At 57.7% G+C, this 43,789-nt stretch carries 54 protein-coding genes and 2 pseudogenes; 20 read left to right on the top strand and 36 right to left on the bottom strand.

The annotated features are described in order from the left end of the window. Together VGC62_RS16515 and VGC62_RS16510 are read left to right on the top strand one after the other, a co-directional pair. Positions 1-210, top strand: a pseudogene (locus VGC62_RS16515) (response regulator); the annotation flags it as partial. A gap of 9 nt (positions 211-219) precedes the next feature. Then, the gene (locus VGC62_RS16510; RefSeq protein ID WP_331188153.1) at positions 220-2,361 is read left to right on the top strand and encodes an EAL domain-containing response regulator; all 2,142 of its coding nucleotides are present in this window, start codon (positions 220-222) and stop codon (positions 2,359-2,361) included. 159 nt (positions 2,362-2,520) lie between these two features. On the opposite strand, the gene VGC62_RS16505 is transcribed toward VGC62_RS16510, so the two are convergent. After that, positions 2,521-3,219 (bottom strand): pentapeptide repeat-containing protein, encoded by a 699-nt coding sequence (locus VGC62_RS16505; RefSeq protein WP_331188152.1) that lies wholly within the window; start codon positions 3,217-3,219, stop codon positions 2,521-2,523. A 577-nt stretch (positions 3,220-3,796) separates the two neighbouring features. Here VGC62_RS16505 and VGC62_RS16500 point away from each other — a divergent pair. From VGC62_RS16500 to VGC62_RS16480, 5 genes and pseudogenes are all read left to right on the top strand, one after another. Further along, positions 3,797-4,033: pseudogene (locus tag VGC62_RS16500) on the top strand (integrase); the annotation flags it as partial. Then, positions 4,030-4,305 carry a hypothetical protein gene (locus VGC62_RS16495; protein WP_331188151.1) on the top strand — a complete coding sequence of 92 codons (276 nt, stop codon included), beginning with the start codon at positions 4,030-4,032 and terminating at the stop codon, positions 4,303-4,305. The pseudogene VGC62_RS16500 and the gene VGC62_RS16495, both read left to right, overlap by 4 nt. Before the next feature lie 121 nt (positions 4,306-4,426). After that, a complete protein-coding gene (locus VGC62_RS16490) occupies positions 4,427-4,942 on the top strand; it encodes a sigma-70 family RNA polymerase sigma factor (protein ID WP_331188150.1) in 516 nt (171 codons plus the stop codon). Further along, positions 4,939-5,922, top strand: a complete 984-nt coding sequence (locus VGC62_RS16485) for a FecR family protein (protein ID WP_331188149.1) — start codon at positions 4,939-4,941, stop codon at positions 5,920-5,922. Before VGC62_RS16490 ends, VGC62_RS16485 begins: the two co-directional genes overlap by 4 nt. 99 nt (positions 5,923-6,021) lie before the next feature. Next, on the top strand, positions 6,022-8,538 hold the full coding sequence (locus VGC62_RS16480; RefSeq protein ID WP_331188148.1) for a TonB-dependent siderophore receptor: 2,517 nt from the start codon (positions 6,022-6,024) through the stop codon (positions 8,536-8,538). A gap of 471 nt (positions 8,539-9,009) precedes the next feature. Here the strand turns inward: VGC62_RS16480 and VGC62_RS16475 are convergent, their stop codons facing one another. From VGC62_RS16475 to VGC62_RS16460, 4 genes are all read right to left on the bottom strand, one after another. Continuing rightward, positions 9,010-9,468 (bottom strand): hypothetical protein, encoded by a 459-nt coding sequence (locus VGC62_RS16475; RefSeq protein WP_331188147.1) that lies wholly within the window; start codon positions 9,466-9,468, stop codon positions 9,010-9,012. A gap of 83 nt (positions 9,469-9,551) precedes the next feature. Continuing rightward, positions 9,552-10,058 carry a DUF2514 family protein gene (locus VGC62_RS16470; RefSeq protein ID WP_331188146.1) on the bottom strand — a complete coding sequence of 169 codons (507 nt, stop codon included), beginning with the start codon at positions 10,056-10,058 and terminating at the stop codon, positions 9,552-9,554. Next, on the bottom strand, positions 10,055-10,480 hold the full coding sequence (locus VGC62_RS16465; protein ID WP_331188145.1) for a cell wall hydrolase: 426 nt from the start codon (positions 10,478-10,480) through the stop codon (positions 10,055-10,057). The genes VGC62_RS16470 and VGC62_RS16465 overlap by 4 nt, the downstream gene beginning before the upstream one ends. A gap of 63 nt (positions 10,481-10,543) precedes the next feature. Next, positions 10,544-11,584 carry a phage late control D family protein gene (locus VGC62_RS16460; protein WP_331188144.1) on the bottom strand — a complete coding sequence of 347 codons (1,041 nt, stop codon included), beginning with the start codon at positions 11,582-11,584 and terminating at the stop codon, positions 10,544-10,546. Positions 11,585-11,671: 87 nt separating this feature from the next. On the opposite strand from VGC62_RS16460, the gene VGC62_RS16455 reads away from it, so the two are divergent. Further along, complete coding sequence (locus VGC62_RS16455; protein WP_331188143.1) at positions 11,672-12,133, top strand: hypothetical protein; 462 nt, start codon at positions 11,672-11,674, stop codon at positions 12,131-12,133. On the opposite strand, the gene VGC62_RS16450 is transcribed toward VGC62_RS16455, so the two are convergent. The 22 genes from VGC62_RS16450 to VGC62_RS16345 form a co-directional block, all read right to left on the bottom strand. Further along, positions 12,130-12,336, bottom strand: a complete 207-nt coding sequence (locus VGC62_RS16450) for a tail protein X (protein WP_331188142.1) — start codon at positions 12,334-12,336, stop codon at positions 12,130-12,132. The genes VGC62_RS16455 and VGC62_RS16450 overlap by 4 nt on opposite strands. Next, on the bottom strand, positions 12,311-13,156 hold the full coding sequence (locus tag VGC62_RS16445) for a phage tail protein (protein ID WP_331188141.1): 846 nt from the start codon (positions 13,154-13,156) through the stop codon (positions 12,311-12,313). The genes VGC62_RS16450 and VGC62_RS16445 overlap by 26 nt, the downstream gene beginning before the upstream one ends. A gap of 9 nt (positions 13,157-13,165) precedes the next feature. After that, positions 13,166-15,961, bottom strand: coding sequence for a phage tail tape measure protein (locus tag VGC62_RS16440; protein ID WP_331188140.1), 2,796 nt, complete (start codon positions 15,959-15,961; stop codon positions 13,166-13,168). 153 nt (positions 15,962-16,114) lie between these two features. Beyond that, the gene (locus tag VGC62_RS16435) at positions 16,115-16,438 is read right to left on the bottom strand and encodes a phage tail assembly protein (protein WP_331188139.1); all 324 of its coding nucleotides are present in this window, start codon (positions 16,436-16,438) and stop codon (positions 16,115-16,117) included. A 9-nt stretch (positions 16,439-16,447) separates the two neighbouring features. Then, complete coding sequence (locus VGC62_RS16430; protein ID WP_331188138.1) at positions 16,448-16,951, bottom strand: phage major tail tube protein; 504 nt, start codon at positions 16,949-16,951, stop codon at positions 16,448-16,450. 12 nt (positions 16,952-16,963) lie between these two features. After that, positions 16,964-18,145, bottom strand: coding sequence for a phage tail sheath family protein (locus tag VGC62_RS16425; protein WP_331188137.1), 1,182 nt, complete (start codon positions 18,143-18,145; stop codon positions 16,964-16,966). A 123-nt stretch (positions 18,146-18,268) separates the two neighbouring features. Further along, complete coding sequence (locus VGC62_RS16420) at positions 18,269-18,802, bottom strand: phage tail protein (protein ID WP_331188136.1); 534 nt, start codon at positions 18,800-18,802, stop codon at positions 18,269-18,271. Between the two features lie 9 nt (positions 18,803-18,811). Next, entirely contained in the window at positions 18,812-20,752 is a 1,941-nt protein-coding gene (locus tag VGC62_RS16415; RefSeq protein ID WP_331188135.1) for a phage tail protein, read from the bottom strand. Further along, the gene (locus VGC62_RS16410; protein WP_331188134.1) at positions 20,749-21,354 is read right to left on the bottom strand and encodes a phage tail protein I; all 606 of its coding nucleotides are present in this window, start codon (positions 21,352-21,354) and stop codon (positions 20,749-20,751) included. The genes VGC62_RS16415 and VGC62_RS16410 overlap by 4 nt, the downstream gene beginning before the upstream one ends. Before the next feature lies 1 nt (position 21,355). After that, positions 21,356-22,237, bottom strand: coding sequence for a baseplate assembly protein (locus tag VGC62_RS16405; RefSeq protein WP_331188133.1), 882 nt, complete (start codon positions 22,235-22,237; stop codon positions 21,356-21,358). Then, a complete protein-coding gene (locus VGC62_RS16400; protein WP_331188132.1) occupies positions 22,234-22,560 on the bottom strand; it encodes a GPW/gp25 family protein in 327 nt (108 codons plus the stop codon). The genes VGC62_RS16405 and VGC62_RS16400 overlap by 4 nt, the downstream gene beginning before the upstream one ends. A gap of 6 nt (positions 22,561-22,566) precedes the next feature. After that, positions 22,567-22,842 carry a hypothetical protein gene (locus VGC62_RS16395; protein WP_331188131.1) on the bottom strand — a complete coding sequence of 92 codons (276 nt, stop codon included), beginning with the start codon at positions 22,840-22,842 and terminating at the stop codon, positions 22,567-22,569. A 59-nt stretch (positions 22,843-22,901) separates the two neighbouring features. Further along, the gene (locus tag VGC62_RS16390; protein WP_331188130.1) at positions 22,902-23,462 is read right to left on the bottom strand and encodes a phage baseplate assembly protein V; all 561 of its coding nucleotides are present in this window, start codon (positions 23,460-23,462) and stop codon (positions 22,902-22,904) included. Continuing rightward, positions 23,459-23,971, bottom strand: a complete 513-nt coding sequence (locus VGC62_RS16385; protein ID WP_331188129.1) for a hypothetical protein — start codon at positions 23,969-23,971, stop codon at positions 23,459-23,461. The genes VGC62_RS16390 and VGC62_RS16385 overlap by 4 nt, the downstream gene beginning before the upstream one ends. After that, the gene (locus VGC62_RS16380) at positions 23,964-24,629 is read right to left on the bottom strand and encodes a phage tail protein (protein ID WP_331188128.1); all 666 of its coding nucleotides are present in this window, start codon (positions 24,627-24,629) and stop codon (positions 23,964-23,966) included. Before VGC62_RS16380 ends, VGC62_RS16385 begins: the two co-directional genes overlap by 8 nt. After that, a complete protein-coding gene (locus VGC62_RS16375; protein WP_331188127.1) occupies positions 24,626-24,940 on the bottom strand; it encodes a head-tail joining protein in 315 nt (104 codons plus the stop codon). The genes VGC62_RS16380 and VGC62_RS16375 overlap by 4 nt, the downstream gene beginning before the upstream one ends. A 2-nt stretch (positions 24,941-24,942) precedes the next feature. Next, positions 24,943-25,938, bottom strand: a complete 996-nt coding sequence (locus VGC62_RS16370; RefSeq protein WP_331188126.1) for a major capsid protein — start codon at positions 25,936-25,938, stop codon at positions 24,943-24,945. Between the two features lie 63 nt (positions 25,939-26,001). Beyond that, on the bottom strand, positions 26,002-26,346 hold the full coding sequence (locus VGC62_RS16365; protein ID WP_331188125.1) for a head decoration protein: 345 nt from the start codon (positions 26,344-26,346) through the stop codon (positions 26,002-26,004). A 3-nt stretch (positions 26,347-26,349) separates the two neighbouring features. Next, positions 26,350-27,492: a head maturation protease, ClpP-related gene (locus VGC62_RS16360; RefSeq protein ID WP_331188124.1), complete on the bottom strand. Its 1,143-nt coding sequence runs from the start codon at positions 27,490-27,492 to the stop codon at positions 26,350-26,352. Beyond that, complete coding sequence (locus tag VGC62_RS16355) at positions 27,489-28,967, bottom strand: phage portal protein (protein ID WP_331188123.1); 1,479 nt, start codon at positions 28,965-28,967, stop codon at positions 27,489-27,491. The genes VGC62_RS16360 and VGC62_RS16355 overlap by 4 nt, the downstream gene beginning before the upstream one ends. Then, positions 28,967-29,173 (bottom strand): phage head-tail joining protein, encoded by a 207-nt coding sequence (locus tag VGC62_RS16350; protein WP_331188122.1) that lies wholly within the window; start codon positions 29,171-29,173, stop codon positions 28,967-28,969. The genes VGC62_RS16355 and VGC62_RS16350 overlap by 1 nt, the downstream gene beginning before the upstream one ends. Before the next feature lie 46 nt (positions 29,174-29,219). Beyond that, positions 29,220-29,477, bottom strand: coding sequence for a hypothetical protein (locus VGC62_RS16345; RefSeq protein WP_331188121.1), 258 nt, complete (start codon positions 29,475-29,477; stop codon positions 29,220-29,222). On the opposite strand from VGC62_RS16345, the gene VGC62_RS16340 reads away from it, so the two are divergent. After that, a complete protein-coding gene (locus VGC62_RS16340) occupies positions 29,476-29,925 on the top strand; it encodes a hypothetical protein (RefSeq protein WP_331188120.1) in 450 nt (149 codons plus the stop codon). The genes VGC62_RS16345 and VGC62_RS16340 overlap by 2 nt on opposite strands. Here VGC62_RS16340 and VGC62_RS16335 read toward each other — a convergent pair. The 8 genes from VGC62_RS16335 to VGC62_RS16300 form a co-directional block, all read right to left on the bottom strand. Then, positions 29,922-31,946 (bottom strand): phage terminase large subunit family protein, encoded by a 2,025-nt coding sequence (locus VGC62_RS16335; RefSeq protein ID WP_331188119.1) that lies wholly within the window; start codon positions 31,944-31,946, stop codon positions 29,922-29,924. The two genes, VGC62_RS16340 and VGC62_RS16335, sit on opposite strands and share 4 nt — an antisense overlap. Positions 31,947-31,950: 4 nt before the next feature. After that, positions 31,951-32,520: a terminase small subunit gene (locus tag VGC62_RS16330; protein ID WP_331188118.1), complete on the bottom strand. Its 570-nt coding sequence runs from the start codon at positions 32,518-32,520 to the stop codon at positions 31,951-31,953. A gap of 204 nt (positions 32,521-32,724) precedes the next feature. Next, positions 32,725-33,069, bottom strand: coding sequence for a phage holin family protein (locus tag VGC62_RS16325; protein WP_331188117.1), 345 nt, complete (start codon positions 33,067-33,069; stop codon positions 32,725-32,727). Positions 33,070-33,596: 527 nt separating this feature from the next. Continuing rightward, positions 33,597-33,956, bottom strand: a complete 360-nt coding sequence (locus VGC62_RS16320; RefSeq protein WP_331188116.1) for a hypothetical protein — start codon at positions 33,954-33,956, stop codon at positions 33,597-33,599. Next, entirely contained in the window at positions 33,949-36,165 is a 2,217-nt protein-coding gene (locus VGC62_RS16315; RefSeq protein WP_331188115.1) for a VapE domain-containing protein, read from the bottom strand. Before VGC62_RS16315 ends, VGC62_RS16320 begins: the two co-directional genes overlap by 8 nt. Next, positions 36,155-36,373 carry a TraR/DksA family transcriptional regulator gene (locus VGC62_RS16310; protein ID WP_331188114.1) on the bottom strand — a complete coding sequence of 73 codons (219 nt, stop codon included), beginning with the start codon at positions 36,371-36,373 and terminating at the stop codon, positions 36,155-36,157. Before VGC62_RS16310 ends, VGC62_RS16315 begins: the two co-directional genes overlap by 11 nt. Next, positions 36,366-36,884 (bottom strand): phage regulatory CII family protein, encoded by a 519-nt coding sequence (locus tag VGC62_RS16305; RefSeq protein ID WP_331188113.1) that lies wholly within the window; start codon positions 36,882-36,884, stop codon positions 36,366-36,368. Before VGC62_RS16305 ends, VGC62_RS16310 begins: the two co-directional genes overlap by 8 nt. 315 nt (positions 36,885-37,199) lie before the next feature. After that, positions 37,200-37,460: a hypothetical protein gene (locus tag VGC62_RS16300; RefSeq protein WP_331188112.1), complete on the bottom strand. Its 261-nt coding sequence runs from the start codon at positions 37,458-37,460 to the stop codon at positions 37,200-37,202. 79 nt (positions 37,461-37,539) lie between these two features. Here VGC62_RS16300 and VGC62_RS16295 point away from each other — a divergent pair, with 79 nt between their 5' ends. Further along, complete coding sequence (locus tag VGC62_RS16295) at positions 37,540-38,271, top strand: S24 family peptidase (protein ID WP_331188154.1); 732 nt, start codon at positions 37,540-37,542, stop codon at positions 38,269-38,271. A gap of 67 nt (positions 38,272-38,338) precedes the next feature. Here the strand turns inward: VGC62_RS16295 and VGC62_RS16290 are convergent, their stop codons facing one another. After that, positions 38,339-39,046, bottom strand: coding sequence for a hypothetical protein (locus VGC62_RS16290; protein ID WP_331188111.1), 708 nt, complete (start codon positions 39,044-39,046; stop codon positions 38,339-38,341). Between the two features lie 246 nt (positions 39,047-39,292). Between VGC62_RS16290 and VGC62_RS16285 the strand changes: the two genes are divergently transcribed. The 10 genes from VGC62_RS16285 to VGC62_RS16240 form a co-directional block, all read left to right on the top strand. Continuing rightward, positions 39,293-39,877 carry a hypothetical protein gene (locus VGC62_RS16285; protein WP_331188110.1) on the top strand — a complete coding sequence of 195 codons (585 nt, stop codon included), beginning with the start codon at positions 39,293-39,295 and terminating at the stop codon, positions 39,875-39,877. Positions 39,878-39,885: 8 nt separating this feature from the next. After that, complete coding sequence (locus VGC62_RS16280) at positions 39,886-40,170, top strand: phage antirepressor KilAC domain-containing protein (RefSeq protein WP_331188109.1); 285 nt, start codon at positions 39,886-39,888, stop codon at positions 40,168-40,170. A 140-nt stretch (positions 40,171-40,310) separates the two neighbouring features. Further along, on the top strand, positions 40,311-40,682 hold the full coding sequence (locus VGC62_RS16275; protein WP_331188108.1) for a hypothetical protein: 372 nt from the start codon (positions 40,311-40,313) through the stop codon (positions 40,680-40,682). Then, a complete protein-coding gene (locus tag VGC62_RS16270; protein WP_331188107.1) occupies positions 40,682-41,008 on the top strand; it encodes a pyocin activator PrtN family protein in 327 nt (108 codons plus the stop codon). The genes VGC62_RS16275 and VGC62_RS16270 overlap by 1 nt, the downstream gene beginning before the upstream one ends. Further along, positions 41,005-41,202: a hypothetical protein gene (locus VGC62_RS16265; protein ID WP_331188106.1), complete on the top strand. Its 198-nt coding sequence runs from the start codon at positions 41,005-41,007 to the stop codon at positions 41,200-41,202. Before VGC62_RS16270 ends, VGC62_RS16265 begins: the two co-directional genes overlap by 4 nt. 41 nt (positions 41,203-41,243) lie before the next feature. Further along, entirely contained in the window at positions 41,244-41,501 is a 258-nt protein-coding gene (locus VGC62_RS16260) for a hypothetical protein (protein ID WP_331188105.1), read from the top strand. A 45-nt stretch (positions 41,502-41,546) separates the two neighbouring features. Beyond that, a complete protein-coding gene (locus VGC62_RS16255; RefSeq protein WP_331188104.1) occupies positions 41,547-41,966 on the top strand; it encodes a hypothetical protein in 420 nt (139 codons plus the stop codon). Further along, the gene (locus VGC62_RS16250; RefSeq protein WP_331188103.1) at positions 41,963-42,184 is read left to right on the top strand and encodes a hypothetical protein; all 222 of its coding nucleotides are present in this window, start codon (positions 41,963-41,965) and stop codon (positions 42,182-42,184) included. The genes VGC62_RS16255 and VGC62_RS16250 overlap by 4 nt, the downstream gene beginning before the upstream one ends. Then, complete coding sequence (locus tag VGC62_RS16245; RefSeq protein ID WP_331188102.1) at positions 42,181-43,173, top strand: hypothetical protein; 993 nt, start codon at positions 42,181-42,183, stop codon at positions 43,171-43,173. Before VGC62_RS16250 ends, VGC62_RS16245 begins: the two co-directional genes overlap by 4 nt. A gap of 151 nt (positions 43,174-43,324) precedes the next feature. Continuing rightward, the coding region (locus tag VGC62_RS16240; protein ID WP_331188101.1) for a DNA cytosine methyltransferase at positions 43,325-43,789 on the top strand (465 nt) is incomplete at its 3' end.

Genomic DNA, 43,789 nt, shown 5'->3' with positions numbered 1-43,789 from the left:
CTGGCAGCGACCTCACTGCTCAAACAGGACGTCCAGACTGCGGCCATTCCGGTGATTGCACTCACCGCAATGGCCATGAAGGAAGACGAAGAAAAATCTCGCCTTGCCGGCTGTGACGCCTACATCGTCAAACCTCTACGCTACCAGGAGCTCTATCAGGCGATTGACACGTTGCTTAAAAACAAACGGCCTGCACAGCCCCTTGCCTGAGTTCGCCTTATGTCTGAAAAGACCGCCACACTCTTGATCGTCGACGATGAAGTTCAGGTTCGTAAACTGCTAAGCGTCATGCTCGAGAATCAAGGGTATCGGACGCTGACCGCCCGCTCAGGAGAAGAAGCCCTGGCAATGGTCGAGCAAGAACCGCCCGATCTTATCCTCCTCGATATCATGATGCCGGGAATGAACGGCTATGAAGTCGCAAGCCGCCTGAAGGGAAGCAAGACGACCGCCAATATCCCGATCATCATGCTCTCCGCACTCAGTGATCAACGTTCCCGCCTGCGGGGGCTTGAGGCGGGTGCCGAGGATTTCCTCAGTAAACCGGTGGAGAGTGTCGAGTTGTGGCTGCGGGTGCGTAACCTGTTGAGGCTCAAGGCATTCGGTGATTACCTGAAAAGCCACAGCCTCATGGTCGAGGAGCAGCTACAGCAGCGAACCATCGATCTGGAACGGTTTCGTTCAGCGATGGATGCCTCCGACGATTCGATCTTTTTGATCAACCGCAGCACCATGAGGCTGATCGAGTTCAACAGAGCCGCCTGCGTGGTGTTGGGCTACCCTCCCGACGAGCTCCTGCACACGGACCTCGCAGACCTTGGTGACGCCTCGATTGCCGAATTGGAGGTGCTGTACGACCTGATCATTAGCGGCAAAGCCCCAGGCGAAACGATCGAAAGTCGCATACGCCGCAAGGACGGCAGCCATGTGCCCGTCGAGATTCATCGCCAGGCTTACAAAACCGGCGCCGACTGGATCATCATCGCTATTTTTCGCGACATCACCCACCGTAAGGAAGCTGATCAGCACCTGCTGAAAATGGCCCACTACGACTCACTGACCGGGTTACCCAATCGCAACCTGTTTTACACCACCTTACAGATGGGCCTCACCCAGGCAGCCATCAGCGGCTGGCAGTTGGCCGTGATCACGGTCGACCTCGACGACTTCAAAATGGTCAACGATACCTGGGGTCATTTGATTGGCGATCAGATGCTGGTAGAACTCAGTCAACGTCTGTCTAACTGCCTCAACGTCAGCGATACGTTGGGGCGCATGGACGGTGACGAGTTCGCCCTGATTCTGATGGTTCGAGAAGGTCAGCCCGACACACAGCAAATGATCGAGCGCATACGTGAAGTGCTGCACAAACCTTACCGGCTCGGCGGACACGACACGTCGATGACAGCCAGCATGGGTATTGCCCTCTACCCCGATGACGGCGAAGAAGCGCAGGGCTTGATCAAGTACGCCAACACCGCCATGAGTCGCGCCAAACAGGCTGGCAGGAACACCTATCGGTTTTACACCACGCAGATGAACACTGAGATTCTGGCGCGCCTGGAGATGGAAACCGCGCTACGCCAAGCCGTGCAAGAGCAATCGTTTCAGTTGGTTTATCAACCCAAGGTCAGGCTGAGTGACGGCTGTATTTGTGGGCTGGAAGCATTGTTGCGCTGGCCGCGCCCCGGACAGCCCAATATTTCTCCGGCCGTGTTCGTGCCCATATTGGAAAACCTTGGGCTAATTTCTCGCGTTGGGAAATGGGTGATCGCCAGCGTGTGCGAGCAGATCGCAAGCTGGCAACGCTCAGGCGTGAAGCCGCTGGAGGTCGCTGTTAACGTTTCGGGCCAGCAAATTATCGAAGGCGACCTGATTGCCGACATTACTCAAGCGCTCAAGGACAGCCAGATCGAACCGCGCTGGCTCGAAGTCGAGCTGACAGAAAGCTCACTGATGGAAAATACCGTTCACACCATCGCCAGCCTGCAGCGACTTCGCTCCATTGGCATACAGATTGCCATCGACGACTTCGGTACGGGCTACTCGAGCCTTGCGTATTTGCGCCGGTTTCCCATAGACAAACTGAAAATCGACATCGCCTTTATCCGCGAAGTGAGCAGCAACCCTCAGGATGCGGCTATCACCCGGACAATCATCGAGTTAGCCCACAGCCTCAACCTGCAAGTGATTGCCGAAGGCGTGGAAACCCAGGAGCAATTGGCGTTCTTGACTGACAAAGGCTGCGATCACGGACAAGGGTATCTGTTCAGTAAGCCGCTACTGCCCGATGAACTGGAGGCACTTTTGCGTGAACGGCAAGCTGTCAAACGCCGAGCGCAAAAAAGGGCTGAGGATTAACTCAGCCCTTTTTTGTCATCCAAGGCCTGCTATGCGTTGCGGCGCTTATGGCGCAGCATTAAGCGTCCGGAAAAAACGCCCTCCTGACGCTTTCGCCTAGCCCTGCGCTGCGGTCGACATGTCGCCCATGGTTTCGAAGCGCGAACGAACAGCCCAACCCTACAGAACCTGAAGTCCCAGGCCGGCCAGCAGCATGGTTGCCTGACTCTTGGAGATAGTCGCCCCCTTGAATAGTTTGGCGTCGGTCAGGCGTAATCCGTGCAGGCTTGCCTCTCGTAAGTCTGCCTGGTCAAATCGAGCATTATTGACCCGCGCCATAGACAAGCTACCGCCCTCTATAAAGACAGCATGACGGAAGTCGCAGTAGCTTAAGTCAGCCTCCGCGAAATCCAGATTAAACAATTCAGATTTGTAAAATGAGATGCCTGACAGACACGCACTGCGCAGAACGCAATCTTTGAATGTCAACCCCAGAGTCGTGGTGTCGGCAAAACTTGCACCCGTCAGTTTGCATCCCTCAAAAGAGGCATGCGCCAGTTTGCTGCGCTGCCAAACGGTATTGTTAAGGTCTGAGTTGGAAAAGCTAGCCTCTTCCAGTGTCGCTGCCCGGAACACCGCCTGCGATGCCCTGCAGCTTTGCCAGTCAGTATTGGCCAGGTCTGTCGCGGTGAAGTCCGTTCCGGCAAAAAGGCATCTCTCGAAGCGGATTGAACGCAGATCCAGTCGCGAAAGATCCTGTCCACTGAAGTCAACACCCGATACCCAAAGTGGTTTTTTTTGAACCGAAACCAGCACGGCGAGGGAGGTGTCTTCCAGCTCTACGGGCCCAATCTTCCAATAGTCATGCTCAGAATGCATTGCCACTCCCGGGTTTGATGACATCCGATACGGCGGTGTTCGCCTATTGCTCGGGCACAGCAAACAGGAAATCACCAAGCGGGTCTACAGGAGGATCGGAGCGACCGCTAAACCTTCGAAATAGGTCGTGTTATGGAACGCTTCCACAATAGTTATGGAACGCTTAGGCACATCAGGATTTCAAATCCAAACGCCAGAAACGACAAAGCCCTGAATAATCAGGGCCTTGTCGTGAATGTTGGCGGGAAACCAGGGATTCGAACCCTGGGAACGCTATTAACGTTCGCCGGTTTTCAAGACTGCCTATTTATCCTTACCTAACAAACACTTAGATTAAAATACTTTCCGCTACTCAATTATTTCTCATGAGCTCTAAGCCGCGCAGATCAAGGGGTCTGCTCATGGTTGCGGAAATGATTTACCCATCCCCCGGCGTCCTGCCGACTACAAACATCTCAATTACATTTCACGATCCATATCTGGTCCAGTTTCGTAATTGAGCGCATCCCTTTCCCGAGAGTTTTTCGAATCGAGGTTGGCCAGGGCTTGTTCGGCTTTCTGTTGTTTGTCGACGTGAATCCACCCTACGCGAGAAATCCTTCATGCACACAACCTCAAGGGCTTCCATGAGCTACGAGCGGCGTACGCATGTGAGCGCTATGAGCAAATTACTCAACACCGCGCGCCAATCAACGGCGGTGAATGTTGCCAGATCAATCGGCGTCTTGACCGCGAGGCTCGACGGCAAATCAGCTATGAACTGGGGCACGGTCGCGCTGATGTGGTCGCTGCCTACATTGGAGGGCGGGCATGAGTAAGCCATTTGACATGGGGCTGTTCTTGTCTGCGGTGCTGAAAGGGTCGCACGCTACGCGACAACGCCACTTGCGGCAGGCGACGATTATCCAAGCTGAGATCGCAGAAAGCTGGCAACGAAAGACGCCGTGGTCTTGGCAGAGAAAGCATGTCGCTTGGTTTCTTGAGCATTGCCTAGATGCACACAGTGCGGCTACGCGGTATCACTATGCGATGACCGTGTGTCTGCTCGTTCGCCGATTGCAAAAGTCATGGATATTTAACGTTTGAAAGAACAGCAGTTTTTTACCGTTTCAACGTCCCTCTTCGCAGCAGCTTGTCAGGCATAATCGAGCCCATATAAGATGAGATAAATTCTCAAACGCAATACTATGCTAACAAGAGAGCTGCAGTGTCTACACCGCCCGTGTCATCTGTAACGCAGGCTGATGTTCAGTCCCTCTACGTCGACCACCATGCCTGGCTGGTTGACTGGCTGCGTAAACGCTTGCGCCAAGGGGACAACGCAGCCGACCTAGCTCAGGATACGTTCGTAAATGTGCTGGGCAAACTTGATCGCATCCAGGATGTCCGCCAGCCACGAGCCTGGCTGAGTACAATCGCGCGCGCTCTGGTGATAGACCGCGTGCGCCGTGATCGTGTCGAGAGGGCATATATGGATGCATTGACCAACTTGCCTGAGGCGTTGATGCCTTCCCCGGAAGCACAGATGATCCTGCTTGAGACCTTGGCCAAGGTGGATGCCCTCCTCAATGGCTTGCCGCCCAAGGTGCGCACCGCGTTTCTACTGTCGCGCCTGGACGGGTTGGGCTACAAGGAGATCGCTGCGCAGCTGGGGGTCAGCCTGAGGTCCGTGGAAAGCTACATGGCGAAGGCTATCCGCCATTGTTATTTCGCCAATACATGAGTAGCACACCGCGACCCGAAGTACCCGAAGACGTGCTCGACCAAGCGATCACATGGATGGTGCGCCTGCAGTCCGGTTACGCTAATGAAGATGCCCTGCAAGGTTTCCTGCGTTGGCGCAAGCTTCATCCCCTGCATGAGGCAGCTTGGCAGGCGTTGCTGAGCAACGAGTCTACCTTCAGCAACCTTGCCAACCTGCCAGGCGTACCGGGTGGTGTCGCGCGTGACACCCTTAAGCGCTTGCAACATCGTCAGCTGGGCCGTCGGCAACTGCTCCAGGTATTGGGCGCAGGCTTGATCATTGGGGGGATGTGCTGGCAGAGCCAGGAGCAGGTTCGGCGCTGGGGTGCCGACTACAGCACCCGCGTGGGCGAGCAACGAACAGTGATGCTCGCCGACGGTACACAGCTGCAGCTCAATACCAACAGCGCCGTCGATGTCTCATTTACCAATAGCCAGCGCGTGATCAAGCTGTTGCAGGGTGAAATCTTCATCAAAACTGGCGCTGATAAAGGTTCGCCCGACGGCCGGCGCAGCTTCTGGGTACATACTGCCCAGGCGCGCTTGCAGGCTCTGGGTACTGCTTTTGCGGTACGCCAAGAAGATACGCGTACCCGGCTTTTGGTCGAACAAAGCAGGGTCCTCATCCATCACTCCGCGCAGCAGCAACTGGTTGCTGCGGGCGAGGAATACACAATCAGCGCCGAGGGTAGCCGCAAACTTCAACAAAACGAAATGGATGCCAGCGCCTGGACCCGAGGTCAGCTGGTGGCGCGCAGCCTGCCGTTGCAGGAGCTGCTTACGGAACTGGCGCGCTATCAGCGAGGCTGGATTAGCTGTAGCCCCCAGATCGCGGGGTTGAAAGTGTCTGGCGTTTTCCAGCTTGACGATATCGACCTGGCACTAGATGCCCTTGGCGACTCGATGCCCGTCAGAGTCGAGCGTTTCACACGATTCTGGCGTCGCGTTGTTGCTCGTTGAGAATAATTTGCAAAAAAAAATGATTTCACGCTGCGGGTTTTTCCGAGCACTTCGGCTTACAGGGAAAACACCCTGCCAAACGAATGGAGCTCAATTCACATGTCATCTGCGTTCTCACTTCGATATATACCCAGAACCCGCCTTGCCGTAGCTCTGCGTGGCGTGTTGCTTGCCAGCGCGGCAAGCATTGCGCTGCCGATTTGCGCGGTACACGCCGAACAGAGCGAAATACGTCATTACAATCTGCCTGCAGGCACGCTGGAGCAATCACTCAGTGCGTTTGCACAGGCTGCCGCCATCAACTTGCCATTTGACCCCGCGCTGGTCCGTGGCAAGTATGCGACCGCAATGAACGGCGACTACACCGACCAGCAGGGCCTGAACACGCTTTTGCAGGGCTCAGGCCTTGGCGCCACCCAAGCGGCCAATGGCAACTGGATACTAGACCCCGTGGCCACCACCGGCGGCGCGGCGCTGGAGCTCGGGAGTACGCTGGTCAGTGGGCAGGGCATGGGCGAGATGACCGAGAACAGTGGGTCCTATACCACCGGTGCGGTGAGCGTGGGCTCCAAGAGCCCGACCAGCCTGCGCGACACGCCACAATCGGTGTCGGTGTTGTCCAGCCAGCTGATTGAAGATCGCAGTGTCACCAGCCTGCAGGATGCGCTGAAAATGGCTCCCGGGGTCACGGTGCAAAAAACCACCAGCGACACCTACGAGTTCTACTCGCGCGGATTCAACATCGACAGCATCCAGATCGACGGCGCGGCGCCCATGGCACTGTCGTCGGTGGCCACCAGCTTCTACTCGCGCCGGCTTTATAACCTGGCCGAGTTCGACCACATAGAGGTGTTACGGGGTTCCGGTGCGCTGTTCGGCGGTGTGGGTGACCCCGGTGGCGTCATCAACCTCGTGCGCAAGCGCCCGCTCTCGGACTTCCAGTTGAAGTTCGAGGCCGCCGCCGGTTCCTGGGACAACTACCGTTCGCAAATCGACGTGACCGGCCCGTTGACCGACAGCGGCAACGTACGCGGGCGCCTGGTGACGGCCTATACCGACCGCCAGTACTTCACGGATAAGCTGGCCACGCAAAAACCCACGATCTACGGGGTGTTCGAGGTCGATCTGGGCCCTCAGACCATCTTCACCCTGGGGGGCATGTATGAAAGCACCCACTCCAACTCGTCGCTTGGCCTGCCACGCTATACCACGGGTAAAGACATCGGGCTTGCGCGTCACACCAACCTTGGGCAGAACTGGTCCTACATGGACAACATCTCCCAGGAGATCTTCACCAAGGTCGATCACTACTTCGACAACGACTGGAAATTGAACGTCTCGTACACCAATACCCGCGACGCCGGCGAGGCACTGGCAGCGGTATCGGGCAACGCCGTCAACCCGGTGACCTTGGCCGGGCCCGTTTGGCGCGCTAGCTATAACGTCTATTCCACCAGCCAGGACCTGATCGACAGTAACCTTTCTGGCAGCTTTGATGCCTTTGGCCGCGAGCATGAATTCGTGCTTGGAGCCGACTATCAGCGCGTCACCAGTCGCTGGCAGGGTTCGGGGGTGTTCACCGGGACCGGTGTGCCCATCGACGTGTTCGACCCAGGTTACTGGAAGCCTACTACGATTTCGCTGGAGACCCCGCGTGACTACAGCCCCAATACCCAGGAGCAGTATGGCCTGTACGGGCGCCTGACGCTGCAGGTAACTGACCCGCTCAAGGTTATTCTGGGTGGCCGGGCAGCCCGTTACCACTTCGAGCAGGTCTATACCAACGCAGGGGTGGTGCAGAGCGACATCGACATGCGCGAACCCACACGTTTCGTGCCTTACTTTGGCGCCATCTACGATCTCGATGAGCAGTGGTCGCTGTATGGCAGCTATTCGAAGATCTACAAACCTCAGCAAAGCTACCTTCGCGGGCCGGTGGGCAGTAACGAAGTGCTGGAGCCGCTGGAGGGCAAGACCTCCGAAATGGGCATCAAGGGCGAACTGTTCGATGGCCGTTTGAACACCAGCCTTGCCGTGTTCTACACCAAACGTAAGAACGGTGCAGTGCAGGATACTAACTACCCGGAGGCGTCGGTATTGTATGGCGGTAGTTGCTGCTACGTGAACCAGGGCGAGGTTGTCAGTAAGGGTATCGAGCTGGAGGCGACGGGCGAAATCCTCAAGGATTGGAACCTGATGGGCAGCTACGTGTACAACTACAACAAGAACGAGACCGACAGCACGGCATTGAGCACAATCACGCCCAAGCATCAATTCAAGGTATGGACAACCTACCAGCTGCCTGGAGATCTCTCGGACTGGACCGTGGGGGGTGGCGTCGATGTGCAAAGCGCCACCTATGTCAGCGGTACCACCGTGCGGGTGGATGGTAATGGCAACGTGGTGGAGTCGAACATTCCGTTCGATTACAAGCAAAGTGGCTATGCGGTCTGGAATGCCCTGTTGAGGTACCGCGTGGATGATCATTGGACTGTGTCGCTCAATGCCAACAACCTGTTCGACAAGGCCTACTACCAGACGGTCTCCAGCGCGGCGAATGGCAACTTCTATGGGGATCCACGCAATTACATGCTGACCCTGAGAGGTACGTTCTAGTAGTCAGTATTCACAAGGCATGCGACATGCACCTGCTCCAAGTGCACCATTAATACTTTCCGCTATATCGACCGCGACTTTGGTTTAATTGACTCCACCTCTGGCTAAGTAATTGACCCCAGGGGTGGCTGTACGCTTTCGTATCAAAAAATGGAACCAACCCACTCGCGCCAGTAAATTAGGTAAAAATTGCTATATACCTCAACCGCAAGGTATTGGCGGACGTCCAAGGGTAGTTTAAGAGATAGAATTCTGCACGAACTCAAAAAATAATATTAAATCCAATATGCTGCACTATGATTCGACTCCTGACGCCCATACAAATCAAGGGCTTGCAGCGATGCAGGTCCTTGTTGTGTCTGGCAAGCGTACAAATGGACGTACATTGTTTTTTGTACTGGTGAGTTATCCACAGAATCTCGATGTACCGCTTATCTGAAACACCCCCTTCCCCCGGCGTCCTGCCGACGATCACCTATCCCTGAAATGAATCATTGAGTCAACGAAACGCTCGGCCTTGGATTGGCTGTCGACTAAAGAGCTAATGAGGACAGATCCCGCTCGGTTCCGTGTGATCACTACCCATCGCCCACGCTTTGAATAAAGCGTAACCGTTCCGATTGAATTGAAATAAATGCGTGTCTGAAGTGACTTCGACTTGGTAGTCGATGAGCCTGCGGCGAATGCACTGTTGCCAACTGGAACGGCACTGCCGAAACCATTGGTCTCTGAAATCACCCCATTTCCATAAGCGATGTATTCGAGGGTGAAAACGACTTGTTCGGGTCTAGTCTTCTGCGGCTGCTCCATCAAGACCTGCTCTATCACCGACCGCGCTTGTTGGTCGGATATAGGGGATGCCTGATACTCGACAACTTTTGACGCGCATCCGGCGAGGATTAACACGAACAACATTACTGCCCACTTCATGTGTATCTCCCTGGTAAGCATAGGCTCTGCACCAGGATTCTACGTCAGCCGCCCAACGATGAGCTCCTCTCCTTTATATGCATTCACCTTTTCCCTGCTACGGCGCCATAGCTCCGCTCACAGGCGAATCCGGCCCGACGACTTGCTGTAAGCGCTGACGCCAGTTCTCCCGCGTATTCATCAGCTTCTGATCGCAGCTCGGCGAGCAGATCGGCAAGGTCGTTGATTGTCTTGCCTCTTGCGGCAAGGCGGGAATTGAGGGTGGCGCGGTCGGCGAGCAGCTTTCGGGTTTGGTCGCGCAAGCTGTCATTGTCAGCACGCTGCTGAGCAGCAAGAGCATCATCTTTCTGTTTCTGGTCAGCTGCATCAGTACGTACCTGGTCAATGTCGCGTTGGCGTTGCTGTTCTGTTTCACGGGCTTGCTCGCTGGCTTTGGCGGCAGCTTCAGCGATGCCTTTCTGGTAGTCGGCGTATTCTGTGCGGACGCTGGCCAGCGTCAATGTCTGATATGCGAGACCACCCGACAGCGCAACGATCAGCACCACCACTCCCCACACCCAGACCGGGACCAGCTTTAGGGCGGCGATCATGGGACATCCTTGAAGAAAACGTGATGCCCAAGCTTCAGTGTTTGCTTGGCGCCCACCACCCATTTCGGCGGCTTCGGCATCGTGGTTGCGTAGTAATGAGTCGCGCCACCAGTTGGATCAGGCTTCACGCCGTCGATCACTTGCTGCGCGGCGAGGTGGCATGTGGCGAACTCGGCTTTCGGGATGGGCTTGGCGCCGCTGATGAATGGATAGTTCGGATCGTTCTGGTTCCAGCAGCTGAACTGATAGGGCTTCTGACAGACACCTGTATAGCCCTCACCCCACCAGGATTTTTCTTTGCCGTCTTCGACACGGTTGCGAATAGACCATGCCACTGCCACCATTCCGGCGAGGCCTTCGCCGCGAGCCTCACCCCACAGCGTGCGCGCGAGTACATCGCGGTCTTTGTCAGTTATGGGCATTACTTTTCTCCAGACGAAAAAAAACCGCTCAATGGCGGCGTTGGTTGCGCGATGATTGGGTCATCACAGATGGAGCACTTTGACTTCCTTCTTGGGCTTCTTCTTTTTGCCCTTGGCGTTGGCCTTGCCCTTTTTGCCGCCGTTGCACTCGACAGTGGTCGACCAACCGGACTGGGTGAATACCTGCTCCACCGAGTCGACCAGATAACTGCCATCGAGCCCGACCTTAAACTCCTGAGCGTGAATCTCGCGCTCAGCGAACAGGTCAGTGCGACCCGCCATCTCCAGCCGCACACCCGCCGTCGACCGATTGAAGCCCGCCAGCCGCGCCTTGGCCGCTGCCTCGGCAGCGGTCTTGTTCGGATGAATATGGCGATCAGTATGAATGGGCGGCAAACCGTCGGTGCTGTCTTCGTTGTCGAGCTGGACAGTCACCAGCTCGCCTTTCTTGTTTGCGTAGGAGGTCTTCACCGCTGACTTAACGTTGTCGTCGCCCAGCCTGAACTGCCAACGGCTCACGTCGCTGCGCTTGATCACGACCACGCCCAGACTCTTGCCGCTGGCACTGATACCGCCCTGACGCGGCAACACGATCAGCTTGCCATCTGCCACCTTGGCCGTGCTGTCGTACTGCTTGGCCAGGCGCGTGATGAAGTTCAGGTCGGATTCGCTCAACTGGTCCACCCGCTCGACGATGGTTTGCACCGTGCATTCAGGTTTCCAGCCGTTACGCGCCGCGATATCGGCCACGATGCTCGCCAGGCTGACGCCTTCCCAACTGCCGCTACGGGTGGTTTTCGCACTGCTGCGGGTGTCGCTGGACTTGCTGCGGATGACGATGGTGTCGGGCGGTCCCGATACTTCGATTTCGTCGACGGTATAGCTGCCGATAAACGTCAGTTTTTGCCCTTCGTAGCCCAGATAAACTTCCATCTTCGCGCCGCGTTTGGGTAGCGTTACTGCACCGTCGCGATCATCGATGCGCAGTTCGAAGTCATCCGAACTACTGCCCGGCTTGTCGATGGTGCGCACCAGCAGCATTCGGTCGTTGATTAAAGCGGTGATGTCGGTGCCGTTGGCAACGATTCGGAACATGGGTTTCATTGAGCCACCATGCAGTTGTGACAAGGCGCGACGGACTCACTAGAATCCGTCGCGTCCTTCCACTACAGGAGTAAAGAAATGAAAAGGATGTTGGCGTTCGCACTGCTCGCACTAAGTGTCTTGTCCGCCCAAGCAGAGCAGAAACTCAAGGTCATCGACCTGACACCAGACAGCCCACCGACTGCCGAGCAACTCGAGAGAGCCAAGCAGTATCAGGCTGAGCAAGAAGCGGCGGCGAAGATCCCTCCGAAAGAAGCGAAGGAATTCATGATGCGTCTGGTATCCACCGTCGATCAGGGGCTCGAACTTGCTCAGTCAGGAAAAATCAACGCAGTACAGCTTCGCAACCAGGCCATCGCGTTGAATAAACTTCAAGACGAAGGCGCGCGGTTCGGCGGGCTTTTTGCTCCGTTCAATGAATGCAACAAAGCGTCAATCGGCGCGGCCATGTCCTGGCAGAGCCTGATCGCCAGAGATGTGGAAAAATTCACGCAATACCATTCCAACTACCAGGACTCTGTCATTGCCTGCCTGAAAGCTGCCGGTTAATCCCAAAGCGTGACCGTCTCGTCGACAGCACCGGCGACTTCGGGCAGCGTGATCAACAGGCCAGCACGAAATGGCTGAGGTTCATCGGCCAGCCCCTGATTGGCATCCAGCACCGCTTCCACAGTGCCGATCAGGTGGCCGTAATAGTGCTGACAGATTGTGTCCAGCATGTCGCCGTCAGACGTCCTGCATGTCGTCGCCATAGCGTACAAACTCCAGCGTGAAGGCCTGTTTGCGAGGAATACCGCCCTGCAGCAGCGCGCTTTGCTCTTCGTCCAGGCTCGACAGGCACCAGTTACCCAGCACCTCGCCGTAGCCGGTGGTCAGCAGCAAAGGCTGCAACTGCTTGCCGATGCTGCGCAGGGTATTGAGTTGTTTCAAGCCGCCCTTGAATCCGGGGAAAATCGCACCCTTGATGGTGATTTTCTCCTCACCCATGCCGACCGCCTGTTGCGCCGGTCGACGTGTCAGACGTTCCTGACTGGCCCATCGAAACGCGGTGGTGCGCCTCAGTTCGTCAAAAGCTGCCGTGTCCAGGTTGAAGAAAAACGGCTGGGTGTTGGGCGTCAACGGCTGCATGATCAGTAGGTGCGGGAATGGCTTCACCGCTTCGGGTGCCGGCGTTCCGTTCGGCGCAATGTCAGCGGTCGAAAATATTGGTTCAGACCCCGGACTGACCTTCGCAGCCAGCTTGTTGACGACACTCTTTGCGCGGTCGATCTGTTCACCCAGGACGGAAACCCGCTCCTGAATTGCCGAGGCCGCACGCGTAGCTTTGCCATAGAGGGCCATGGCCTGTCCGACCTTGGCTTGCGCCATGCCAATTGCACCGGTGATGCGTTGTAGCTTGGCGCCGATTACTGGGCCAACAAATGGAATGCCTTCCAGCTCGTCAGCGGCGCCAGTGATCGAGCTGATAGCCCCATTCACCGGCGCTAACATGCCGTCGACACTCTTGCGCCCAGCCTCTCCGGCCTGCACTAGGGACTTCAGGCCCGACTGCATATTTTCCACGTACGTCATGGTGCTTCCTCAGAAGGTGGGTTGGTCGGACATCTCACGCCGCGCCGTCTGTTGCGCCAAGCCAGCCAGGTGACGCTCGATCTCCGGCATCATCTGATTGACCAGTTCGCGAGGATCTTTCGCGTCGCCTTGCACGACAATGTTGAATGACGGCGAAAACGTGTTGCTTTGTTCAAGCTTGGGCGGCCCCGCCGCGACCGGGGAATCTGCCTTGATCGGGGCCATCAGCGCCGAGATAGGGCTTTTCGGATCAGCCTCTTTGAAGGAGTCCGCCACGGCGCTCATGCTGGGCACCGCGCCCGAAGGCCCGTTACGCGTAACGGCAGTGGGGGCAGCCATGGGTGCTGGCGCCAGAGCACGGCGCATGTCTTCGTTGATCCGTAACCGATCAGGGTCATTCGCCAGAGATGCCCCCGGAAAGCGTGGTCGCTTGCCGTATGGGTTTTTCACCACAAACGGGTCCACACTGTTCGGATCGCTGGGGTTGTAAGACACCGCAGGATCGAGCGCCGGCGCGACGGGCTCAGGCTCCGGTATTGCTGCCGGGGCTTGGGCGGTTGTCGCGGCCGCCACCGCTGTTGCAGTTGGAGGTGGTTCAGATTTCTCGGTCACCGACTCATCACTGCCACCAAAAAGCGAACGCCCTACTACACCACCGAGGGCGCTGCCGCCCATGCTGCCGACATACGCGCCAATCAGACCGCCAATCGCGGTCCCGATAATGGGCACCACCGAACCAATTGCGGCACCTGCCGCCGCACCGGCAAGTGTTCCCGCCATTTGTCCCGCAGCAGCTCCGTAACCCTCGGCTTTCTCGTCTTTGGTCTCAGCGGTGTCGTAGACCTCTTTTGCCGAAATAGCCGCATCGAACAAGGCAGCGGCGACGTTGCCCCTGCCCCCCGCCAAACCACCGAGGGTCGGACCCGACGCCTTGAGCACAGAAGTCGCCGGTGACTTGGGCGTTGAGGTCGGAGGCGTCCAGCCACTGAGCGACTTGGGCGTCTGCGGACCACCACCGGCATACACACGCATGCGCGGCTTGGCTGAGCCTGTCGGCATATCAGGCAAGTTTGACGAGGCACGACTACGACGGCCCCAACGCTTGCCCTTGGTTTTTTCACTGCCACCACCGAAATCAAGGCCACCACCGCCGCCCAGCCCGTTGACCACCGCCACCTTCTGCACGAGGTTGGGATTGCCCATCAGCGTGCCGCGACCGATGTTCATCAGGCCTTTGGCGATCTTGAAGGTGCTGTAGGCGGCGCTGATGGTGGCAATGGCCGCTCCCACACCGAGCAAACCCGTTACCAGGACCGGGGATTTGTCACTCACTACCGCGATGCCCTTGGCGATATCGGTCAGACCGGTCGACAATTTGTCGGTCAATGGACGCATCGCATCGCCGGCACTGCGCAGTACATCGTCCAGCGCCTGCCCGGTTTCGCTCCATTTCTGTGCAGACGCATCGCGGCGCTCAGCCAGGTTCTTGTCCAAGATGCCTGTCGCTTCGGCAGAGTCCTTTTTCAACTGCTGATAAAGCTGCTTGTTCTGCATGTAGGCCGTGAGCGCAGCCTTAACTTGCATGTCCGAGAACAAATCGCCAGTGCGCAAGGCCTGCTCAAGGGAGGACATCATCTCCTTGGCCTTGGCAGGATCGGCCTCCTGACTGATCTTCGCCATGGCCTCAGCCATCGACTTGGCTTTCTTCGGGTCCGTCGCTTCAACGTACTTTTGCGCCAGGGCGAAACTGGACTCCAATGTCGACATGCCCTTCTGCAGGCCGGTATCCATGGACCCCTGATAATCGATGCCTGCATCCTTGTAGGACTTCACTACGTCGCTAGAACCGATTTTCTCCATCCAGTTTTTCAGGTTGTTCGCAGCCTCGTCCGAACTGCCGGCCGTTTTCATCTGGACCTGAAGCATGGCGCCAAGCTGGCTGACGGCGTCGTTGCCGAAGATCCCCAGTTTGCCCATACCGGCCAGCAGCTCAGGAAACCATTTCGCCATATCGGCGGCTTCAAAGCTGCCCGCCTGCCCCTGGAAGGCGATGGCTTCAAGGGCTTTTTGCATGTCCCTGGGATCAGTGATTTTGGCGTTCTGTCCCAGTGCATTGATCATCTTCGCCGTGTCGGTGCCATCAGCGCCCTGCCCGACGACGAACTTCGCCGCGACTGGCGCGTACTGCATCGCTTGTTTCAGGTCCATACCGGCACCGACCAGCGCGTTCACCACGTCGGCCACCTGGTTGCGGGCCATACCTGTATTGCGCGAGGTATCGATGATGGTGCTGGACATCTGTCTTTCTTCGGGCGTGTTGGCAATACCCGCTTTAATTGCGATGTCGCGAATGACCGCACCGAATTCAGCGCTGACTTTAGTCGGCACAATCATGGTGGCAGCAGCGGCGCCCGCCGTGGCGACTGCCGTGTTACGCAGCCCGGTGGCACCCTGCTTGAGCTGCGCATGCCCGACTGACTTCAACTCAGCCAACCGAGCCTTGCGGCCCATTTTTTCATAGGCCTTGCCGAGGTTGCGGACCTCGACGCCCTGACGGCGCAGGGTTTCCAGATTTGTATCCAGTTTGCGCCGCAAGCCCTCGGCCGTGGCCGCACCTGTCAGGTGAGCCTTGCGCCATTCATCTTGCAGTTTTTTGGTCTCGCCGATAACCGACTGCAACACCTTGGCCTTGCCCGCCGTGGTTTCCAGTCCTTTAATGCGGCCCTCAACATCCTTGAACGCAGCCCCGACCGACTTACTGACTGCACCGCCGATAACGAGGCCAAGCGCTAATTCTTTCGCCATTGTGTCACCCCATGGGTCACTGTTTTACGGGGTGTAGCGGCTCAATCCGTGAGCCACCACACCATGTCGTAAAACGGCATTGCCTCAATCTCAGCCAGAGTAAAACCCGTGTCATTGGCCAGACGTTTTGCCATTTGCCGGAACAGCGAAGGGTTAAAGCTCGTCTTCGTCGACCAGACGAAAATAGCCACGGTTAACGCGGTTGTAGTCCTTTACCGTCAAGCCGATCACGTCTTTTTCCCCGATCTCGGCGAGGCTCGCGAACAACATGGCGTCGACCGCCGCTTCATCACCCGGATGCGCTGCCTGACAGGCGCGCACCTCGCGGATGGTTGGGGAACGCAGGCTGATTTTTGGCACTTTGACGCCGTTCATTTCGCTCGGGGTTGACAGGGTGATCGTCACGCCAGCGTCCGTGACCTGCATCCACTCCGGGTCTTTGTCTTTGCCTTTTGCATCGATATTCAACGTTTTCATGGTTTTTCCTTACAGCCCCAACTGGGTGCGCATTTGAATGAGTTGGTCGACACCATTGACCACGCGCACCGAGTTGATCGGGTCGAGTTCGTACATGACCGAACCGTCGACTTCGAGTTTGTAGTAGGTGACGCTGACCGAGTACTTGAACTCGGCCTTGTCGCCCGCTTTCCAACTGCCCGGATCGTTCTCTTTGAGCATGCCGCGCAGGGTCGCGATGACGCCGGTAAATTCCCCTTTCTGTCCCTTAAAGGACCCTCGGAACGAGGCGTTGAACGCGTTGCCATCAGCCAGGCCGAACCACTTCATAGCCTCTTTGCGCACGCCGTTGGTGCTGAACGATGCCTCCAGTTTTTCGAGGCCCATGTCCATATCGATCTCGGCATCCATGCCGCCGCCGCGATAGGCGTCGGTCTTGACGGAGACCTTGGGCAACGACAACTCCGGCACATCGCCGGCAAAGCTGATGCCGTCGACGAACAGGTTGGTGTTGAAGAGCGTTTGCGGAATCATTGAGCAGCCCTCTTAGGCGTTGGTGTCGAGCACTTCGGTCAGCCACTGATTGGTGACCTCGACGAGGAAGTTCGGGTTCTCAGCGGGCGGCACGTCGGTGAAGCGAATCACCCAATACACCTTGCCCTGCTCCAGTTGGCTGGCGGTGTTCAGCTCGGTGTCTGCGTAGACTTCGAAGTTGATGACCGCACCTTGGTTTTTCAGGTCACGCATGAAGTTCTGTAGACCTTCGGTCACGTCCTTGATGTAGGTCTTGGTAATCGAGCGGTCGACCGCCCATTTGTGGCCGTACAGGATGGCGTCCATGACGATGTCCATCGTCCGAACTCGGGTAACGAACGACCATTTCGAATCACTGGACTGCGTACGGTTGCCCCACAGGCGATAACCGTCATCACGAATGATGGTGGTGATGTTCGCGTTGTTCAGCAGATTGGCCCGACAGGTTTCGTCGCCGTCCAGGAACTCGACCGGACGCGTGGTACCGGTGATGCCGACAAATTCCTTGTTCGATGGCGACGCCCAAAAACCGTATTCGTTGTCGGTCCAGGCAAAGAGGCCGGCGGTATAGGCCGAGGCGGGTCCGTCTACCGTGGCGTTCAGGGTGGTGTCCCAGCGCTGCACACCCGGATCGACCAGAAATACGCGCTTGCTGCCGAACTCTTCGGCGTAAGCCATCACCGCTTCGTCGGTGGTGTTCGGCCCGTCGACGATAGCAATTGCCCGCAGCTTGCCGGCCAAGGCATCGAGCGCCGTAGCAACGGCCTGGGTCGCTGAATGTTTCGGCGTGATCAACAGACGAGGCTGGGCGTTGAACTTGCTCTTGCCGTCCAGCAGCGCCTGCATGCCGGTACGCTGACCAGACGCCAGCACGCCGCCAATAATTGAGGACGTTTGCGCTGCTTCATCCGCGACCTTGGCGACACCGCACCCCACGATCACGGCCTTGGCGCGGGCATAGATCGCCTGGCATGCCTTGGTGATTTCCGCGTCTGCCCCCCATGCGGCAATCGCCTCGCGCTCGCTGGTGATCAACTTCAGTTCGTTGGCTGCCGCAGCCGGTGTGCCATCGGCGCCCGGCCCCGGCGTGAAGGTGTCGCACAGACCAATGATCGAGGACGACGGCAGCGAAATGGTTCGCGCCCCGGTGTCCACGTTTGTGACGGTGACGCCGTGAAAGAAACCAGTGCTCATAAAGCTTTCTCCAGAAATGACAAAGCCCCGCATGGCAGGGCTTTTCGGGTGTGTTGCGTTACGCGTAACGGAAAAGAAAACGCCCCGTCAGGGCGGGGCGCGTTTCGGTGTTCCTGTGAACGTTTACAGCTGCGCCGCCAACCAATCCGGAGGAGCCGGACGCTTGAACGCATCCGGAAAGCCCACAGCGTCAGGCCAAGCCCGCAGCGAGAGCCGGTATTGCTGCAATTGCTTGAACTCGTCTGCCGTCAGTGTGGTCGCCGCCCCCGCGTCAAGCTCGTCACGATGGCGAGCAATCAGCGATTCGGTTTGCGACATGGCAACGTTTCGCCAGGCCAGCTCGTTGGCCTTCAGCACCTCGGCAGATGGTGGGGGAGGATCGAGTAAAACCGGCCCGTCATCTTCAATGCCGATAATCTTCCCGGCGCCGGCGGCGCCCTTCAAAAGCTCGTACTCATCCGCTGACAGTTCGATCAGTTCAGCCCCCGGCGGCAATTGGCAATTGGGGTTAGGCACGCTGACCAACGGGGCCTCGGCGCCCTCCCTACCTTCTGGCGCGAGCCACTCAGGGTCGACGATCAGCATGTCACGGGCGCCGTATACAGCCACCGGATACAGCGCCAAAGTAATCCGATGCAAATAGACTGTTTCGCTCATTTTTTTTCCTTAACGCCCAGTCACTCGATAGTGAACAATGATTTTTTCACCACCCGTTTGAGCACCAGACACACGCTTGACGGAAATGGTCATTCCCGAATTTGTAAGCCCGTAAAAGCCGACGTCGCTTTCGACAACTTCTGTCGCATCGCCTGCAACTTTTGCAAAGCTCACGTTGCTAATTTCTAGCGGGAAATTAGTTGAAAAAGTGATAGCCAGGTTTGCCACGCTGCCCACGGCGTTGGGCACCTCGATTGACGCTTGCCCCCAAACATCAAGACGCCCCGTATCAGAGTCACGAAACCAGCCATTTGCCCCCCAACTAACCGTGTTTTTAGGCCGATTCAGGGAGGTCCAGACAGTACCCCCAAACAACGATGCAAATTTGGCAGTCAGGTCGAACACGAGCGGATAGGTCACTGCGGCGCCTTGATCTGCGTATAGCCGCAGCTGATCGCTGAACACGTCCATATAGGCATTCCAGGACGTGTTATTCATCCGGAGCGCAGGGGATGCGTTAGTTCCATCGGTCAGCGTGATTCGACCCGAGACACTCCCTCCCGTCTTGTCCAACTTCGGGGTGATTGAGGCCGTTAAAGTGGTATTGACGTTGTTGATCGAGTTGGACAAATTCGTCGCAATGGCATCTACCGCCGTCTTGGTGTAAGCATCCGTAATGCCGTAACCGCCCAGCGTCGTGGCCTTGTTGGCCTTTAGGCTTGGATCGAAGTTGCCCGATGTGAATACGGTATTGCCAAATGACGACAAGGTGTTGGCGTTGAGGTCAAACACCATCGGATAAATCGGCGGCCCTGACTGATCGGCGATAATGCGGAACTGGTTTTTATACAGGTCGATGTATGTATTCCAGAGCGTGTTATTCCAGCGCAGTTCCGGCGAATCATCAGTGTCGTTAAAAAACGTTACCTCGCCAGAAATCGAACCGCCCGCCATATCCAATTTGCTGTTGATCGCCGTGCTCAGTCCGCCAACAAACCCATCTACCTGGGCAGCCGTGTAGGCATCACCAATACCGAAACCCGATAACGTTGTCGGGTTATACCCGCCAATCACTCGTCCGCGCTTGTCGACCGTGACCTGTCGATAGGTGCCCGGCCCGACAGTCACACCCGCGACCATCTCGAACGTCAGTGCCGTGGTGCCCAGCACGATTGGTGCATCCGTGGTCAGCTCCCAGATGGATTCGGCATACGTGGCCCCCTCCTCGACCGTGACCAACAGCCCCGGCGTTACTTCCAGACTGCTGTCGGCATCCGCCGTTCGGACCCAAGGCCCGCCAGCGACCACGGTGTAAAGTCCCCGGTCCTTGGCAGCAGCCTGGAACGGTGCCAATACGCGGTCGCCCGCTGCAACCTGTACCGCATCGACAGGCTGCAAACCACTCAGGACGATGTTTGCGGTTGCCGCAACGCGCACCGACTGTTTGCCGTCGAGCTTGTTGATTTCCTCGATCACCTTGCGATCAACGTAGTCGCGGGTCGCCAGCACCACGGACGGGTCAATCTTCAGTTCGACGTTGCCGGTGTTGCTGACCAGAAGGTTAAGCCGCACTACTTGCGTGCGGCCCGCGCCCTGGGTAAGCAACGGTTTGAACGTCGGAGCACAGTTGGCCACCGCCACCAGGTCCCCGTCAGCGTCATACAGCCCGATTTCACGAATCCACCAGCCACCCACCTCCGGTGGAATGACTTGCTCGGCGATGATCGTGGCGATGTTGTTCGGGTCGACCTTCAACTGATTGAGCGGCGCTCGGCGGCGCTCATTGATCAGTGTCTTTTGCGCGGCACTTGGAACAGGGTCCGTATCGTTGGCATCGCCGACACCCATGGCCGTGATCTTCCAGGGCACGCCCAGTGCATCAGCGTTCGCCTGCTTAGCCATACCGATGTTGGTCAGAATGGCGAGAAACTGCGAATTTTGGTTAATCATGCGTACACATCCAGAGTATCGATAGTGGTTTCCCGTCCAGGCACGCCGAACGCCCCCGCGACATCGATGTCACGTTGGGCAGGCGGGTAAACGTCGATTTCGTCGCCGTCGTAGAGGCAGGCCAATACGGTCATGCTGCCAGCGGTTTCAAGGCTGATTGCGAGCCCCGTCATATGCCGGGTCAGGGGCTTGGCGTCATCAATGAGCCAAGTCAGTTCCTGATACATCTCTTCGGTGATGCCGGTATCAAGCACGCCAACCTTCAGTTCAAAGGTGCCGGGGACGCCTTCGGGCACCTTCTGCCACCACTCCAGCACCTCGATCAGGAAGCCCAGCGGCTCCACGACGCGCCGTAGCGCGCCAATCGTGCCCTTGTGTGCATGGATGTAATACGAGGACCGAATGGCGGCGCGCTTGGCGGCCTCGGTCCATGTCTCGTCCCAGCGGTCCACCGAGCATTCCCACGCCAGAAACGGTAACAAGCGCAGTGGGCAGGTATCGGGGCTGTACAAGTTGCGCAATGGAGCTGGCGTGATGGCAGCAGTTGCGCCGTCGATAGAGCGCTCCAGCAGCGTGCTGTTGTGCGGCAGAAGACTGGTCATGTCAGCCCCCTAACTTCACGCTGTAGCTGGTGCAATACGCCGCCTGAGAATCGGTCGGAACGATGTCCTGCCAGTCCACCAACTCAACCCGCCGAACGCCGGTGATGTGCAACTGGGCGTCAATCGCGGAACGGGCCACCTCAACACCCAGGCGCCGCCGTGGATTGACCCACGCTGCCAGTCGGGCCTGACACTCGGCCAGAATCGCTTCGTTTTCAGAGCCGGAACCAACCGGATGAAGGATCGCGTCAATGGTGTACGGCAGGATTTCCGCGCTCTGCACCGTCAGCCGATCAGCGACCGGGCGGATGTCGTCGTCGCTCAGGTAGGCTTTCACTGCGGCCAACAGCTCGGGGTCGGCCACCCCCGTATCGTTCAAATGCTGAATCGTGACCACCGCCACGGCTGGCGATGGACTGTCGGCCGTGGCATCCGCCACAAGGGCCGAAGCATTACGTGCATGCAAAATGTAGCTATTGCGCGGCCCTGCCGTGGTCAGCCCTTCCCAGCGCATCTGGACGCGCTCGCGTAACGCATCGTCCTCTTCCAGAACCTCAGGCGTTGGCGGTACGGTCGTGGTGTCAGCCGCTTGAATCACCAGCCGCTGGAGATTGACGCGTGCGGCCAACTGCTCCAGATCGGAGCCTTTGGCGTAGGGCAACATCAGGGCCTTGGCCGCATCGTTGACCCGCGCCCGGTCGCCCATCTTGCGATAGGCCGCGACCTCCAACAACTTAAGGACCGGATCACTCTCAAGCTGTGCGGTCCAGCTATCGCCCATCAACTGCCGGAAGTTCGCCAGTTCCTCGGCATAAATGGCTTCAAAGTCCAGAGACTCCAGGACGTCCGGCAATGAAAGCGCCGACAGGTCCACGATGTTCATGCGGACACCTCCAGCAATTGATCTTCGCCCAAATACTCGACACCGATTTGAAAACCAATCTGCCCGTCGACCACTGAGACAACTCTGATGCGATCAAGCCGCACACGTGGTTCCCAACGGCCCAACGCCCGAGCGGCCTCAGCCTGCACGGCGCTTTTCCAGCCTTCGTTGACAGGTAAATCCACATACCGGCGCAGGCTGCTGCCGTACTCCGGGCGCATCCGTCGACTGCCCAGCGGGGTCGACAAGATGTCTTCGATGGACTGCCGCAAGTGACCGAGCCCGGTCAGCGGCAGGCCGGTGCGTCGGTCCATTCCGATCATTGATCGTTACTCCTGTAACGGTTCCAGATCTGGATGGGCGTTCAGAAACGCGAACTGGTCTTCAGTCACAGCCGTCACCCGGCCTTTGGCTACGGGGAGTGTGCAGCCGTCCGGCATGACCAGGGTTCTAGACGTGTAGACCTTGTCGCGGAATACCTGTGCGGGAATGATTGGCTTCAGTACAACCCCCGCGTTGGCCACTTCAACTTCGGCACCAGGTGCCGGACTGGCGAGCTGAGATTCCACGGCAACGGTACTTAACTCGGTTTTCTGTTTGCTCATAATGAGCATCCTCCAGATGCAAAAAACCCGCACTTGGCGGGCCGTAATGACAGTGAAAATCAGTGTTTGTGGTTCGGTGTATTACCACCGGTATCGATGATCTTGCCGAGCCCGTTGATGTCGCCGGTCACCTGTAACGTGCCTTCGATTTGCGTATTGCCTGCCAGCTTGATCAGCGACGATGTCACCGTCACGTCAGTGTCCGTGATGACAAACGTCGAGCCGCCAACCTTGATGGTACCGGTGCCGGTCGGCAACGTGATGTCGTAGGTATTGGCCTCCCAGTCGTAAACCAGTGAGCCACCATCATCGAAACGCCAAACTTCAACATGATCGCGGTTATCCGGCTGGGCGCCGGCGTCGCTATACAGACCGGCAATGAAACGGCCCAGCGAAGGCACGCCGCTCGGACTAAGCAATGTTCCTTGCTCGCCCATACTGGGCGCTCGCCAGTGCCGGGCCTTGCCGGCCGCCACGCTGTGCCAACGAACCCATGGGCTGACCCATTCACGCGACTGGATGCGGACCCTCCCCGCAACGGTGTCGACCGCCACGACGTGCCACGGCATGATCATGGCCCCAATCATGCGGTCATGCTCTCCAAGCGCCACAGCGTTCATGAGAGCACCGGGTCGATTTGAACTTGCTCGGGGTCCAGCTCAGGCTCCAGAAACGTCGGAGCGACATCAGGCCAAGGCCATTGCTCCTCGCCGAGATAGATCTGCTGGGTCCATTCGACCTTCCAGACGGTGTAACTATCGAGCTCCGGCTTGGTCCAATCAGGCCCTGCCTGAACAAACTCTGCGGCGTCGACGTCATTCAGTCCCCAATACTGGGCACGCAAAAATACCGCGAGCTGCGTCGCCAACTGGGCGGCCTGATGATGATGTCGGGCCAATTCAGCGGCCACGATCAGGTAGGCATCAAAACGGCACACCAACCCGACACGACCGTTCCCCGGATCGGTGCCTGGCTCCAGTTCGGCCAGTTCCAGAAATAGCGCAGGCAAGTGGATCCGCTCACGGATGTCAGGCCAGGTGGCAACGGTTTTCAATCCCGGCAGTTGCTCGCTGAGCTGACGCTCTACGGTTGAAAAAAACAGATCGAGCGTGAGAGGCAAATCATCCACGGGCGTTTCCTCGCAGGTACTTTTGAAGTTCGTAATTCAGTTCCTGTTTGAGAATTTCCAGCAGCCTGGCATCCGCCCGGCGTGTCCAGCTTTCGAACAATGGCCTGACGTCCTCCAGTGACACCTTGGCTTTCGCCAACGGGAAGCGGCTGTCGTGCTCGGCGATCCAGCCGGAGCTGGGCCCACTGGCGCCCGACACTTCGCTGTTCGGGTAATCGCTGGCTTTGAAATGCTTGCTCGCCGTGCGAATCCAGATGTCTGCCTTGCTGCCGTAAACCTTTTTGTAGAACGCGCCGCCGTAACGCCGATGCCCCACTGATACGCCCGACTGTGTCTGTCTTGGCCGACCGGTTCGGCTGGCCTCCAACGGATTGATACCGAACCAGAGCTTGCCTTGCTGCTTGCCCGCCTTGACCGAATATGCCCGCAGACGCTGACGCACGGCGCGCATGGCAATGCCCTCCTTGCGCCCGACCTCGCGCGCGATGTGAGTGCGTAGCCAGCCCAGTGTCTTATTGATTGCGCGACGCTGGGCATTGGCAGCAGCCTTTGGCACCAGCTTGGCAAAGTCGGTGAACGCCTGCAGGTCAGCAGCAGAAGGCTGAATGGTGATCAACCCGCTGCTGGATGAGGTTTTGTAAAACGATCCAATGCTCATGGTTTTAACCTCAGGACCAGGGCCACCAGTCCGGCGCCATCGGGCTCCAGATGGACGATGGTGTAATCGCCGCCGCCATCCAGAGTAGGCAGTTCGATGGTGACGCTCTGCCCTTGGTCGACCCCATCGGCGTCACCGACTCGCATGATAAAACTGGGCTCGCGCAGGCCGGTGTTCAGCCGCCCGATGGTGTGCTGCAGCCACGGTGCGGCGAACATTCCCGCGACCTTGCGGCCTTCGATATAGCCAACGTCGGCCAGCACCTCGAACACCGTGGCATCGATCCGTTCGACCAGGTCACGAAAGCCCACGATCAGAGTTCCAGCAGGATCTGCGCCCGAGGTCGCGTGCAGAGGTGCAGCGGGTTGGACTGGGCTTCACCGGCAATCCCCTTGCCGAACGGCAGTGGCTCGACCTTGCTGTAATACGGGATGCCTTGGGTGTTGACCGTTTCCATGTAATCGGCCGGTGCGAACACCGAGATGTACAGGTCGGGAACGCCCTCAGGGACGAGCAACGCATTGTCGTCGGCAACAAACGAAATACCAGCGACCTTGCCGCGATAACGCTCCCAGACGATGCCGCCGAACTCAAAACTTTCCCGTGCATCACCGCGCAGAGCAGCCGCCTGCAGGGTATTAAGGTAAGTTTCCTTGACCGACTTGTGGACGATCAGCTTGTTCCAGAAGTTCTTTCCGCAGAACGCACGAGAGCCGCTGCTGGTCACGCTACCGAGCGCATCTTCCTGCATGTCCAGCGCCTCACCGCTTTTGACGCGCAGTTCAGTCGCCGGATCGTTAAGCCCCATGGACAGCATCTGACGCTGCACCCCAAAGGCCGCATAAATATCCAGCAATGGTGTCTCGCCATCGGCATCCAGCACCAGGCCGTTCAGCGCGCCCATGCGCTGGAATTCGTGGGTGGCGTCCAGCTGACGGCGTGCCTTGGCCAGCCGCGCATTGACCACATCCTGCACCGCCTGCAATTCGGTACGGGTGCCGAACGCACGGATGCCTTGGATGGTGTCGGCCTGAATGGTGAAGCGCTCAGGCAGATGCACGGTATTGAAGGGGATCAATTTCCGCTTGCTCGCACCGACGACAAGGCCGGAGGTGCCGCGCTCACCGGCAGGCACCAGCGCCAGGGTGTCTCCGTCCTTTTCGATCTGGACGGTCAGGGTTTCAATGCCTTCCTCCTGAAACAGGCCGAGGCTGCTGATGCGGCCCGGCAGGTAAGGTTGGTCGTTGATGGCAGCGGTCAATGCAGTGACGGTAAACGCCTCATCATCAAAAATGGCGATATCGGCCATGGGTACACTCCAGAAATACAAAACCCCGCTCGAGGCGGGGTGTGGTGAAGGTGAGAGAACGTCTTAGCGGACGATCAGAAAATGCGCGGCCAGCTCTTTCTCGGCAGCGAGATCCAGACCGGTCAGGTGCGCTTCGCTGACCTCGGCCAGACGCACCACGGCACGACCGCGCCGCACGATGTCTGACTCGCCCAGCGGCCCGTAAAGGATCGCTACCGCATTTTCGCTACCGTCTTCGGCTATTGGGTCATAGGGCGCAAAGTGCCCGCTGGCCGTCACCAGGCCAAGGATCTGACCCGCTTGCAACGCTGGGCCCGCTGCGACATCGATTGCTTCGCGGGAGATTTTCCCGTTCCCCTCGGAAAGGAGAAACTCGCCAGCGTGAATCGGCTCTTGCTTGATGGTCATGAATTAAGCTCCTTTCGAGGATGATGTTTGCCCGACCTGAGCGCCTTTGCGGGCAGCCCAGATCGATGGCGGGTCGGGTTGTTTGGCCTGCACTTTCAATGCGGGGTCATCTTGCAGCGGCAGGCTGTTGTCGATCTCAAAGCCTTTGCCACTGCCAACGAGCTTGTCGAACAGGCGACCGCGCACCGCGTCGACATCGAGCCCGGCAGAGACGAATCCCACGGTGGCTTCAGGAAAACGCGCCGCCACACACAGGTCATTTACTGCCCTGGCTCGCGTGAGTGCGGCCTGAACGGTGGCTTCATCGACCAGCTTGGTGACTTTTATCAGCGGTTCAATCAGGTTACTGATGCCGGCCTGGGTGCAGCTCTGGGTGATCATCAATGCGAGTCTGGTGGAATCAACCACCGGCGCCGGTGGCACCAGCGGAGGATCATCCGGGTCAGCCTCCGGAGGCTCGTCGAGCTGGGCCAGCAAATCAGCCGGTGCATTCTGAAAGCGCTGCATCACCCAGCCCTGACCAAGACAAGCTTTGACCTTGACCCCGTCACCGACTTCATCGGCCAGACCCAGCGCCACCGCTTCACTGGCGGTCAACCAGGTCTCGGCATCGACCAGGCGCCGCAACTCAGCCTCGTCGACGTCGGGGGCCTTGGACTTGTAGGCCGCGATAATCGCTTCGAGGGTCTGGTCCAGCACATCGGCAACACGGCGGAAGTCTTCGGCATCGCCCCCGGTGTACGTCGATGGGTTGTGGATCATCAACATGGCGTTGGCCGCGATCACTACGCGGTGAGCGCCGCAGACCGCCACACTCGCCGCACTGGCAGCCAAGGCATCGACACGGCCGGTGCAGCGCTCGCCCAAACGCGACAGCGCGTTGTGAATCGCCAGGCCGTCAAACAAATCGCCGCCGATACTGTTGAAGGCCGCAATGACCGGTGACACACCGTCGTCCATCGCACGCAGATCCTGCACGAACTGATTGGCCGTGACGCCCCATGCGCCGATCTCGCCGTAAACAAAAATTTCGATGACCCGCTCAGCGGCTTCGCCATCGGCTTGCACGGCGTACCAGGTTTTGTCCTGCACCTGAACTCGCTTGCCGGCCCGGTTGTAAATATGCGGTTTCGCTTTCTTGCTCATGGTTGTTCCTTTTCATCGGGCTCGACAACTTCAGCGAGCGTTTTGTAATTGAGGCCCAGCTTGCGAGCGCGCTCAGCATCAGCGGCGTTTTCCAGATCCACCGTTTCGGCGTCGTAGCCGGTGCGCAGGACCATCTCGCTGCGCGATCCGAAGCCTGCGTTGACTTCGAGGATTTTGGCCTGCACGTCCTGCACCGGCTGGATGTAGGCCCAGCCCTGTGGCACCCAGCGCGTGCGCTGATATTCGCGGCGGCGCTTGGCATAGTCAGGCAGGTACAACGCGCCCGAGAGAACCGCCATGTCCATCCACGCGGCGCGCACCGGGCGACAGAGCTGGTGGACGTAGACGCCGAATTGCAATTGCTCCAGACGACGCCGAAACTCGGTCAACACCACGCGCAGCGCCCGGTCATTGACCCCGCGCATGTCGCCGGTGAGGATTTCGTAAGGCGTGCCCGACCCCGCTGCAGCGGCCATCAATTGCTGTCGCATGAAATCCGGATAGTTGTTGCCAGCATCCGGTGGTTTGGAGAATTCCACCTCCTCGCCAGCGACCAGTTCCTGCATGGTGCCGGGCTCCAGTGCTACCATCGGCGTGAAGCCATCGCGATCTGGATTCAATGGCGCACCTGTCACCGGATCCCGTGGGACCTGACCGGCATCTGGTGCCGGCTTGGTGATGAAGCCGGCAAACAGGTTGGCGACTTCCTGCCGGAACAACACCGCGTCATCGTAGTTGTCGAGACTGCGCAGGCGCTTCAGTACCGGCGACAATCGCGGTACACCACGCAGTTGCCCCGGCTCGATGGGCTCGAAAATATGCAGCACCTGGCTGGCCGGTACGCGCAGCAGTTGGTTGTATCCGCTGTTTAGCGATGAAGCGTCCCGTGGATGCGAGCGGTACATCCAGTAAGCCTCGCGCTTGCCTGTGGGGCTGAACTCGATACCGGCCCGGATGATGTTGCCGTTTTTAGTGGCCTCGAACTTGTCGTGCGGGACAAACTCCGGGGCCAGCACCTGGATCTGCAATGGCACCGCGAGGCCTTGGTCCAGACTGCGCGGTCGTAGCCTGATGAATGCCTCCCCGGCCGTTTCAACGGTGCGAGCAATCAAGGCTTGCTGCCCGTAGAAGTCGGCCAAGCCATCGGCGTCCGACTCTTCGACCCAATCTTCCCAGAGCTCCTGCATCAACTTGCGTAACGCGTCGTCGTCGATACGTGGCCGGGGATTGATCCCGGTGCCGATCAGATTACTGGTGCGTTTGTCGATGGCGTTGAAGGCATACGGGTCGTTGCGTACCGCCGCACGGGAACGTGAGCGCAGGTTGCGCAATGCCGGCATGACGAGGCTGTTGACCCCGCTGTCAGGCGCATCCCAACTGGCCGATCTGCGCCCTTCACCGGCGCCTTCGTAACTGGCCTTGATGCGATCTGGCAGCAGGAATCCGTTACGGGTCAGCGTCGGATAGTGCGCCATTACAGTCCCTTGCCTCCGTGATAGAGCCGAACCACGCGAGAGCGAGGCGGCGCTGCATTGAGTAGCGAGGTGCGGATCTGATCGCGTGCCTGCAGGAGCTCGTCGACCGTGCGGTATTCGACGTTACGGTCGGCATAGCGCACGACTTTTTCACCGCGTGCGATTGCCTCCTCGACCGCGTCGAGGTGCTTCTGGGTAAAGGCCATAAATGAGCGCTCTTGAGCAGGGGACGGGAGTGATGTAAAAAAACCGTCAGTTGAAGTTCTGTTTACGGGACTGAATTTCCTGGCAGAAACTGCCGCCAGCCAGCAGTTCGGCCAGAGCTTCGGCAAGTTGATCAGATTGAATTTCGGGTAACTTCAACCGCCAGTAAATGCGAGCACGAACCCAATCCATACGACCGGTAAGCTGTTCGGCAATTACCCGACGAAGTTCACGCTGTAACTCAGCGTCGGCTTTGACCCTTTGCACATGATTTGCTTTTTCCACGTCTACGGAGTTTTCCGACATGGCTGTCTCCAATATTGAGAAATTCGACGATTACGCCGGCAAGATATTTGCCGAGCTGTATCAGCAGTTCCCACGACCTTGCACGCTGACGCCGAAAGACTTTATTGAGGTCGCTGAAATATGGGACGAGCGTCTAGAGATGACGCTGCCCACAGATGACGCTGAGTTTTTTATAGCGACAGGAAACTGGCTGATCCAAGCCGGCTATGTCTTCGGCGGAAAACGCGTGTCATACCAGATCAGCGATGCGGTTCTAACGCCTAAAGGTCTTGAAATTCTGAAAGCGACACCTGACAGCGTGAACGGCAAGGCTTCATTGGGCGAAGCACTGATTTCCAGCGTCGCCGAAGGTGGCAAAGATGTGACCAAGGGCCTGGTGTCCCAGGCGTTCGGCCTGGGAGCCAGGTATCTGACTCCCATTATCGGCCCCATGGTTGGCCTGTCTTAGCGTCTCTTCAGATACCCGCTGTGTGAACTGCGGCGGGTAGCCACTGCAGCAACGGGTCGCGCAGGAACCACCGGAGTGTGGGACTGAACAGACGAAACATCGCTGGCGTCTGCAGTCGCTGGAGCAGTCCGGCTGACGTTATTTGGTATCGTCGATACTGGATTGGCGGCGGTCTCATCGAATAACCCCGACTGCGCCATCGCCTGCCGGACCCGATCCCAGTCGTGTTCGTTGTAGCGGTTGATCCCCAGGTAATGCGCCATGGCCAGGCAATACACCATCAGGTCGAGCGCTTCGTTACGCTCGGCCTTGCCCTTGACCCACTCGATGCGCTTGTAGCCCTTGACGTAGCGGGTGATCTTGCGCTCGGCCACGCACTGGGCGAAAAACTCATCCGGCAGGTCATTGGCAAAGTGCAAGGCGCCCGGCCCGTCTTCGAACGGATAGCGGTTGTAAATCCAGTCCTTCGCGGTGTCGGTGCCGACGAACCACAGCTCGGCGCCGCCGCGCTCGGTCTGGCCTTTCCACGTCACATCGACTTTCGACGGCCGCTGCGCGATCACCGGTTTGCCCGGTTTGCTCGCGCCCTTGATCGCGAAGATGTTGCGCCAGCGCCGCACTCGGCAGAACTGGTAAACCTCATCGGTGTGGTGACCACCGGAGTCGACCGCCGTGGCAAGTATCGCCAGCCCCACGCCGCACGGATGCCGGTACCGCGTCTTGAGCAACTCGTCCAGCGCTGACCAGGTGCGCGGGTCCGAAGGATCGCCCGCGATCACCTGATGGTCGATCACCCAGCGTTCCATGCCCGCGCCCCAGCCCATCGCCATAAACTCCAGGCGGTTGGCCTGGACGTCGACGGCACCGGTAATCATCATCACGGCGGCGGGCAGAGACCCAAGAGTGAACCCCTCCTTCCGTGCCCGCATTATCAGCACGTCGGCTTTGGTTTGCTCTTGTGCGCTGTCCCAGACCTTGGCCAGACGGGTGTTGTAGAACACCTGCATGGGTTCGAGGTCGCCTTTTGCCTGGGCTTTTTTGGCCTTCTCAAATTGCTTGGCGAGGGACTTCCAGTCCATCCAGCCCAGCGGCGAGTACAACGCATTGAGGTGGAAACCTACGGTCTCACCATCACCCTCGGCATGCGCGCGCCATTCGCCGCGAGCGAGCATGTCGCCCTTGTGGTGCTCCTCGATCAGCACATCACAATCAGGCCCTGCGCACTGGTAATGCACTACTCGGAAGTCTTTCGAGTAATGCAAACGTTCCCATTCCAGCGTCTGCATGTGCCCGCAGGTCGGACACGGTACGTAGTAATAACGCTGGTCGCTGCCTTCGAACAGATCAGATATCCGCGATGCGCCCTTGATAGTCGGCGAGCTGGAGAAGTAGAACTTCGCGTTACGGCCGAAGGTGCTGCCTCGCGTCTCTGCCAGCTCGATGGGGTCACCCTCCTCGCCAATGTCCACTTCCCAGCGGTCGATCTCATCGCCGTACACGTAGCGGGCCGACAGCTCGGACAGGTTGGCGGCAGAACCGGCGGTGGTGACGTACAGCGAGCCACCCTCGAACTCTTTGGTGTCCATCGTGTTGCGCGAGTCACGCGACCGGCTGGACGCTACACGCTCGCGCAGCACTGGCGTGGCCTTGATCGTTTTACTGATCCGAGAGGACACCCGCTTGGCAAGCCCCAAACTGGGCAGCAGTGTCAGGATGTTCGACGGCGCCATGTGGATCAGACCGCCGATCCAGTTCAGCGCGATCTGGGTTTTCATCAGCTGCGAAGCGACCATGGTGACCACGCGCTTGCATGGGTGCGCTGGTGAAAGGCAGCGCATAGGTTCACGGGCGTAGGGCGTACGGGCGGTGCGGTATTGTCCTGGCTCAGCGGCACCGCTGTCGCGCGGGATCCGCATGTACTCATCTGCCCACTCGTCGACCCATAGGTCAGGGTCAGGGGTCAGCCCTCGGAAATACGCCTCGCGGTACACCTCTGCACCGTCTGCATATCCCTCGGGCATAGGCTTATGTCTCTATCAGTGCGTGTTCAAGGTCAGCCGTGCCCATTCGGCAAGCGTCGGTAAAGACGCGGCGGAAGGCAGTCGTGAGATGTTTTTCGATTTCCCAGGGATCGGTCATTACCGCCAGTTCGGGAGCGATCTGGGGTGACAGCCCGAACATCAGGTCGCGCACCATCCGACCGGCTGCGAACGCGGCGTTATTTACGGACTCGCGCTCAACGAGGTTGCCTTGGACCTTGCGAAACTCAGCCTCGGCCAGCTGCGCCAGGTAATACTCACGGTGTGCGCGAGCCTTTTGAAAATCGGGGCCTTTGCTCGGGGGCTGCACCGCAGGTACTTCGGCGGCTACAGACAACTCGGTACGCACGTCGCGCTCGACACGAGCGTCTTCATGCCTGGCCGCCACGGCTGCTTTGCTTGGGTCAGCAGATTCGGTCAGTAACCGTTCGGTCGCCTCAAGATCAACCTTGCCGTCATGGGTCAGCACCAGCCGATCCTGTTTGGCGAGTTTGGAAACGTAGGATTTGGCCCAGCCCCGCCTCGCTGCAAACTCTGACTTGCTGATAATGGTCATGTTGAATTGTCCAGTTCACCCAGTTAACTCAGGGTCGTTCACCAGTTCACCTCGGTTCACTAAGCTGGTGAACTGTCCGCTAACACAGTCCCGCGGGTTTGCGACCCCGTGTCCTCTGAATACCCCTAGGGTCCCCGGCAGGTTTTCGGCACAGGATTTTGACTGACCCGCCTACAGCCCACGTATTCCGTCACCTTCAGCCAATCATCCCTGCCCGCCGCCCGACGTGGGCAGGTCGGATACACCCAGGCGCTTTGCCGCCCAGCGTTCGTACAGCCCAATGGCAACATCGGCGCCGGCCATGGCCGTGAGGCAACCCACTGCACTGGCGGCCAAGACAGAAACCCCGGCGGCATATAACAACATCATGCTCGACACCCCGCAGACCACGCAGGCACCGGATCGAAGGGCCAAGCGGCGGATCAATGACCAGCCGCGCATGCCTGCCTTGTCCGCCCGCCACATCTCGCCGGAAACCCCGCCGACCAGGGAAAGGACAATCACCATCCAGATCGGCATATCAATCAACGCCTGTTGCTCGTTCGTCATCGCCCTACCCCATAAACGCAAAAACCCGGCGCAATGGCCGGGTTTAGTGTGGTGGTGCCTGCCGCTCTCTGCGGTCGCACCTATCGAAGATGAGTACTTTTTACAGGTGGATTCCGGTGGCAGCAAGCCAGTTTTAATGCCACCGAGCAATACGGGTACAACGTGGGTGGGACGCAGGTACAACACGGGTGCAACGCACTCAATCGGCTATCGCTTCTAATGCGCTGTCTGACCTGTCCTACTATCCAGAATCAAAGTAGGACAGCTACAGGCGCCTAGATTCAAGGCTCTGCCCAACTGTCCTACCTTAATTACTTTATTCTCCCGTATAGAGAAAAAGCTAAAAACACGCGTGCGCGCCATAGGCGCGAATACGTGCCCGCTGCGCTCATGTGTGCATGACGTATGCAGAGGTTGGACGGTAGGACAGCCCCCTAACGGCGCGGCCTGCACTTGTCCTACCGCATCAAATCGCAGTAGGACAAGGCCGGACGGTTGGACAGTTGCAGACGAAGTGGTGCCAAGGTTCATGCAGCCTTCCCCATCAGCAGTCCCGCGATGTGCAGATGCGCCTCATGCAGGCGCTGGTAGTAGGTGTCACGGCTGCAACCACAGTGCGTGTACTTCTGCGACAGGAAGCTATCGTGGTTGCAGTAGTGTTCGCGCACGACCAACGACAGCTGCGCCGGCAAGTGCTTGTTGACGATCAGTTCAATGTCTGCGGATTCATCCAACAACACCCGACTGCCACGTGTGCCGCGTATCAGTTCGCCCTTGCACTCCATCAGCATGGCAATCATGTTGCCGCCACCAGATCCACCACACTGCATAGGCGAATGCAGATCCTGCGCCCAGAGTTTGAGCATCTCATCGATTCGCTTAATCAAAGCAAGGCTCCTCATCCCGTCCCTGCTCCAATACAGAGGCCCGCCCCCAAGTGGCGGGTTTCTGATAGGCCCATTGCCTCACGCCACTTTTAGGCAGCGCAGTCAGCCGCTTCTTGCGCCAACCAAGGCGATGCATGATCGCACCGACCCGCATCTGCTCAGGTTTCCCCCAATGGCCGAAGTCCAACTTGAGCGCCTGGCTCAATATTTCGTTGCCTGTAGCGGTTTCGCCAATCTGCGACTCCTCCATCCAGGTCAAAATAAGCCCCTCCCACTCATCCACCACGAAGCGCTCGTCTTGTGCCTCGGCGAACATCCATGATTCGTCTTTGGTCACCCACCAGATATCACCGGATTCATAGCAGAACACGGCCTCAGCCCAAAGTTGGTCGCGGATCTCGCGGAGTTTGTCCAGGTCGACCTTGTTGCAGAACACCGGCCAATAACGCCGGTTGCCAGTGGCGTCCTTCAAGTATTCCTCTTGGTTGGTGGTGCCCACGAACACACACTGGCGTGGCACGTCATTCGTTCTGCGGCCATAGCTCTCCCGGTATGTGTCAGTGGACGCCGAAAAGAACTGCTTGGCCTTGGTGCTTTCAGCCTTGTTGAAACTGTCCAGTTCCCCCAGCTCGACGATCCACTTGCCGCGAATCGCCTGAAAACTATCCTTATCGCCGAGGGCAAAGGGCGTATCCATGAACCACTCGCCACCGAGAACACCCATCGCGGTGGACTTGCCCTCGCCTTGCCCACCCTCGAGGATCATCACCGAGTCAGCCTTACAGCCCGGACGCATCACCCGAGCTACCGCAGAGATTAACCAGCGTTTGCCAACCTTGGCTGAATAGTCGCTGGCCCGGACGTCCATCACATCGGTCAACCAGGTTTCCAACCGAGGGACACGGTCCCACTCAAGCGCCTGCAGGTATTCACGCACCGGATGAAAGGCGTGGTCATGGGCAACCACACTCACCGCCTCGATCACATGGGACGCTTTGACCCGCAGGTTGTATTGCTGCGCGAGCCACTTCATCACCCGCATATCATCGATGTCGGCCCAATCACCATCACCGCCGCCATAAGGTGCGGAACGCAACTTGATGATCTTGGAACTGAAGACGCTGTAACCGATGACACCCGCCCAACGTTCGTCATTACCAAGGATCAGCTCAACGTTTTGCATATGCGCAATCAGCGCACCGCTTTCAGTGCGAGCCAGTTGATCTTTCCAACCACCAGCTGCTGGAGGCCTCACCACCGCCAACACCTGTCGTCGGACCGCCTCCAATCCCTCGGCAACATGCAGGTCGTTGAAGTCAGTCCACTTGATCTCACGTACGCCGGAGAATATCGGCGCAACCACCTGACCACCGACGATCAACGCGGCGTTGTTGGCCTTATCTTCACCTGGGTTCCAAGGCTCGCCGTTAGGCCGCTTGGTTTTCCAGTCATCATCACGACAAATAATGATAGGACAGCCAGCAAACCGCTCACGCATAGCCTTGGACACTGGAAGCAAGTTTCCCGCATCGAAGGCAACAGCAACAGTAAGAGAAGTCGCCATGTGCAGGCTGGCGCCCGTGGCGTACCCCTCGCAGATCAATACGGGCTCACCTGGCTCAGGGTGTGGGCCGATCAAGTGGAAGGCGCCCTCCTTCGACATGCCGTAGGGCCAATAGGCTTTATCGCGACCAGTGTCTTCCTGATTTTCGGGAAAGATCACCTGCAGGCCGACAATCTGATCCCGAACGTTGCTCATCGGCACCAACACCGCGCCTGTACGCGGCGCGTAGCGAACCTTGAAGCCGACGATCTGCTTTCGATCCAGGTAGGCACTCTTGCCTTTCTCAGGCATACGCTGGAACAACCCCGCCGCACGATTGGCTGCTCGACGCGCCGCATTGGCCGCAACTTCAGCAGCACGCCGCTTGGCCTCTTCCTGCCGAGCACGCATGACCTCTCGCTCTTCAGCGCTCATACGCCCGGCCTTGACTTTGATCTTCTGCGACTCGCCCGAGCGCCAGTCGCCAAAGGCGCCGAAAATCAGCGTCTCGTTTTTCTGGGTGCGGTGTTCATGCACCACGTACCAGCCGTTCTTTTCCTTACCCTTGTCCTGCTGTGTCTTGCAGCGGATGATTTTTCCGAACTCAAGGGGTTGCTCAGGCTCCAGGCCATAATCTGCAAATTGTCCTAGAACCTCATCGAGCATAACGGGCACTCCTCAACTCATCAAAGCTTTGGCAACTCACACACTGAGTACATCCCTGAACCGCTAAACGTCGCGCCGAAGGGATCGGCACATCACAGCTTTCGCAGAACATTAAGGAGTGACGGACGGGAACAAACTTGCGTGCAGCAAGCGCCCGATCAATGCGCTCCTGCACCAGGTCATTAGCAAAATCCGCGAGATCAGCCATGGGTAGCCCCCTTCGTCGTGTGGTTGACGTAGGAGGCGCGGTTCAGCATGCCCAAAAGACCTTGGATGCACCTGAAAACGCGATGGTGGATTTCAGCCAGCTCGTGGTCATTGACACGACCGTCACTGATGTGCTCGGCCCATACTTCGGCAAAGTCAGCAACCTGATGGAAGTATTTAGCGATACCGACCGTCAGCGTCTCGGGCATATCCCCCGTATAGCAGGCTGCAAGGTCCTGCCAGATGGTATCGCCAACCAGCGCATGGACCGCGTCAAGAATGCGGCGGTCCTTGGTCAACTCCAGAATCTCGCTGAATTCCTGCACATTGACGACATGGGTCGGGTGCGTCGGGGAAAGCTTGTGCTGCAGCGTGGTGGGGTTTCTGCCGATGGTGGCGGCAATTGCAGCGGCACCGCCTGGGTAATCCCGTGCGGCGTGGTAAAGCGCTAATTCGAGCGTCAGGACTTCCCGCTGTGCTCGATCAACGCAATTCAGAGCGATTCGGCTCATGGCATTAATCCTTGTAAGTTGCCAGTGCCGCGCAGCATGTAGTGGTGATACATTTGCCGCGTGGCTTGAAAGGGTCCACACGCCGGTCTGACCGGCACCGTGCCGAGGCGAACAATCCGTTGCTCACCTCTGGCGCAACAGCTGCCCTATCTGTGGTGGAGAAGGCAGCAACACCAAGGCTTCCGGGCCTTGGAAACTCGATAAAGATTGGCGGTTAAGCATGTGGTGTGCCCGTCAATCGTTACCGAGACCTGACAGCGCTGTGGTGGTGCTGTCGGGGGGAACTGGGCGGCCCTTGGGTCGCCTTTTTTCTAACTACGCCGCAGCTTTTTGCGGGGCTGATGCATGGAGCAACCAGGTAGCGTCAAACGCATTACCCTTCTGCTTTGCGGCTGTAGCCAAAAGCCTGGCGTATTGGGTTTCACCCGTGTAATCGGTACGCGGGAGACTGGCCGCTAGACGCCACTTGTTAAGCGCCTGATAGCTACGGCCGCAAATCTTAGCAGCGGCACCGATGCCACCTACAGCTTCAAAAGCAAACGCAATTGGGCTCGGAAAATCAGCGGGGTCCAACATGAGAGACTCCTTTTATCAACTCCGGGTTGATATTAAACATCAACTGACTATTGCGCAAGCTCCGTGGCACTCTCAACTAATGGTTGATAAAAATACATTACGCACCGCTTTCAGCATGCGCCTTCACGAAGCCCTCAATGATGCCGGCATACGCAGCCGGGGTCGCGGCGTGGATATCCACAAGCAGCTAAAGATTCTGGGGGTTGATAAAACCACTCAAGCCATCAGTAAATGGCTCAACGGCGAAGCTATGGCAGAAGCCGACAGTATGGCAGCGCTCTGTATGTGGCTGAAGGTGAGACGGGAGTGGTTGGAATACGGCGTACTCCCAAAAGAACAGACCAACGAGAGCAATGTGATCCAGTTGGCCAGCCTCGGAAACAGCAACGTCAGCGCACTAATACAACGTTTTGGCAAGGTCCCGCTGATATCTTGGGTGCAGGCAGGTGCCTGGTGTGAGTCAATCTCAAACTTTGAGCCATACGACGCCGACTCATGGCTTTCCTGTCCAGTACCCATCAGTTCAAGCGGATACGCCCTTAAGGTGCTTGGCGACTCCATGACTAACCCTGGACCAGGGCGCAGCTATCCCGCAGGCTGCATAATTTTTGTTGATCCGGAGGTCGTAACGAAGGCAGGCGATCGTGTAGTCGCCCGGATACCGCGCACGAATGAAGCGACATTCAAGATACTGGTTGAAGATGCTGGACGGCAATACTTACGTCCAATCAATCCACAGTATCCAATCATTGAGTTTACGGAAGAGACACATATTTGCGGGAAAGTAGTTGGGACATTTCTTCCCGAATGACCAATTCTGCGGAAAAGTAGCAGGGCTTGTCGTTTGATCGAATGATCTTGTCGAGTCCCCACCCGGCTTACGAAACCCCGATGCGCTCCAGAAGGGCTGGTATGTCGTTTGGGTGGAAAACAACTTCAGTTTCCTCTGGGTGATAAGTCGGGATGTTTCGTCCGTACTTCTCACCATCTGCCGTAAGTATTCGGAAAAAAGTTTTCTCTCCAGAGGACGAAGTTCTTGAAGCTTTGCGCACCAAGCCTTTGAGCTGCATGAGCTCATAAATGGTGGCTGATCTAAACTTTGATCCGGCTGCTGTGAGGGCGGCTTGCATGCTCATATATTCGCCGCGTGATTCTTTGTGGGCCTGCCAAGGCGAGACATATTTCTTTTTCTTCAGATCTTCCGGCAAGTGGCTGGCCCACTCACTACCTAATTCAGTCAGTACGTAGTGAGCGGGGGTGTTCGACGCTTTATGGGCTCTAACTTTCTTGATAGCGCCGCGATTTATAAGGCTATCTATGGTCGCTGCCGCATACTCAACATTGTTTAGCGTGACCGTCCACAGGTATTTATCTATTTTTTGTTGATCTATTTCGCACTGGCTTAGTGCTACGAGTGCTGCTTTTTGTACGCTGGTCAGGCTTGGTTTCGCCATTTCTGCTCTATCCCTTGTCCGTGTTTGTCCTCCTTGCTCGCAGGACTGTATGAGCAGGATCCAATCAGCAACCCTTTCCGAATACTCAAAATAATTACCACAAACAAGGACCACTTCAAAAATATCAACCATAGGTTGTTGACAAACATCAACTTACAGTTGATATTTTACTCACTCTCCCACCACAGAGCGAGGCAACACCATGCACACCACTGCAACGCTACACGTCCACCCAGCGTGTTCAAGCAATCGTAAACTGATTGAAGAGCTCGAACTCCACACCAATTGCCTGGTGATCATTCATCGTGGCAAACCCCGTCTGGTAGCCAACCGCGCACGTCCTACCCCATTCGATCCTAACGATGGAGGGCGTGCAGCATGAAGCGCTTCAAACTCGACAATCGCACCCTGGCATTGCTCAACGCGCAGGTCAATCTCAGCCAGACGTTCAACCACACGCTGCGCTCCAGCCCCAACAGAAAGGTGCTGCCATTTAGCCTGACCGTAGAGCGCAGCACGATAGAGACACTGTTCTCAGTCGCGATGGGCAGTCAGCGTCATACGCTCACGCTGCCAAACAGCAAAAAAATGCACCTTCGCCTGGCCGACTTCATCGAAGAGATCGCCAATGGCCCCATCGATATCACCGCAGCACCACTACCCATGTTGCACGCTGATCGCCGATATGGGGTATTCAGCGCGCACCAACGCGAGCAGGTGTTCAACCTGATCTGTACGGGGGGGTTTCTTGATCTGGATCTCGGATTTGAGCTACCCATTCAGATCGCGATCCATCCCTGCCGAACGCGGACGAGCATCACCACCATCATGAGCATTGGCGTGAAACAACCACGTAGCAAGTGCTTCACCGTGGCCGGGGATACCGTCTACATGTACGAGAAAGTAGCCGAATCCATCACCCACCTGGCGGCGCTAGCGACACCTGCCGCGCATGCAGCCTAGGGGGCAACATGGAACGCAACCTCGAAAAAACCGCCAAGTATCTGGGCATCACCCGGCCCAAGCTCATCGAACTGATGCGTGCAAAAGGTCTCCTCAACGACCGCAACCTGCCAGCGTATCCCACGCGCGACCGGGATTATCTGCGGGTAAAAGACAGTAACTGGTGGCATCCAAAGCTCGGCATGCAGTACAGCCAGTCTGTTCGCGTGAAACAACCCGGCATCCCTTGGTTGGCCGCTCAACTCGGCATCGAACTGCCGCCGATTCCGGCTGACAGCCGTGACGTGGCCTAGGGAATACGCTCGCCAGATCGTCGCAATGCGGACCAAAGAGGAGCGAAACGCAGCGCTCCTCGAAGTCCCTGAGCATCTGCGCGAGCTTACGAAAAAGCACTGCCTGATTGCCTGGAACCATCCGAAGAGGAGTAAGAACCATGGATCACGAACTGATTGACCGTGCCCTAACTGAGTTGTCCACCGTGCCAAGCGGTAAACGTACTCCCGAGCTTATTCAGGGATGGGCGCGTTTTATTTGCGCTGCAGCCGGTGCGGAGGTTGAGTCGGAAACGCCTATGCAACGCGCTCAAATGGAGCTGCATGCAGCCGTAGGAATGATCGCAACAACGCTCGGCCCCTACACCTACCGTACTTATCTGAGCCTTAATCACGACTCCGATGTCCGCCTTTCAACATTCATTTTCATAAATGACGAAATCACCTTGATGGCGCTCGGCCGCACAGTCGACGAGGTTCTGGGCAAGCTTCGTCAAGATGCCGAACGGTTCGGTATCAAGGAGGCCGCGTGATGGCAGCCCCCCTGCAACCACCGCTTCGGCTGCTTCCAGCACCGGATAGCACCACCGTTGAGATGCTTCACCACCTCTTCGGCGACGTGCTTATCCCCCTCGAAAAGCTGCGCGTGCATTACTTCAAGAACCTCAATGAAAAGACCTTTACCGAGGCAATCAACAGCCGCCGTATCCAGATCCCGGTGATCACGCTGGACGATAGCGGCAAGGCGCTGAGGTACGCGCATATCAAGCATGTGGCGGCGTTGATCGACATCCGCGCTTACAAGGCGGACGAAGAGATGGCCGGAACCCAGCTCGACAGCAGCGTGGCGCCCCAATGAGCCTAGTAAACCAGTGCAGGGAATGCCGAACCGCATTGCATGAAGACGAGAGAACCGACCGCCTTTGCGGCGAGTGCAGCTATTTGGCTGTGGACTACCGCCGCTACGACGAGCTGCGTGCCGAAGGCTACATGCCTTACCAGGCAAAGCTTATGGCCGGGTTGGCTGATCCACCAGATCCAGACGCTGAATAACACAACTCCAACCGCTGCCACCACCAGCGAGGAATAACACTATGAAAACCGTTCATCCCACCGACACCAAGAGTTGGTTTGTCTATGGCCCACAAGGCTGCGGAAAAACACATAACGCCAAAGCATTGGCAGACGCGCTGAACCTGAATCATATCCGTGATGACTGGACTCCAGACCAGAAAATCCCGATCACAGACCACCTGATTCTCACGCAGCACGAACCTCAAGACTTCGGTGTTGAGCGCCGCCGCGTTCTGAGTTTCAACGAGGCCATGAAGCGAATCCACCCCCAGCACTAACCCCGAAGGCTGCCACCACCAGCCCCAACCAAAGAGCACACCACCATGACCAATACACAGATCTTCGCAGTCACGCTGCTGGCCGTTCTGTCCGCCGTGATCATCTATGTCAGCTATTGGATAGGCCGCCGAGACGGTTTCGACACAGGCAAAGGCTTCGGCCAGATGACCACCGACGCCGAGAAAGACGAGCAGATTCGCAAGCTGGAGGCGTCTCTTGCATTCCTTCGTGCAGATCACAGCCTCCTGGCCGCGCACGCAAAAAAACTTAGAGCCAGCCAGACCTTCGGCGCTAAGGAGCACGCAACCCTACTCGACATCGCCGACAAGTTGAGGATCGCGGCTGCAACATTCAGCGCGTTGCGCACCGGCAAAAAAATCGAACGTGACACGCTCGCACTCCGCGACCAGGCACTCGCCATGGCCGATCTGCTGGAACCGGTAGCACAGGAGAACGCGGCATGAGACGTCCAACTCCCCTACTTCGGCTTTCACCTGAAGCCGCCGGCGAATTGCACCACCTCCACGCGAAAACCTCAGCCGAACTGCAACTGGTGACGCGCTATCGCAAAGAGTTCGACCGCCAGTTGAAGACGCTGATCGGCTATGACGCCTTGCGCAAGTTGCACAAAGGCACCGAGAACGCGCTGCTGCTGGCCGATCTGGTCAAGGAGGTCGCATGACTCAGATCCTGACATTCCTCGGCAGAAGCCTTGATCTCGCTGCACCTGACGCTGACCTGATCGATCCACGCGACATTGCGCACGCTCTCGCCAACATCTGTCGTTTCGGTGGGCACACTCGCAAGTTCTACAGCGTCGCGCAACACAGCTGCATCGTTGCCGATCTGGTGCCCGACGAACACAAGCTGGCTGCCTTGCTTCATGACGCGACCGAAGCCTATGTCGGCGATATGGTTCGCCCCCTCAAGCTGGCGATGCCGGCATACCAGGCTATTGAGGAACAGATCTGGCTGGCCATCTGCAAACGGTTCTGGATTGATTCGGAACTGCCGGCGTGCGTACTCAATGCAGACATGATCGCGCTGGCATCCGAGCGCCGCGATCTGATGCCCCACCATTCGGCCGCTTGGTCTTGCCTTGATGGCGTTGAACCTATCGCGAAAACCATACGCCCGTGGGGTATTCAGGAAGCGCGAGATAACTACTTTCAGCGCTTGATGGACCAACTCGCCATCGAGCACCGGAGGAAAGCGGGTGAGGTGATCGCACGGAAAGCACACAGCAAGCCGACCGCTTTGCTCCGAAACGCCATTGATGTCGCCGCGCAGAAAACAAAGAGCCTCTGCTGCGCAGCAGCAGGCATTACTGAAACTGTCAGCGCCACTGCCGAGGCACGTATACCCCACGAACAGCTGCGCGAGGCAGCGACCACTGATGCAACGCTAAACGCTGAGGTTTGCCCGCCCGCGCAGCTTGCTCAGGGGTATACGCACCTTATGGTGCCCTGCGACGATGGCCTTCACTTGATCAACCTCGACAGAAACCTAAGCCATTACGGGTGGGTTTTCCGCAAGACTCCAGGCGGCATGCCGTACTCGACTCGCCCAGCGACTGATCACGAGATCATCTTTGCAAAGCAGCGGTTGCTGATCTACCAGCGCAATGCTGAGCGCCGCGCAACTGTCGGCAGCGAAGGCGGTGCCGAATGAACCTGTTCATTTTCCTCGCTGGCTGGGCCGCCCTCGGTTGTTCAGTCGCCCTGTATTCTGGCCCGCGCCTTCGTGCTTTGAGCACCAGCTCGCCCTCGTGCGACTGCAACCAAGGCTGCCTGCCATGCTCGTGCAAAGATGGAGGTGCTGTATGACCTCTCTGAAAAAACCACTGTTCGACTTTAAAACTCAGTACACGCTTGGCTTCAACGCTCAAGACGATGAAATCGTGGTGGATTTCTTCTGCGGTGGTGGCGGCGCCGGTACCGGGCTGGAAATGGGGCTTGGCCGCAAGGTGAATGTGGCTAAGAACCACAGCGCCACAGCGATCAGCATGCACACCATCAACCACCCCGGCGCCAAGCATTTCACCACCGACGTATTCGAAGGCGATCCAGATACAGAGTGCGGCGGTAAGGCAGTCGGCTGGTTTCACATGTCGCCGGACTGTACGCATCACAGCCAGGCCGCAGGGGGGCAACCGCGCAAGCGCGAGATCCGCAACCTGTCCTGGATCGGCCTGAAATGGGGGGGCAAGAAAAAGCCACGGATAATAAGTCTGGAAAACGTAAAGCAGATCCTGCAATGGGGACCGCTGATTGCCAAGCGCGACCCA

This window comes from Pseudomonas sp., assembly GCF_036404235.1.
GTDB lineage: Bacteria > Pseudomonadota > Gammaproteobacteria > Pseudomonadales > Pseudomonadaceae > Aquipseudomonas.
Note: the sequence above shows the minus strand (reverse complement) of the source record. Positions and strands in the feature narration are given on the sequence as shown.

Coding starts and splice junctions, on each gene's coding strand:
- VGC62_RS16360 (WP_331188124.1), bottom strand. CDS start 27,492: ATGAGCAAGAAAGCGAAACCGCATATTTACAACCGGGCCGGCAAGCGA.
- VGC62_RS16410 (WP_331188134.1), bottom strand. CDS start 21,354: ATGACCAGTCTTCTGCCGCACAACAGCACGCTGCTGGAGCGCTCTATC.
- VGC62_RS16340 (WP_331188120.1), top strand. CDS start 29,476: ATGGCTGTCTCCAATATTGAGAAATTCGACGATTACGCCGGCAAGATA.
- VGC62_RS16350 (WP_331188122.1), bottom strand. CDS start 29,173: ATGGCCTTTACCCAGAAGCACCTCGACGCGGTCGAGGAGGCAATCGCA.
- VGC62_RS16380 (WP_331188128.1), bottom strand. CDS start 24,629: ATGAGCATTGGATCGTTTTACAAAACCTCATCCAGCAGCGGGTTGATC.
- VGC62_RS16245 (WP_331188102.1), top strand. CDS start 42,181: ATGACTCAGATCCTGACATTCCTCGGCAGAAGCCTTGATCTCGCTGCA.
- VGC62_RS16310 (WP_331188114.1), bottom strand. CDS start 36,373: ATGGCTGATCTCGCGGATTTTGCTAATGACCTGGTGCAGGAGCGCATT.
- VGC62_RS16300 (WP_331188112.1), bottom strand. CDS start 37,460: ATGTTGGACCCCGCTGATTTTCCGAGCCCAATTGCGTTTGCTTTTGAA.
- VGC62_RS16390 (WP_331188130.1), bottom strand. CDS start 23,462: ATGAACGCTGTGGCGCTTGGAGAGCATGACCGCATGATTGGGGCCATG.
- VGC62_RS16400 (WP_331188132.1), bottom strand. CDS start 22,560: ATGATCGGAATGGACCGACGCACCGGCCTGCCGCTGACCGGGCTCGGT.
- VGC62_RS16430 (WP_331188138.1), bottom strand. CDS start 16,951: ATGATTCCGCAAACGCTCTTCAACACCAACCTGTTCGTCGACGGCATC.
- VGC62_RS16435 (WP_331188139.1), bottom strand. CDS start 16,438: ATGAAAACGTTGAATATCGATGCAAAAGGCAAAGACAAAGACCCGGAG.
- VGC62_RS16355 (WP_331188123.1), bottom strand. CDS start 28,967: ATGGCGCACTATCCGACGCTGACCCGTAACGGATTCCTGCTGCCAGAT.
- VGC62_RS16495 (WP_331188151.1), top strand. CDS start 4,030: ATGAGTAAGCCATTTGACATGGGGCTGTTCTTGTCTGCGGTGCTGAAA.
- VGC62_RS16470 (WP_331188146.1), bottom strand. CDS start 10,058: ATGATCGCCGCCCTAAAGCTGGTCCCGGTCTGGGTGTGGGGAGTGGTG.
- VGC62_RS16280 (WP_331188109.1), top strand. CDS start 39,886: ATGGAACGCAACCTCGAAAAAACCGCCAAGTATCTGGGCATCACCCGG.
- VGC62_RS16425 (WP_331188137.1), bottom strand. CDS start 18,145: ATGAGCACTGGTTTCTTTCACGGCGTCACCGTCACAAACGTGGACACC.
- VGC62_RS16365 (WP_331188125.1), bottom strand. CDS start 26,346: ATGACCATCAAGCAAGAGCCGATTCACGCTGGCGAGTTTCTCCTTTCC.
- VGC62_RS16420 (WP_331188136.1), bottom strand. CDS start 18,802: ATGAGCGAAACAGTCTATTTGCATCGGATTACTTTGGCGCTGTATCCG.
- VGC62_RS16455 (WP_331188143.1), top strand. CDS start 11,672: ATGTTGGCGTTCGCACTGCTCGCACTAAGTGTCTTGTCCGCCCAAGCA.
- VGC62_RS16440 (WP_331188140.1), bottom strand. CDS start 15,961: ATGGCGAAAGAATTAGCGCTTGGCCTCGTTATCGGCGGTGCAGTCAGT.
- VGC62_RS16370 (WP_331188126.1), bottom strand. CDS start 25,938: ATGGCCGATATCGCCATTTTTGATGATGAGGCGTTTACCGTCACTGCA.
- VGC62_RS16395 (WP_331188131.1), bottom strand. CDS start 22,842: ATGAGCAAACAGAAAACCGAGTTAAGTACCGTTGCCGTGGAATCTCAG.
- VGC62_RS16505 (WP_331188152.1), bottom strand. CDS start 3,219: ATGCATTCTGAGCATGACTATTGGAAGATTGGGCCCGTAGAGCTGGAA.
- VGC62_RS16480 (WP_331188148.1), top strand. CDS start 6,022: ATGTCATCTGCGTTCTCACTTCGATATATACCCAGAACCCGCCTTGCC.
- VGC62_RS16330 (WP_331188118.1), bottom strand. CDS start 32,520: ATGACCATTATCAGCAAGTCAGAGTTTGCAGCGAGGCGGGGCTGGGCC.
- VGC62_RS16275 (WP_331188108.1), top strand. CDS start 40,311: ATGGATCACGAACTGATTGACCGTGCCCTAACTGAGTTGTCCACCGTG.
- VGC62_RS16465 (WP_331188145.1), bottom strand. CDS start 10,480: ATGCCCATAACTGACAAAGACCGCGATGTACTCGCGCGCACGCTGTGG.
- VGC62_RS16265 (WP_331188106.1), top strand. CDS start 41,005: ATGAGCCTAGTAAACCAGTGCAGGGAATGCCGAACCGCATTGCATGAA.
- VGC62_RS16290 (WP_331188111.1), bottom strand. CDS start 39,046: ATGGTTGATATTTTTGAAGTGGTCCTTGTTTGTGGTAATTATTTTGAG.
- VGC62_RS16250 (WP_331188103.1), top strand. CDS start 41,963: ATGAGACGTCCAACTCCCCTACTTCGGCTTTCACCTGAAGCCGCCGGC.
- VGC62_RS16485 (WP_331188149.1), top strand. CDS start 4,939: ATGAGTAGCACACCGCGACCCGAAGTACCCGAAGACGTGCTCGACCAA.
- VGC62_RS16475 (WP_331188147.1), bottom strand. CDS start 9,468: ATGAAGTGGGCAGTAATGTTGTTCGTGTTAATCCTCGCCGGATGCGCG.
- VGC62_RS16315 (WP_331188115.1), bottom strand. CDS start 36,165: ATGCTCGATGAGGTTCTAGGACAATTTGCAGATTATGGCCTGGAGCCT.
- VGC62_RS16345 (WP_331188121.1), bottom strand. CDS start 29,477: ATGTCGGAAAACTCCGTAGACGTGGAAAAAGCAAATCATGTGCAAAGG.
- VGC62_RS16460 (WP_331188144.1), bottom strand. CDS start 11,584: ATGAAACCCATGTTCCGAATCGTTGCCAACGGCACCGACATCACCGCT.
- VGC62_RS16285 (WP_331188110.1), top strand. CDS start 39,293: ATGAAGCGCTTCAAACTCGACAATCGCACCCTGGCATTGCTCAACGCG.
- VGC62_RS16270 (WP_331188107.1), top strand. CDS start 40,682: ATGGCAGCCCCCCTGCAACCACCGCTTCGGCTGCTTCCAGCACCGGAT.
- VGC62_RS16415 (WP_331188135.1), bottom strand. CDS start 20,752: ATGATTAACCAAAATTCGCAGTTTCTCGCCATTCTGACCAACATCGGT.
- VGC62_RS16510 (WP_331188153.1), top strand. CDS start 220: ATGTCTGAAAAGACCGCCACACTCTTGATCGTCGACGATGAAGTTCAG.
- VGC62_RS16450 (WP_331188142.1), bottom strand. CDS start 12,336: ATGGCGACGACATGCAGGACGTCTGACGGCGACATGCTGGACACAATC.
- VGC62_RS16260 (WP_331188105.1), top strand. CDS start 41,244: ATGAAAACCGTTCATCCCACCGACACCAAGAGTTGGTTTGTCTATGGC.
- VGC62_RS16325 (WP_331188117.1), bottom strand. CDS start 33,069: ATGACGAACGAGCAACAGGCGTTGATTGATATGCCGATCTGGATGGTG.
- VGC62_RS16335 (WP_331188119.1), bottom strand. CDS start 31,946: ATGCCCGAGGGATATGCAGACGGTGCAGAGGTGTACCGCGAGGCGTAT.
- VGC62_RS16255 (WP_331188104.1), top strand. CDS start 41,547: ATGACCAATACACAGATCTTCGCAGTCACGCTGCTGGCCGTTCTGTCC.
- VGC62_RS16445 (WP_331188141.1), bottom strand. CDS start 13,156: ATGACGTACGTGGAAAATATGCAGTCGGGCCTGAAGTCCCTAGTGCAG.
- VGC62_RS16295 (WP_331188154.1), top strand. CDS start 37,540: ATGGTTGATAAAAATACATTACGCACCGCTTTCAGCATGCGCCTTCAC.
- VGC62_RS16305 (WP_331188113.1), bottom strand. CDS start 36,884: ATGAGCCGAATCGCTCTGAATTGCGTTGATCGAGCACAGCGGGAAGTC.
- VGC62_RS16405 (WP_331188133.1), bottom strand. CDS start 22,237: ATGAACATCGTGGACCTGTCGGCGCTTTCATTGCCGGACGTCCTGGAG.